The organism is Streptomyces sp. JK94, assembly GCF_053613315.1.
The window spans coordinates 169,119-223,036 of record NZ_JBSICH010000001.1; the positions used below are offsets into that span (position 1 = coordinate 169,119).

The window sequence follows — 53,918 nt, forward strand, 5'->3', positions numbered from 1 at the left end:
TGTCCGGGTCGGCCAGCAGTATCCGGTCGTCGCTGTCCGCGGCGATCTGCAGCAGCGGCGTCACCTCGCCGCCCCGCTCCAGGTCCAGTACGACCGCCTTGGTCCGCCCGCCGGTTTCCCGGTCCACGGCCAGTATCCGGCCCGTGCGGTCCAGCCAGGCCCCGCCCGAACAGCGGCCGGGAACCTCGGCGACCCGCTCGGGCCCGAAGGCGCCGCCCGCGACCTGCCACAGCACCGTCGAGCGCGGGCCGGCGGCGAGGGCGTAGGCCCGCTCGCCCCCCGGGGCCGGCGGCAGCAGCCGCAGGCCGGCGGCCTCCGCCGGGCACTCGACCGCGCCGAGCGGCAGCTCGCCCGTGCCGGGGCCGGCCGGGTACAGGAGGGAGAAGACGTGCCGGCCGGCCGCCACGCGGTGGACCAGGACCCGCCCGTCGCCCATCGGCTGCACCTCGGTGCCGGGCTCCTCCGGCTGGTCGCCGGGCAGCGGCACGGCGTACGGCTCGGGGCCGTCCAGGGTCCAGCGCTCCGGGTACCAGGAGTCCCCGCTCCGGGTCAGGCGCGCGGCGTAGGCGCCCTCCGCGGTGATGCTGCAGCCCGCCCGCGGCGGGCCCTCGCTCCCGGGTCCCGCCGAAGGTTCGATAGCACAGGCTGTCATCGTTCGGTCACCTCCGGCGACGAAGGTAGTTATCGCACGCACGGGCGGGGGGCGGCGGCGGTCCCCGTCACACATACGTGTGGCACAGGAACGATTCACCTGAGGGGCTGGCGGCTCGTGTGCTGTGCCGGACCGGGCCGGCCGCGGGGGCACGCTGCGGGTACAACGGCACAGAAGGGCCAGGTAGCCTTGCGTGCGTGCCCCGTCTGTCAGAAGTCATCGCCGCGCTGGAGAATCTGTGGCCCGCCGAGCGGGCCGAGTCCTGGGACGCGGTCGGCACCGTCGTGGGCGACCCCGCCCAGGAAGTCTCCCGGGTCCTGTTCGCCGTCGACCCGGTCCAGGAGATCGTCGACGAGGCGGTGAAGCTGGGCGCCGGCCTCCTCGTCACCCACCACCCGCTGTTCCTGCGGGGGACGACGACGGTCGCCGCCTCCACCTCCAAGGGCCGCGTGGTGCACACGCTCATCAAGAACGACGTCGCCCTGCACGTCGCCCACACCAACGCCGACACCGCCGACCCCGGCGTCTCCGACGCCCTGGCCGGCGCGCTCGGCCTCCGGGTCACCGGGCCCCTGGTCCCGGACCCCGCCGACCCCGAAGGCCGCCGGGGCCTCGGCAGGGTGTGCGAGTCGGAGCACCCGCTGACCGTCCGGGAACTCGCCGCCCGCGCCGCCGAGCGGCTGCCCGCCACCGCGCAGGGCATCCGCGTCGCCGGCGACCCGGAGGCCATCGTCCGCACGGTCGCCGTCAGCGGCGGTTCCGGCGACAGCCTCTTCGAGCACGTACGGGCGGCCGGCGTCGACGCGTTCCTCACCGCGGACCTGCGCCACCACCCCGTCTCGGAGGCCCGCGCCCACAGTCCCCTCGCGCTGCTCGACGCGGCGCACTGGGCCACCGAATGGCCCTGGTGCGAGCTGGCCGCAGCCCAGCTCGACGAGATCTCCGACCGGAACGGCTGGGACCTCAGGGTCCACGTCTCCAAGACGGTCACCGACCCCTGGACCGCCCACGCGGCGTCCACCCCGACCTCCGACGCAATGGGAGCCCCCAACTGAAAGCCGCGCCCGCCGACCAGATCCGACTGCTGGACGTCCAGGACCTCGACGTCCGACTCCAGCAGCTCGCGCACAAGCGCAGGTCCCTGCCCGAGCACGCCGAGATCGAGTCGCTGACCAAGGACCACGCCCAGCTGCGCGACCTCCTCGTGGCCGCGCAGACCGAGGAGAGCGACTGCGCCCGCGAGCAGACCAAGGCCGAGCAGGACGTGGACCAGGTGCGCCAGCGCGCCGTCCGCGACCAGCAGCGCCTCGACTCGGGCGCCGTCACCTCCCCGAAGGACCTGGAGAACCTCCAGCGCGAGATCACCTCCCTCGCCAAGCGGCAGGGCGACCTCGAGGACGTCGTTCTGGAGGTGATGGAGCGCCGCGAGTCCGCGCAGGAGCGGGTCGCCGAGCTGACCGAGCGGGTGGGCTCCGTGCAGGGGAAGATCGACGACGCCACGGCGCGCCGGGACGCGGCCGTCGGGGAACTGGACGCCGAGGCGGCCTCCGTGACCAAGGACCGCGAGGTCATCGCGGGCTCGGTCCCCGAGGACCTGCTGAAGCTCTACGACAAGCTGCGCGGGCAGCAGGGCGGCGTCGGTGCGGCCAAGCTGTACCAGCGCAGCTGCCAGGGCTGCCGCCAGGAGCTGGCGATCACCGAGCTGAGCGACATCCGCTCGGCGGCGCCCGACACGGTCGTACGCTGCGAGAACTGCCGCCGCATCCTGGTGCGCACGGCCGACTCCGGGCTGTAAGGGGCCGTTCCGGTGCGGGAGTTCGTCGTCGAGGCCGACGGCGGGTCACGGGGCAACCCGGGGCCCGCGGGCTACGGTGCCGTGGTGCTGGACGCGTCGTCGGGGGAGACCCTCGCCGAGGCCGCGGAGTACCTCGGTGTCGTCACGAACAACGTGGCCGAGTACCGGGGCCTGCTGGCCGGCCTGCGCGCGGCGAAGGAGCTGGACCCGGACGCGGCCGTCCACGTCCGGATGGACTCCAAGCTCGTCGTCGAGCAGATGTCGGGCCGCTGGAAGATCAAGCACCCCGACATGAAGCCGCTGGCCGCCGAGGCGGCACGCGTCTTCCCGCCGGGGCGGGTCACGTACGAGTGGATCCCCCGCGCGAGCAACCAGCACGCCGACCGCCTGGCCAACGAGGCGATGGACGCGGGGGCGCGGGGCGAGCGGTGGTCGCCGTCCACGTCGACGGCGGAGCTGGACACCCGCGCCGACCGGGCCGACCGGGCCGCGGCCGGGGAGGGCGCACCGGCCGCCGGTGCCGTCGCGTTCGGTGCGGGTGCGGGTGCGGGTGCGGGTGCGGGTGCGGGTGCGGGTGCGGGTGCGGGCAGCGGCGCCGGCGCCCGTTCCGGTGCCGTCGAGGGCGCGCCTTCCGGCTCCGGCTTCGGCTCCGGCTCCACGGCCGAACCCGCCGCCGAACCCGCCGCCGAGGTCATCGCCGGGCGCGTCGCGGGGGCCGCCGGGGCCGACGTACGGGCCGCGAAGGCCGTGGCCTCGCCCGGCTGGGGACCCCCCGACATGGGCGCCCCCGCCACCTTCGTCCTGCTCCGGCACGGGGAGACGCCGCTGACGCCGCAGAAGCGGTTCTCCGGAAGCGGCGGCAGCGACCCCTCCCTGTCGGCCGTCGGCCGGGAGCAGGCCGAGAAGGTCGCCGCGAGCCTCGCCCGGCGCGGCACGGTCCAGGCGATCGTCGCCTCGCCCCTGGCCCGCACCCGGGAGACCGCCGGCATCGTCGCCGCCCGCCTCGGTCTGGAGGTGACGGTCGAGGAGGGCCTGCGGGAGACCGACTTCGGCGCGTGGGAGGGGCTCACCTTCGGCGAGGTGAGGGAGCGGTACCCCGACGACCTGAACGCCTGGCTGTCCTCCCCCGACGCGGAACCGACCGGCGGCGGCGAGAGCTTCGCGGCGACCGGGGCCCGGGTCGCCGCCACTCGCGACAAGCTCGTCGCGGCGTACGCGGGCCGCACGGTGCTGCTGGTCTCCCACGTGACGCCGGTCAAGACGTTCGTACGGCTCGCCCTGGGCGCCCCGCCCGAGTCGCTGTTCCGCATGGAACTGTCGGCGGCATCCCTGTCGGCGGTGGCGTACTACGCGGACGGCGGCGCGAGCGTCCGCCTGTTCAACGACACGTCCCACCTGCGGTGAGCGCCGCCGCCTCACGGGCGAGCCGCTCCACCCGCCCCCAGTCGCGCCCGGCCACCGCATCCTTCGGCAGCATCCAACTGCCCCCGACACAGCCGACGTTGGGAAGCGCCAGGTACTCCGGCGCCGACCCCGGCCCGATACCGCCGGTCGGGCAGAAGCGGGCCTGCGGCAGCGGGGCGGAGAGCGCCTTGAGGTAGGCGGTGCCGCCCGCGGCCTCGGCCGGGAAGAACTTCATCTCCCGCACCCCGCGCTCCAGCAGCGCCACCACCTCCGACGTGGTCGACACCCCCGGCAGGAAGGGCACCCCGGACGCCCGCATCGCGTCCAGCAGCACGTCCGTCCACCCCGGGCTGACCAGGAACCGCGCCCCGGCCGCCACCACCTCACCGACCTGCTCCGGCGTGATGAGCGTGCCGGCCCCGACCACCGCACCCGGCACCTCACCGGCGATCGCGCGGATCGCGTCGACCGCGACCGGCGTCCGCAGCGTGACCTCGATCGCGGGCAGGCCGCCGGCGACGAGCGCACGGGCCAGCGGTACGGCGTGAGCGAGGTCGTCGACGACCACCACGGGGACGACGGGCGCGAGGTCCAGGACCGAGGCGGCGGGGGAGGGGGGCAGCGGTGAACTCATGCCCTCATCGTGCCGCCGCGGAGCATGCTGTGCAATGTGCGTTGCGTTCTGTGCAACGCAGCGTCCGGCCGGCTCAGTGGATCTCCGCCACCAGCACGTCCAGCGACCACGGCTTCCCCGCCTTCACGGGCGCCTGGGCCTCCACCTCGTACCCGAGGTCCCGCAGCGCCTGAACCAGCTCGGCGGGCTCCTCGGGCGCGCTCCCGGTCTCCAGCAGGCTCCGGACGATCCGCCCCTTGGTCGCCTTGTTGAAGTGGCTGACCACCTTCCGGGTCGGCGCGTGCAGCACCCGTACGGTCGCCGTCCGCCCGGCGACCTCGCCCTTCGGCTTCCACGCCGCCGCGTACGCCGACGAACGCAGGTCCAGCACCAGTCCGCCCCCGGCCGCCTCGGGCAGCACCTCGGCCATCGGCGCCCGCCAGTACGCGCCCAGCGCCCCGAGCGCGGGGAGCTTCACGCCCATCGAGCAACGGTAGGAAGGAATCCGGTCGGTCACCCGCACCGCGCCCCACAGCCCCGAGAACACCAGCAGCGACCGCGCGGCGCGCCGCTTGGCGGCCGTGTCCAGCGAGGCGAGGTCCAGGGCGTCGTACAGCACACCGGTGTAGATCTCCCCGGCCGGACGCGCACCGGCCGTGCGCAGCTCCGCGTTCTTGGCGACCTCGCCGCGCAGCCCCTCGCTCAGCCCGAGCACCTCGCGCGCCTTCTCCTCGTCACCGGCGCACAGCTCGACCAGCTCACCGAGGACGGTCTCCCGGGCGGGGGTCAGCCCCGGAAGGGACAGCGACTCCGGCTTCAGCGGGGCGCCCCGGCCGGACGCGGCCTTCCCCTCGGACGGCGGCAGCAGGACAAGCACACGTACTCCTTCACATCGAGCTCCAGGGCCCCCGGTCAGGGTACGGCGTACTCGCCCCGTGCCTGGTCGACGGCCCGTACGAGCGCCCCGGGGTCGTCGTCTACGCTCCCGCCGCCCTCGCGTCCCGCCCGGACGCCCTCCCTCCACGGAGGTGCTGGCCGCCCTCGGGGGCCTGGGCGTGATCTGCACGGCGGTCGCCTTCGTCGCCTTCCTCGAGCTGATCAAGGAGGCCGGCCCGACCCGGGCGACGGTCATCACGTACGTCAACCCGGCGGTCGCGGTCACCGCCGGCGCCCTTTTCCTGGACGAGCCCCTGACACCCGGCGTCATCGCCGCCTTCGCCCTGATCCTCACGGGCTCGGTCCTGGCGACGGCGGCCACGGGACCGGCGGCCACGTTGGCCACGGGACCAGCGACGACCGTGACACCGGCGGCGACCGTGACACCGGCGGCGACGGTGGGACCGGCGGAGACCACGGGGCCGGCGGCGACCGTGGGGCCGGGGCGCGGCGCACGCCCGGTACCATGGACGACACGGCAGACGAGCCGGGCGGGCGGCCGCGTGGAGTCCCTCACGGGACTTCCCGAGGAACGTCCGGGCTCCACAGGGCAGGGTGATGGCTAACGGCCACCCGGGGTGACCCGCGGGACAGTGCCACAGAAAGCAGACCGCCGGAGGCTTCGGCCCCCGGTAAGGGTGAAACGGTGGTGTAAGAGACCACCAGTGCCCAGGGCGACCTGGGCAGCTAGGTAAACCCCACCCGGAGCAAGGTCAAAAGGAGACACCCCGGTGTCTCTGCGCGGACGTTCGAGGGCTGCCCGCCCGAGTCCGCGGGTAGACCGCACGAGACCGGCGGCAACGCCGGTCCTAGATGGATGGCCGTCGCCGGCGGGCCCGCGAGGACCCACCGGAACAGAACCCGGCGTACAGCCCGACTCGTCTGCCGCTACCTGCGGCTTTGCCTCGGAAAGGGCCTCTGACCTGCGTCGGAGGCCCTTTCCGGTCTTTCAGGGGCTTGCCGCGTTAGGCCGCGAAAAGTCCCTCGGAAGTCCCTCGGACAGCGCTGAAAGTCCCTGAAAAGTCCCTGGGATGAAGAGACAGGGGGGATGGCCCGCGGGGAACTGCCACGCATCGCCGTTCGCAGCCGGGCGCGCATTCTCGTGCTGAGCCAACGGCGTGGCGGACCTCCGTCCGCGCCTCGGGAGGTGTATAGGAAGAGGCCAGTGCGGACGGCGCAGTCCGCAGGGTGAGGCCGAGGTGGTCGATGGCGGGCGGGGCGCATGAGGAGCTGGCGCAGTACGGCCAGCTTGGTGATCTGGGTCTTGAGTTGCTCCGACGTGTCGGTCGTCAGGTGGCAAGATCCCAGGGATTCCCACCGCCCGAAGGTCATGCTGCGTGGACGGACGAGGCCGTCGACGAGCTCCTGTTCGAGATGATCAGCAGGAAGGGCGAGAACTTCCTCCTGACCTGCTTTCTGAAGACGGTCGACGACGCTTCCCTGGAGAAGATGTTCTTCACGTCGATCAGGAATTTCCTGATCGACGAAGCCAAACGTACCGAGCGGGGGAAGCTGCGGCGGCGCTTCGCCGCGCGCCTTGGCGCGGACAGCCGGTTTCGCGCGGTGGCTGGTACTTCGCCCCGATGGGCCCTGGCCTCTCACCCACCCGGCGCCGTCTGGCAAGGCGATCTTGATGAACTGGTCAAAGCCGCCTGGGAAGTGCGTGGAGTATGGATCACTGCCTGGAACCACTCCGGGCCGACTCCCAGGGAAACCGTGCGCGCCCTGATGGCCGTACTCACCGGAGTGCTGGAGGCAGCAGGTGGAGCGGTCCGGGAGGAAGAACTGGCCAAGGTTCTTGAAGCCCGCTTCGAGCTGCTCGCTCCTGCCGAGTACACGACGCTGTACGCGGATGATGGCGCGCTCATCGACTCTGCCACCGATCAGGAACACGGGACCGTTCCCGTGGAGGCCGAGACCATAGCCGGGGAAATCTGGGCGGACATGTCCCCGCAGGAGCGGAAACTGCTGTCGTTCCTGGAGGACGATCCGGCGGAAGTCTCCGTCCTGCTTGGACTCGGGCGCCGACAGACGTCCGCGATCATGGATGCTCTGAGTGAGAAGCTCATGCTGGCTCTGACCGCTTCGGGTAGTGATCCCCGAGAGGTAGCCGCATCGTTGCTGCGCCGCAGCAGTGAACCCCCCTGACGTTCGGCGAGTGACGTCGTTTGTCCATAGTGGGAACAGACCGCCGAGAGGAATGGGGGCCGCCCGATGATCCAGGCATCGAGCAGCGCATATGAGCGGCTTCGCGCTGCAGCCGCCCAGCTGCATGTTCCCGATGCGGTCCGTACCGTGGCGGCGGCAGCGCCGGGTGATCCCCGACCGGGCCAGATCTGGCGCGCTGTGTGGGAAGGCGTTGTCGAGGTTGTGGCTATCGCGGCGGTCGATGACACCACGGTGCACGCCTTGCCCGTCTCCCTGGAGACGCGCTTCAACGACCCCGACACGGTGCTGCTGCCCGCCGAGGCTTCCACCTTGGAGCAGCCGATTGCCCTGTGGTGCGGTCTGGGCAGGCGTCTTCCGTGGTATGTCCTGGACCGGCAGGTCAGTGAGCTGTCCGTTCCCTTGGAAGCCGACGGCTCACCCGCCCCGGATGCCTCTGGGTACCGCTATGGCAGCCCCCTTCCCAGCCCCGCATCGCAGGCGGCCGAGTTCCGCTCCACCCTCGCCGACACCATGGACGTGCTGGCGACGGCGCGCTGGGCGCCTTCGGGCAGCGGCGGTCTGCCTGCCCTGCTGAAGCAGTGCGGCCTAGGCCCCACCGAACTGATCCATCGCTTGAGCATCAGGCCACCGCGCGCCCTCGCGCTGCTGCGCGCGCAGACACCTCTCACCCCGCCCGAAGCTCACCTCCTCGCACCGACCCTGGGCATGTCTGCGGACGCGATCCTGGCTGCCAATCCGCCGTTGCCCGACCGTTTGATACACGAGCTGAGTCGCCCCGCCCGCCGCCAACAGATCCGTCGGCTCGCCCACCTCACCGGAACCGCTGAACAGGAAGCCCGCCGACAGGCACTCTTTGCCACGCTCACACTGGCAGCGCGTCAGGAGCGCCCTGCGGAAGCGGACTGGCCTGCTCGGGTAGACCGCTATTTCCACGTGCACCTGGGCCCGGAGAGCGAGTGATGGACTACCTGCGCCGCGCCGCGGCCCGTACCCAGGCCAAGGCCATGCTCACCGTCCTGCAGCGCGACCACCCCGGCGCTGCCCAGCGGCTGGGCGACGGCGCCCTTGACGAGCTGCGGCAGTGGCCCGGCCTTCAGGTCAGGGACGTACCCGACGATCGCTCTGGCGGCGGCTGCAGTGTCTCCGGTGCCTATTTCGCCGGTACTCCCGCCGTCCTCGCCGTCGCCACCTCTGCCAGCCTGGCCCGCCGCGAGTTCACCGGTCTCCATGAGCTGGGCCACCACCTGCAGCAGACCGTGGTGGAGCTGATGGACGTCCTGCTTGCCGAGCCCGACGGTGGCGCCGCCCTGGAGGATGCTGCCTGCGATGCCTTCGCCGCCGACATCCTCCTGCCCGACACACTCACCGATCGCCATATCACTGCCGCCGGTCCCACGGCGGACGCCGCAGTCGCACTGTGGCGGGTGAGCAATGCCTCCCGTATGGCGGCGTGCGTGAAAGCCAGCGAACGCCTCCCAGCTCCCGGTCACATCCTGCTCCTCGATCGCGACGGCATCCTCGCCTTCGGTGCCTCCCACGGCCTGCCCCCACTGCGGCGCGGCAGCGACCAGAGCCAGGTCCCGGTCCTGCGCACGGCCCTGTCGGGCCAGGGACACGTCGAGGGACGTGGCCGGCTTGCCTACCGTGACGGCGCCGTCGCCGGTGAGGAGCTGTACTTGCAGACCGCGGCCATGGACGGCTACGTCCTCGCCGTCGCGGTCACCGACCTCGCGCCCTGGAGGACCTTCGCGCCCTCCGTTCGATACAACGGCCCCGAGGCCGCCAGCTATACCTGCGCACACTGCGGGGAGGACTTCACCTCCTTCGCCCGCGCCTGCGCCCGCTGCGAGTCTGCCCCGTGCCCCGACTGCGACCGCTGCGGCTGCGACCGCAAGGTGTTCGAGCGCCAGTGCACGGCCTGCTTCGTCGTCCATCCGGCGGCCATGTTCGACGGCGCCAGCAGCCGCTGCCGCGACTGCGACTGAACTCTTGTCACACCCGTCGCGCTACCGCCGAGTTACGTCGTCTGTCCCCAGTGAAGGCACCCACCCCGGGCGCCCCACCACGTACGGGACCCCGGAGCCGGCACCGGGCACCACGATCTACCCGGCCGGCAGAAACGAGCACGACAGCACGATGAACGACAGCACCAAGGGCGCCTTCGATGTCTTCGATGAGGAGCTCAACCTCGATGGCCGCGAGCGCAAAAGCGCCCAGAAGCGGCACAACGAGATCACCGAACACCTGGTGAACGCCGGCCTGGCCATCGCCACCTTCCTGCAGGGCAGCTTCGCCCGCAAGACGATGCTCAAGCCGCTCAAGGACGTCGACATGGTCATCCGGATGCACCCGCGCCTGGAGGAGACCCTGCGTCAGCCCGGCGGCCCCGCCCAGGCGATGAGCCTCATCCGCGGGGTCATCGCCGAGAAGTACCCCGACGCCCTCTTCGACGTGGATGACGCCCCTGCCCACGCCCTCCAGGTCACCTTCGCCGAGCTGGACTTCACCTTCGACCTGGTTCCCGCGCTCGACGTTGAAGACAGCGAGATCGTCTACATCGCTGACAGGGAGAACGACACCTGGGAGTGGTCCAACACCCGGACGCTCAACCGGATCATCAGCACCCGCAACCAGGCCACCGGCGGACGGTTCGTCCACCAGGTCCGCATGCTGAAGTCGTTCAAGAAGGGCAACCCCGTCCTCGACGACACCTGCGGGCTGCTGTGGGAGGCCTTCGCCTACGTGGCCGTCACCGGCCCGCTTGAGCACTCCCAGGCCCTCGCCACCACCCTGGCTCACGCCGCCCAGGCGGTCACCCACCCGGTGCTCGACCCAACCGGTGTTGACGACCTCACCGCCGAGTGGACGATCGACGAGCGTGATACGTACGCCACCACGCTGGCCGCCACCGCCCGACGGGCGGCCGAGGCGCGACGTCTGGAAGAGGACGGACAGCACGCTGCGGCCATCGAGATCTGGCACGCCTTGATCGGAGACCCGTTCCCACAGGCCAAGTCCCAGAACGCTACCGACGCGCTGCGCGCACTGGCTGCCGGCAGCATCACCTCCACCGGACGCGCCGTCGTCTCCCCGCGCGGGCAGCAGCCCGCGCGACCGGCCCGGTCATGGCGTACCCGCTGAAGGCGGTGCTCGCCGACCCAGGCGCAGCCGCCGACCACCTGCTCCACGCCGAGACCGTCTACGGCGTGGAGCAGGCGGCTGGCCGCGTCGGTCCGGGCGGAGCCGCGCTCCTCGAACTCACCTTGCGCCCGCTGCCCGCCCTGGAACGCGAGAACTACTCCACCGAACGTGTCCGCCTCGTCATCCGACCCGACTACACCGTGCACGCCTTCCCGCTCGACTCTGCCGACCGTGCCTTCAAGCATCGCAACCCGCCGCCGCTGAGGGACTTGTGCCTGCAGTACCCCAGCGATGACGCGGCCCTGCGCTGGATCCCCGAGGACGGCCTGGAAGCGCTGATCACTCTCGTTCACCGACATCTGCTTTACGAAGAGGCTTGGCGCCGCTCAGGCACCTGGCCGGCCGAAGACGCACCACATGGCCAACCCGCCCACGGCACCCACCCGCTGCGTACCGCCGAGACACAACAGGAGGCTCGCCGATGGGCCCGGCACCCTTCACCGCACCAGAAACGGCATCCACATCTGTGATCACGATCCTCGCGCTCGTCCTGGGCTCCTCCGTCGTCGCGGGAGCCCTCGGACACATCCTCACCGGCCTGCGCGCTGGAGCGACCGTCCGCCGAGACCGCTACGCCGCCGCGGTGAAGGTTCTGGTCGCACGTATCGAGTACCCCTACCGGATACGCCGCCGCACCAGCGACGATCCCGAGGTCCTGAGCACGCTCGCAATCACCGGACACGACCTCCAGGAGACCCTCGCAGAGAGCCGCGCCTGGATCGCGACGGAGAGCACGGTACTCAGTGAGGTATTCGACAACTGCCTCACCAACCTCGACGCTGCCTTCAAGCAGGCCTGTAGCGATGCCTGGAACGCCACACCTGTCACCGCCGCCGCCGAGATGAACCTGGGCGGCTTCGGGGTGGGGAACCAACAGCACATCGTCACCACGATGGAGCGCGCCCTTGGCTACCGCTTCGGGCTCCGACGCCTGATCCCTGCGTTCGTACTTCGGCGCCTTTTCAGGCGACTCCAGCTACTCCGGGCCTGATGCGCGATCCGGTTCCCTACGGCTCGCTGGTTTCGCACGAGGGCTGATGAAGGATGACTGGCTTGCGTTCCCGTACGCGATCGATCCCGACACATTGAACAACTGATCGTCCGAGCGGTCTGCTGGGCAACGAATCGCCAAGCCCTGCCGGTAACTACCTCCCGCCCGCCTTCATCGGACTAGTGGATAGGGTCGCGGTACCCGAGCTGGAGAGGTAGCCGCATGGACCCCGAGATCGTGATTGCGCAGACGACGAGTGACGACGAGGAGCAGGCGAAGACCCTCGCCAGAGGCGCTGTTGAGAGCAAACTGGCGGCGGGCGTCCACATCGATGCGCCCATCACCGCCTTCTACTGGTGGCAGGGGAAGGTCGAGGCGGCTCAGGAGTGGCGGATCTCCTATATGACGTCGTCGGATCGCCTCCCCGCGCTAGAGGCATGGCTGCATGAGAGGCACCCGTACGACGTCCCCCAGTGGGTCACGCTGCCTGTGACCGGAGGGTCGGAGGCGTACCTGTCCTGGGTCGTCGACGAGACGCGCCCGGGATAGAGGTCTCCACTACAGCGCCTTGCTCTCGCCGAGCCTGTGCGCTTCGACGCTTCACAGCGTCGCGAACGTCAGCAGGTGGCTGGCCAGGTCATGCTCAGTGTCGGGGAGCCCGGCAACGATGGCCTGAGCCCGCTGTCGGCCCATGGTGTTGGGCTTCGACTCCGCCGCTGCGGCGAACTGGTGCGCTACGTAGGCCCCGCGATCTACGTCGCCGCCGCGCAGAAGGGCGGACGCCAGGTCACCCAGGACGACCACGCCGGACTCGGGTAGTTCGCCGCCGAGGCGCTCGACTGCGGAGTCGGCCGTGGCCGTCAGCTCTTGACGCTTGAGTTCGCCGTAGACCGAGAGGGTCAAGGAGTCCATGCGGTACGGCGTCACGAAGCGGACCCACGCCTGCTCGCTCGTATGGTCGGCGAAGTCATAGGCGAACTTGGCCTGGTCGAGAGCACGAAGGGCGGCAGCGTCATCGCCTGACTGAGCGGCCTCCTCCGCGTACCGGCCCAGGGCCCACGCTGCGGCGGTTGCATTGCCACGTCCGCGTACATCTTGAGCTGCCTGCGAAAGCATCTCCAGCGCCTTCGCAGGGCTGGGGGCACCGTAGCTCGCGTAGCCCAGAGCGAGGGCGCGCAGCGGGGGGTGTCCAGCCTTCTTCGCGCACTCCGAGGTCACTCCGTAATAGGAAGTGGCCTTGTCGTGCTCGCCGAGGTCCCAGGCAACCCATCCGGCAAGAGCTGCGGTCTCTCCCGCGGCGATGGTCAGCGCTCGCTCGTGGGTTCCGGCGCGGGGAAGGGCTGCGGTGATCGCGTCCAAGTGTGCCTCGACCCGGGACTGCAGGCTGAGCGCGCTCTCGTTCAGCTCGTCCACGTGCAGCCGGGCCGCGTGATCAATAAGCACCCCCGCTGACTCAGGGTCGATCTTGGAACCCTTGCTGAGTGCATAGGCCAGTCGGCCCCACGGTTCGGCAGCCGCAGCCGCACCGATGACTGCGCCTCCCAGCAGCGTTCGGCGTTTCACGTCGTCCAGGTCCTCCGCCTCGGCCTTGTTCTTCTCTCGCCGCCTGGCGCGGGCGGCTCTCGCCTCGCGCAGCAGCGGCTCCAGCGGGACGCCACAGGCCAAAGCGATGTTCCCCAGGGTGTGGTCCGTCGGAACGTTCGCACCGTTCTCGTACCGGTTCACCTCCCGGCGGCTTACCGTTGCCCGGCCGGAGGCGGCGTTGATCGCACCGGCCTGCTCGTCCTGCGTCCGATTCGCGTTACGCCGCAGGTGACGGAGCAACTCGGCAAATGGATCCACCGCCATGAGTCTGACCCCTATCCGTGGGAGAAAGCCAATACTCCCCTCAACTCCCCCCTGGTTTTCCCCCTTGACAAAGATTTCCCCCTCCGGTTTCCCCTGTCCCGGATCGCGCAGTCACGGTGCGATGTGCTCATGACCACGCACCGGACAGCAACGCCGCCCCGACCTCGGGGCGACGACGGTGGCGCCCACGCCGTCGGCGCCTCGACCGCTCGGTGTCCGTTGGCCTCTCACGTCTTCGAGATGGCCATGGAGCCGGTAGATGTGCACGTCGCTCAAGCGCGACGAACGACGGCCACCGTGTTGAAGCACTGGTCGCTGCCGGAGACGCCGGCAGAGGACGCCCGGCTCGTCGTCTCGGAGTTGGTGTCCAACGCGATCATTCACGGTTCCGGGGACGTCCGACTGCGACTGCGACACGACGAGCACGAGCTTCGAATCCGAGTCACCGACGACAGCACGGCACCGGCGAGGCGGCGGCGTGCGAGTGCCGCCGGCCTCGGCGGTCGAGGGCTGCACCTCGTCGCCTGCTTGTCGCTTCGGTGGGGCGTCGCGGACGGCGGCCGGACGACGTACGCGGTCATCCCCACTCTCACGGAGGCACCCCCATGTCGCCGCACAACGCAGCCAAGCACGGAGCCGACGTGTTGAGCCTCGTCGCCTTTGATCGGGGGCGAGAGAAGCACACGGGCGGTGGGGCGCCGACCGCTGGCCGTGACTACCCGAGCTGGCCTCGCACCTCTGCCCAGGTGAAGCGCCGGTCCCGAGCTGGCCAACTCCGAGGCTTGCGCCAGCACTTCTACCGTAAGGCCGTCGGCGCGCAGGCCGATCAGCCGCTGCGCGTGCTGGCGTACAGCCTGGTACCGAGTCCGAGGGCCCGACCTGACGAGGACTGGGGGACGCTACAGGCTGAGGCCGACCAGCTCGGTTACGCGATCACCGCCCGGCTCCACGATGTGGCGGTCCCTGTGACCACGACGTACCTCCCGGCATCCAGTGCGAGCCAGGGCGTCTACACGCCGCCTTGGGATCGACCTGGTTGGCGGGAAGCCGAGCGACAGCTCCGAGAGGGCTTGGCCGACGGCGTGCTCGTCCTCGACCGGCACAACATCAGCTCCGATGACGGCGAGTACCACGCCGTGATCAAACACCTGGGCGAGCGCTGCCGGGCGTTTCTCCACCTCGTGATCTCCGAGGAGCCCGTCGCGCCGACTTGAAGGCGTCCGCTGCGCTGGATGGACAGGAAGGGCTGGGGCTGGCGGCAGATCAGCGCCCAGATCGCCCTGATCGTCACCGTGAGCGTCGTGCTCGTCTTCACCTCCAAATACACCTGACCGAGGGCAGACCATGACTTTCGAGGGACACATCGATCGTGCGCCGCGCCTCCTGCCGCACCGCGAGCAGGGCGAGGCGTTCCTCGCCATCCGGGAGGCCGCTCCGTCGGCACCCAGCGAAGAGGGCATCGACCTCTTCGCCGTGCCCGCCGGTGAGGTTCAGGGGCGTGGCTTCAACCTCTCGCGCCTGCCGGCCGCGCCGAACGGAGCTGTCTCGCCTTCGGCTGACGGTCCACCGGACGCGGCCTGACTGGCCCGGCCCAGTACCCCGAGTTGCAACTCGAACCGGCCTCGCCCCTCTGAGGCGCGACGGCCTCACTGACGAGAGGACGATCATGACCGTTCCCGCTTGCGGATCGCCACCCGCTCCGGCCGCGCCGAGCGACCACGGGTCGCGCGCTCTTCTACTCGACCTCGACGGGGTCCTCCTCGACACGCGTCCCGTGATGCGGAGGGCGTGGCAGAGGGTCCAGGAGGTCCATGGCGTCGCGCTCCCGTTCCGTGACTACGAGCGCCACCTGGGTCGCGAGTTCGGGGACATCATGGAGCGCCTGGGCGTGACCGATGCCGAGGCGGTCCATAGGACCTACGAGGCGGAGTCCGTGGCCACCGCGCACCTCGCGGAGGAGTTCGCCGGCATCGTCGAGACGCTCCACGCCTTCGTGGCCGCCGACTGGCGGCTGGGCGTCGTGACGTCCAAGCACGTCGACCGGGCGGCCCCGCTCCTCGCGCGCCTCGGGTGTCCCTTCGCGACCATCCGCACGCCCGCCGGCGCGGGCCGAACGAAGCCGGCCCCGGACCCGCTCCTCCTGGCACTGGTCGACCTGGGAGTCGACCCCGCTTCCGCCGTCTACGTGGGTGACATGGCGGTCGACCAGGAGTCGGCCGCACGCGCCGGCGTCCCTTATGTGCACGCTGGGTGGGGCTACGGGCAGCCGACGGCTCCCGCCCCGGAGACGGTCTCGTCCCCCAGGGAACTGCTGAGCCTCCTCCCCGCCAAGCAGCTCGTCGAGGGGAGCACGGTGTGAGCCCCCGCACCACTGGTGGCCTCGGCCTGGTCCGCTCCTCCAACGTCGGGAAGCCGACGTGGACTCTCGTCGGAACCGGCGCCCTGGCGCACGCGCGAACCGACCACATCCACACGACGGAGCTTGATGCGACGGCCGTCGACAAGCAGTTACTGCGCTCCGGCGTTGAAGACGTCATGGAGGCCGTCGACCGCTACAGCGCCAAGTGGGCCGCCACCCCGGGCGGAGCCGACTGGCTCCACGTTCAGCACGTCCCCGTGCGACGCTTCGTCGCCGAGATCGTGCGCAAGCTCCTGGCCCTGAACTCCTGGGCACCGTTCGCCTCCGCCCCAGGGCCCCTGACCCTGGCCCCCTACGAAGGTCTCGTGGGACTGCGTTCGAGCAGCTCGCGGGAGTACCTGGCCTACACCGTGACATGGTCCGGCATCGCGTACGCGCTCGGTGCTGCGGCACCGCACAACCCGACCCGCTCCGCCCAGCTCCGGAACCGCGCCCGGACGAGTACGGCGAACACGGAGCCGAGGCCGCTCCCCTCGGATCTCGGACGGCAGGACGTTCTGGCGCTGTCGTGGACCTCCCGCCATGCCGCCACGCTGACCCCCGTTCTCGCCGAGCTGGCGCGAGGCGGGCAGAGGAGCCTCCTGCTCGACCTCGCCACTGATGCCGCCGAGCGATGCAGCTCGGGACCGGCAATGGGTTTCGAGCTGCGAGCGGCTCCGAGCGACCTCTTCACCGTCTCCGGCACCGCCGAGGGCCTCCACCGCCCCGACGACGAGCACGTCGTCCAAGTGGAAGGCCACGGCATCCAACTTGCACGGCTCGTAAGGCTTTTGTCTGTTCTCTTGGAGACCAGCGGGGGCTGCACCCAACCGTCGTGGCGGACGGTGGTGCGGGCGGAGAGCTGGCTCGACGACATCCTGTCGACCACCCGGCCGCACACCGTCCTGCTGAGCAACGACACCAGCCCACTGGGCGTACTGGCCGCGCACGCCGCTGAGCGGCACGGAGCGAACTCGGTGCACGTCCAGCACGGGGCGTGGACGCCGGAATCGGTCGCCTGGCCGGCCCTGCACAGCCGCGACATCATCGTCATGGGCGAGCGGGACCTTGCCCTGGGCCGAGGGTGGGCGCGCCACCCCGAGGCCGAGGTGCACGTCCTCGGGCAGCCCCGCTTCGACGTCCTCACCAGCCTGAGCCGCCAGACACAACGGCGGTACCTGGAGAACCTGCTCGCTCCGGGGGGTCGGCGCGCGCCGACCCGGATCGCGGTGTGGGCCTGCCAGCCCTTCAACCCCGATCACCTCAAGTCCCACGCGGACCTCCTCCTGGACGGGCTCGCCGAGGCGGACGGCGACTGGGGGCTCGTCATCGCTCCACACCCGGCGCAGGGAGCCGACGCCTTCACCGCTCTGGTGAAGCGGGACGCCGGGCCGCCCATCGCGGTGGTCGATCCCCGAGTCGGAGCCCGAGGCTGCCTCGCCGGCGCGAACGTCCTGGCGAGCGCGTACTCGACGTGCGGGATCGAAGCCGCGCTGCTCGGCATTCCGGTCCTCGAAATCGGCCCGCCGGGCGAACGCACCCTGGGCCTGACCAGTCACGGACTGGCGACCCGGTGCGAGGCCGCCGGTGAAGTCGCCGAAGCACTCTCCGGCTTGCGCGCGGGCCCTGCGCCGATCCCGCGGGCGGCCTTGGACGCGGTCTGCCGGTGGCGCGGCGACAGCGCCACTCGGATCGCCCGGCTCATCACCGACCGTGCCACCTCCGGCCCGAGGGCCGACGACTCCACCCACCACCATCCGGGCGCCGCTGTGTCGCCCAAGGACGAAGGAGCATCCGTCCGATGACATCCCTCACGGCCGACAGCATCGCCGAGCTGTTCTCCGGCGCCGTCACGCTGGCCAAGTCCGGCGAGAAGATCAGCCCCCGGGGCATGGCCACCCACGAAGTCCGCGATGTGCACCTGCTGCTCACCCAGCCGCGTGCCCGCCTGCTCTACGCCCCGCCCGCCCGCATCGTGAATCCGGCGTTCGCCGTCGCCGAGACGGTCTGGCACCTGTCCGGCTCCGACGCCCCGTGGATCTTCGACTACAACAACCGGCTGCGCCAGTTCGCCGACGAAGGCGTCCTCCTGGGCGCGTATGGCCCCAGGATGCGGAACTGGGCAGGCAAGGTCGACCAGCTCGCCCGCGTCGTCGAGATCCTCCAGGCCGACCCCGACTCCCGGCGCGCCCTGATCCAGCTCTACGACCCGGCCCAGGACGCCGCAGGGCACAAGGACGTGCCGTGCACCCTTGGGTTCCGGTTCCACCTGCGCGCCGGCCGCCTGCACATGGCGACCATGATGCGCGGCCAGGACGTATGGATCGGCATGCCGTACGACGTGTTCTTCTACACCGTGCTGCACGAGCTGGTCGCCGGATGGCTCGACGCCGAACTCGGCGAGTTTCGGCTGCACATCGGCTCGCTGCACATCTACGACGAGCACATCGAGCAGGCCGACATGCTCACCTCGCTCCCGGCGAGCGAGATCATGCCCGACCTGCGAACACCCTGGAACGGCTTCGGCGGCCTACTCGACCAGGTCGAGGCCCGCGACGTGACCGGCCACCCCGGCTGGGACGCGATGGCCGAGACGCTGCGCAGCTACCGGCTGTGGAAGGACGGCAAGCGCGAGCAGGCGTGGCGGGCGGCCGACACGATCGACGGGCCCCTCGGCCAAGCCCTCACCGCCTGGTACGGAGAGCTGGAGCGGCGCTCGACGAATCGCGCCGCGACGGCAGGGGCAAGGTGACCGCCGCCATGAAGCGCACCCCCTCCGTCGTCCTCGGCCTGTGCTCGTACACCCACGACTCCTCGGCCGCCCTTCTCGTCGACGGTGAACTCGTCGGCTTCGTCGAGGAGGAACGCCTCTCCGAGCAGAAGCACACCAAGCTCTACCCGGCTCGCGCCGTGGGCTGGCTCCTCGACCAGGCCAAGCTGAGCGCCACCGACGTGGACGCCGTCGCTTACAACTTCCAGCCCGCCCGCTACCTCGCCGAGTCGCCCGTCGCCCTGCGCATGGCGCTCTCGTCGGCCACGCGCGACCGCAGCGTGGCTCGCGCCCACGGGTTCGCCAAGGTCGCCCTGCGCACCCGGCGGCGGCTGCGCGTCCTCGGCAGCCAGTTCCCCTCGGCCCGCGTCACATCGGTCCTGCACCACCGAGCCCACCAGCTCACGGCCTACGCCGCCTCCGGCTGGGACGAAGCGGCCGTACTCGTCGTCGACAGCCTCGGCGAGCGGCAGACCACCACGATCGCCCACGGCCACGGCGTTCAGCACCCCCGCGTCCACACCCTGGAAGCGATCAACGACCCGGCCTCCCTCGGCTACGTGTACGGCGCCGTCACCGAGCACCTGGGCTGGCGGCGGGGCGACGAGGAAGGCACCGTCATGGCGCTGGCCGCCCTCGGCGACCCAGCCCGCTTCCGGCACCTGTTCACCACGGCCGTCCGCACGACGGCCACAGGCTTTCGCATCCACCCCGGCTACTTCCCGACGCGCACCCTCACCTCGGGATACCCGAGAACTTCCCGGCGGTTCGTCGCCGAGACCTGCCCCGAGCGGCACCCGAGCGAGCCGCTCACCGACGTCCATCGAGACCTGGCGGCTGCCCTTCAGGAGCGGACCGAGCAGGTGATGGTTCACCTTGCCCGCCGCGCCCGTGTACTCACCGGCTCCCGGCGCCTGTGCGTGGGCGGCGGCGTCGCCACGAACTGCGTGAGCATCGGGAAGATCATCGAAGCCAGCATCTTCGACGAGGTGTTCGTCCCGCCGGCACCGGGCGACGCCGGAACCGCGATCGGGGCCGCGCTCGCCGTCCACGTCGACGCGCGCACGCCTCGCCCGGTCGCCGGCATCGCCCGCCACTGTTACCTGGGCCCCTCCTACGGGGACCAGCCCCTCGACCTGACCCCCTGGCCCGGCCTCCACCAGAAGACCCTCGGCATCGAGACCGCCGAGTTCCTCGCCGACCAGCTCGCCCACGGCGTGATCGCCGGACTCTTCCAGGGAGGGGTCGAAGCCGGGCCGCGTGCCCTGGGCAACCGATCGATCCTCGCCTCCCCGCTGGAGCCCGGAGTCGTCGAGCGGCTCAACGCCACCGTGAAGTTCCGCGAGCCGTTCCGGCCCTTCGCCCCCATGGTCCCCGCCGAGCGAGCCGCCGAGTTCTTCACCCTCGGCCAGTCGGCCCCATACATGTCCATGGCCTCCGGGGTGACAGACCTGACGCGCGAGCGGGTGCCAGCCATCGTGCACGCCAACGGCACCTCCCGCCTGCAGACCGTCACCCGGTCGCAGAACCCGTTCATGCACGCGGTGCTGACCGCCTTCGGCCGCCGAACCGGCATCCCCGTGCTGATCAACACCTCCCTCAACGTCAAGGGGAAACCGATCTGCGGGACGCCCGAGATGGCCCTGGACTGCCTGGCCAACTCCGGCCTCGACGCCCTGCTTCTCGAAGGGCGGTGGATCACCAAATGAAGATCGGGTACAGCTTCTGGGGCTTCCTCGGCAACGGCGTCACCGACACCCCTGACGGAGGCCGCAGCCACCGCCGCCCCTTCATCGACGCTCTCCTTGCCCGCGGTCACGAAATCGTCTTCCTCCAGCCCGACCGCGACCGCCTCGAAGCCGACGACGACCTCGGCGGTGCGTACACGTTCGACGACGGCCTGCCCAGCATCGACGTCCTGTTCCTCGAGTGGCGCTGGGCCATCCCCGGCCGCAACACCACCGTGTGTGGCAGTGAGGGGCACACCTGCGACCTACACCGGCAGGCCCAGCTCATCAACCACTACACGGCCCGGTCTCGGACGCCCACCATCATCTGGGATAAGGACCGCACCCTGCGCGCCGAGAGCGTGTGGCGCCGTACGGCCCACACCCGCGTCTGCGAGGCCGCGCTCGCGCCGACCCCCGGAGCGCACTCGCTGCTCTTCCCCGTCGCCGAGGACCTCCTCGCCCAGGCCGATCCCCTCACCCTGGCGGCGCGACCTCGGGATCTCGCGCTCGGCTACGTGGGCAACCAGTACGACCGCGACGAGTCCTTCGGCCGTTTCTTCGCCCCGGCTGCTGCCCGCGTTGAGCACCTGGTCGCCGGGAAGTGGACGAAGACCAGCCGCTGGTTGCACGTCCGATTCGCGGGCCGGATTCCGTTCGAGGACGCTGCCGGCGTCTACGGCCGGTCCCTGGCCACGGTGCTCATGCTGCCCGAGCGGTACGCCGCCGTCGGGCAGATGACCCAGCGCATCTTCGAGGCCGTGCTCGCCGGCTGCCTGCCGCTGGCCCCGGCGGACATCCGCTTCGCCGACCGGTTCGTCCCGAAGGAGCTGGTCGTGCGCTCCGGCAGCGACGTGCTCGAACGTCTCTCCTACCTGCGCGAGATCGCCGGCACCGAGCAGCACGCCGCCCTGATCGCCGCATGCGTGGACCGGCTGCGCCTGTTCGGCTTGTGCAAGCAGGTCAACACCCTGGAGTCCGTCCTGCACGGCCTCCTCCAGGCCACCGCGACCGAGCGGGGAGCTGCCTGATGCAGACCGCTCGATCGACCACGGCGCGCGGATCCTCCGGGTGCGTCCCGGAGGATGGGTCCGCCGGACACCCGAACCTCTCTACGCTGGAGCACCATGAAGAAGGTCGCCATCGTCGGCTGCGGAGGCAGCGGCAAATCCCACGTGGCCCGCGAACTGGGCAGGATCCTCGACGCCCCGGTGACGCACCTGGACGCCGCGTTCTACGACGACGAGTGGAACGCGTTGCCCATGGACAAGTTCACCGACGTCCAGCGCGAGCTGGTCGCGCAGCCGCGGTGGGTGATCGACGGCAACTACAACTCGACGCTGCAGGTACGGCTCGAAGCCTGCGACACCGTGGTCCTGATGGACGTGTCGACCGTGGCGGCGCTGTACGGGATCTTCTCCCGGCAGATCCGGCACGGGGCCGGACACAAGGGCAACGGGGTGCACAACCGCATCCACTGGGGCGTGATCAAGTACGTCGCCACGTACCGGCGCAAGATGCGGCCCCGCGTGATGGCGAAGATCGAGGAGTTCGGCTCCGGCACCGACGTGGTGCTGCTGGCCAACCGGCGTCAGACGCGCCGCTGGCTGCGGAAGGTCGCCGCCGAGCAGTCCTGACCGGTCCGCGCCCCCGGTCAGGGGGTGCGGCATGAGCGAGCCCAACCCGTTCCTGGACCCCGCCCGACAGTCAGAGCTGTACGGACACGCCTCTCGGCTGGCCGGGCGGACCAGCGCCCTGATGCGCGCCAAGACCGCTGGCCACCCGGTGCCCGAAACGATCGTCAGCCTGGTGCAGACCCATCACGCCCGGCCCGACCGGCTCGGCGTGGTGCTCGACATCGGCTGCGGTCGTGGCACGAGCAGCCGCGTCATCGCCGAGCAGCTCCGGCCCGAACGCCTCGTGGGTCTGGATGCCGCCCCCTCCCTGCTCGCCCAGGCCCGCGAGCGCACCAAGGACCTGCCCGACAGCACGGTGGACTTCGTCGAAGGCGACTTCCACGACCTCCCTCTGCCCGCCGGGTCGAGCGACATCGTCGTCGCGGCGTTCTGCCTCTATCACTCGCCGCGCCCCCAGGACGTCATCGGACAGATCGCCAGGGTCCTTGCCCTCGGTGGTGTGGCCGTTCTTGTCACCAAGGGCCTCGACAGCTACCGGGAAATAGATCAGATGGTCGCCGCCGCCGGCCTCGATCCGCGCGCCGCCCAGCACGAGAGCCTCTACACCGCAGCCCACAGCGGCAACCTCGCCGACGTGGCCGCCTCCTCGCTCGACGTGATCGCCGTCCTGGACGAGGAGCACGTCTTCACCTTCGACGGCCACGACCACACGGCGCAGTACCTGGCCACCAATCCCAAGTACGACCTGGCGCCCGGCCTGTACGGCAACCCCGGTGCCCTGGCGGCGACCCTGCACGAGTTCCTTCCTGACCAGCCGCTGACCACCCGGTCCCGGATCACATTCGTCGTCGCCCAGCCGAAGGAAGGAGGAGAGCTGGCATGAGCCACACCTCGTTCACCAAGCACTACGCGGAACCGGAGCGCGCGGCGGGGGCGGTGCGCCACTACCGGTGGCTCACCGCGCACGCCAAGCCGCTGCGGCAGCCGGCGCTCCACACTGCCGGACCGCGGTTCCTGATGTTCGAACGGATCGAGGGCCGCCCCGTACGTCCCGAGGACCTCCCGCGCGTGGCGGAACTGCTCGGCCACGCCCACGGTGCCGCCTGGGCCAGTGACCTGCACTCCGCGTCGCTGGGCACCCCGCACCACTTCGAGGACGGCACGCTGTTTGACGACTACCTCGGTCCCCGGAAGGTCGCTCTACGGCGACGCCACGAGCAGGGCTACCTGCCCAACAAGACGGCCCTGCACGCGATGCTCGGTCTGCTGCAGGCGACCGCCGAGGGCCCGTGCGTCTTCTACAAGGACAGCAACCCGCGGAACTTCATCATCACCGCGCAAGACATCGTCGCCGTCGACACCGACGACCTGTCCCTCGCCCCGCTGGGCTACGACCTCGCCAAGCTCGTCGCGACGCTCCACCTGACCTACGGGCCGCTCACGGACCAAGCCGTCACTACCGCCCTGCTCGCGTACAACGCGGCAGCCCGACGCTACGACGCCCGGCTGGGCACGACGGACCGGGGCCAGCTCGACAGCTTCCTGGGCCTGCACGCCGTACTCACCGCCCCGTACGTCGGCCGCAACGGCTACCACTACAGCCTGCCCCTCCGTTTCACGCACCGAGGAGCCTCATGATCACCACCGAACTCGTCTTCGTCCGGCACGGCCAGGCCCGGTGCAACGCCGACGGCCTGGTCGGGGGCCCGCGCACCTGCACCGGCCTGACCAACCTCGGGTACGCCCAAGTCGAACAGGCCGCACGCCGCCTGGCTAGCGAGCACCTGAAGAAGCCCTTCGACGTTATCTACACCGGCCCGCGGATCCGCCTCGTCCAGACTGGCGAGATCATCGCCCAGACGCTCCAGATCCCCGTGCACCACGACGAGCGACTCGACGGACCGGTTCACGGCGACGCCGACGGCCGGCCCTGGGACGCGGTGAAGACGGCCGCCGACGGCGGCCCGCACGCCCACCCCGACACGCCCTGGGCCAAGGGTTCCGACACCTGGAACGGGTTCCTGGAGCGCGCCAGCAGGAACCTGAGCCAGCTCATCAAGGAGAACCACGGCAAGCGCGTCGTCTTCGCCGCCCACGGGGAGACGGTGATCACCGCACACACCCTGCTGCTCGGCATCCCGATCGGCTCGCCCGCCGGATTCACCCACAACCACGCCTCCATTACCCGCTGGCAGCACCACCGCAACCGCCTGGGCCAGACCCGCTGGATGCTCGACCGGCACAACGACACCGAGCACCTCAGCCTCCTCACGCCGGAGCCGACCCCGTGATCGCCACCTCGCGCGACCCCCGGATACAACTGGCGCACCTCCTCCTCGGCACAGTCGATGTCGCAGCGGACCCCGCGCTCCCGCCCCGTGTCGTACGCCTGGTGGCCGGCGACGGGCGTCAGTTCATCGCGAAGCAGCACGCGGAGCGTGACCGGTACGCCGGAGAACTCCACGCCTACGGAGCGTGGGTCACCCATCTGACCGGCCATGCACCGGGGTTGGTCGGCCGGGATGATGCCACCCACACCCTGCTGCTCACCGCACTCGCAGGCGACCGCGCGGACACCTTCGCTCCGGGCTCGCCCGAGGAGGAGCTGGCCCACCACGAGGCCGGGCACGCGCTGGGCAAGCTGCACCGGGCCACGGCCATGCCCCAGGGCGGTGCCGTCGGCGCCTCACTCGCCGAGCGGTTCCAGGGGTGGATCGACCGGGCCGTCCGAGCCGACCTGCTCGACGCGGCCGAGGAGAACCTGCTGAAGCACCACGCGGTCATCCTGGGCACTAGCCACATGGACAGCGCGATCTGCCACCTCGACTACCAGCCGCGCAACTGGCTGCTCGGCGACACCTTCGGCATCTACGACTTCGAGCACATGCGACGCGACGCCAGGGTCCGCGACTTCGCCCGGCTCGAATTCCGACGCTGGCAGGCAGCCCCCCACCTCCGCACCGCCTTCTTCGACGGCTACGGACGCTCGCCCAACGACCTCGAACGACGCCTCCTGGAGTCCTTCGGCGCCATCGAGGCGGCCACAGCCCTGGTCAAGGGCCACCAGGAGGACGACGCCGCGCTCAGCGCGCACGGCAGAACCGTCCTGTCGCGGCTCACCTGACCAGCCCCTTAGACGACACCACTCTGGAGATCTCCGTGCCACAGCACGAGCAGCCCCCGACCAGCGCTTCGCCCCGACGGGCCGTGGTGACCGGCTCCGCCGGATTCATCGGCTCCCACCTCGCCCACGCCCTCGTCCAGGCCGGCACCACCGTGATTGGCGTGGACCGCCGAGACCCGTCTACCGACCCGACGGCCGCCGCCAACCTCGCCGCGCTGCGGGGTCGCCCGGGATACCACCACGTCACGGCCGACCTCCTCCACTGCGCGATCGACCCGCTCCTGATCGACGCCGACGCCGTCTTCCACCTCGCCGGCATCCCCGGCGTACGGCCCTCGTGGGGACCGCAGTTCGGCGACTACCTCGCGTCCAACGTGCTGGCCACCCACCGCGTCCTCGAAGCCTGCACCCGGATCGGCGTATCCCGACTCGTCGTAGCCTCCTCCTCCAGCGTCTACGGCCCGACCGACGGCGACGCGAGTCGCGAGACCGACCGCCCCAACCCCGCTTCCCCGTACGCCGTGACCAAGCTGGCCGAGGAGCAGCTCTGTCTTGCCTACGCCGAGCGCCCCGTCGGCCCCAGCGTGGTCGCCCTGCGGTACTTCACCGTCTACGGCCCCCGGCAGCGTGCAGACATGTTCACCCACCGCGCCCTGTACGCCGCCCTGACCGGACAACCCCTGCGCCTTTACGGAGACGGTCACCAGCGCCGCGACTTCACCTACATCGACGACGTGGTCGCAGCCACGATCGCCGCCGGCACCGTCCCGAACGCGCACGGCACCATCAACGTCGGCGGTGGCTCGAGCGCGTCCCTGCTGGACGTGATCAACATCGCCAACAGCCTCACCGGCCGCGAGATCCAGCTCCATCAGGACCACGTGCGCAACGGGGACGTCCTCCTCACGCGTGCCGACCCCGGCCGTGCGGGAGAGGTCCTCGGCTGGCAGCCGCGCGTCGACCTCCACAGCGGACTGCGCGCTCACATGCAGGCGCTGGCCTCCCCGGTGCCGGACTACAGCCGTGCCGCCTAGGCGCACCCGTCGGATCACGAGAGGAGTGCTCATGGAGACCCCCGAGCGAGCGCGGCTGGACGCCTTCTTCCGAAGGATCACCGCGCAGTTCCCCGCTGGCCAGGTGATCACGACGCTGGTCATCACGCACCTGCTCCAGGAACGACCTGCGTTCTTGCGCGCCATGACCGCGGTGTCCACTATCGGCGCCGTCCTCCCCAAGCCCCGGTCGATCCACCAGCCGACCCTCGACACCGTCCGCCGCACCCTGCCGGTCCACGACCTGACCCGGGAGCGGTTCACCGATGAGACCCAGGCCCTGCACTACCTGGAGGACACGGCCGGCGGCCAGGATGTCGTCTTGGTCGACATCGGCGGGTACTTCGCGCCCAGCCTCGACACCCTCGTGAGCAAGTTCTCCGGCCGTATCCTCGGCGTCGTCGAAGACACCGAGAACGGGCACCAGCGGTACGCGGCCCTCGGCTCGCTCCCGTGCCCGGTCGTTTCCGTGGCCCGCTCACCGCTCAAGGACTGCGAGGACCACCTCGTCGGCCGATCCATCGTGTTCTCTACCGACGCCCTCGTCCGCGCCCGCGGGGACATCCTCACGAGTCGCAGCGCCTGCGTCATCGGCTTCGGCAAGATCGGTCGCTCGATCGCCCAGACTCTGCGCGCCCAGGACCTGCGCGTCACCGTGTACGACAACGACGCGGTCAAGCGGGTACAGGCGCACGCCCTTGGTTTCCGCACCAGCGTGTCCACCACGGAGGCCGTCCGCGACGCGGAACTCGTCCTGTGCGCCACCGGCAATCTCGCCCTCCGGCATGAGGATTTCGCCGCCCTGCGCAACGGCGCGTACCTCGGATCGGTGACCTCCTCCGAGGACGAACTCGAACTCGGCAGCCTCGACGACCTCTACGAACGCCACCCGGTCGGACCCCAATTGACCCGCTACGAGGTCACCGGCCACTACTTCTACGTTCTCTCCGACGGCGGTGCCGTCAACTTCGTGCACGGCGCTGCCGTCGGCACCTACATCCACCTCGTCCAGGCCGAGATACTCGCCGCCACCGCCGCGCTCAGCCACGCGCGATTCGAACCCGGACTGCACGAGATGCCAGCGGCCGACCGCGACGCCATCGCCAAGACCTGGCTCCGCCACTTCGAAAGGTGACCTCGTTGCCCCCCTCCACCGAACACATCCGCGCCGTCACCGAGGCGTACCTCGCCCGCCACCCGGACGAGCGCGCCTCCCTGACGATGCTCTTCGACGTACTCGCGGGCACGGACGATCCCACCAGCCGCAAGACCTTCCCCGCACACGTGACCTGCAGCGCCATCGTCATCAACGGTGAACGGCACGTGCTCCACATCCTGCACAAGGCGTCCGGGAAGCTTCTGGCGCCCGGCGGGCACAACGAACCGTCCGACCAGCGCCTGCGCGACGCCGCCCTGCGCGAACTGCACGAGGAGGCCGGCATCCCGCCGAGCGCCGTGGTCCCCCTCGTCGGCCACGAGGACATCCCCCTCGACATCGACGTGCACGCGATCGACGCGAACCCGTCGAAGAACGAGCCGGCCCACCATCACGTGGACTTCCGCTGGGCCTTCCAACTCGTGACCGATCAGGCGGTGACGCTGCAGGAGGAGGAGGTCGACGGCTACCAGTGGCGGCCGTTCGCGACCACTTCCTCACCCACCGTCCGCGCCAAGCTCGCCCAGCTCACCTGAAGCCTGCCCGAACCCGACCACCAGGAGGACGCCGTGGCCGCCACCACAGCCCGCCAGACCGCCGCCCAACGGCGCCGGCACATCGCCGTCATACCGTGCCGCTGGGGTGCCTCCCGCTTCCCCGGCAAACCACTGGCCCTCCTCGGCGACAAGCCGCTGCTCTGGCACGTCCACCAGCGCTGCCTGGAAGCCAAACGCCTTGACGGGGCCATCGTCGCCACGGACGACGAGCGCATCGAAGCGGCGTGCCGCGAACTCGCCATCGACTGCATCCGCACCGGGGAGCACCTCACCGGCACCGACCGCGTCGCAGAGGTCGCCGAACGCCTCCCGGCCGACGGATACATCAACGTCCAGGGCGACGAGCCGTTCATCTCGCCGACCGCCATCAACGACGTCTCCGAGGCCCTGGAATTCACTCCGCCCGGCACCTTCGCCGTGAACGCCTACACCGAGCTGGTCGACGTCGGCGCCGTCCTGGACCACAACGTCGTCAAGGTCGTCGTCACGGCCCGCAGCGAGGCCCTCATGTTCTCGCGCCAGCCCATCCCGTACCCCAGGGGCGACCGGCCGAAGTACCTGCGCCAACTGGGCCTCTACGGCTTCACCGGCCAGGCTCTCCAGCACTTCCGGCGGCTCCAGCAGGGGCCCCTGGAGCGTGCCGAGGGAGTGGAGATGCTGCGCTTCGTCGAACACGGCCACGCCGTGCGGATGGTGCCCGTCCTGGACGACGGAGTGGCAGTAGACACCCCCGAGGATCTAGCGCGAGCCGAACGCCTCCTCCACCAGCACCACTGAGACATCCGAGCGAACGCAACCCTTCCTATTGGACGACTCGTTGCATTTATCGGCCGTCAACTAGGTTATTTAGGCGACGGGTTAGCGAAGGCCCTCGGGCTTTCTGGGCAACGGTGCTTGGCGAGAAACAGAGTGCCTCTGCCGCTTTTGATCTTGCCTTGCCCTAGTGATCCGTCACACCCGGGTGACCTTTGCAACACGTTCTTCTCTCATGATCACTTAATCCCCCTTGTACGCTTAGGCGCGGACAGTGCGTGCCGGTCCAGCACCGTGCGCATCGAAGACGGCTCCAGCCTGCCAGCGCCTCGCGTACGCGCGTTGAGGTATGGGGTCTGCAGTGAGAATGGAGCGACTATGCGTTGGCGTAGGGATCCTTCACGTCGCGCCCTTGTGAGGGAATGCGAGAGGAAGCTCGCTGATCTCCCTATACCAACCCCCTTCAGTGTCGAGACGCTGGTGAGCAATATGGAAAGCGCGCTGAGGCGTCAGATCCAGTTGGTCCCACTGGACGACCCCGACGGGGGCCTAGGGACTGCGTGCGGCCTTCGGGTGAAAACTCCCGATGCAACCATCATTCTCTATCGTCGCCGCTCAAGCAGAAATCAAACAGAACACATAATCCTCCATGAGATCGCGCATGAGTGGATGGATCACGGCACGACTCTGACGGCCGTTAAAATCGAGCGCTACGTCCCTGAGCGCATCCGGCAAGAAGTGCTTCGGCGCTACCCATCAGCCCTCATCCAAGCGCGCGTAGATTTCGACAGCCACGAGGAGAAGCAGGCCGAGCTTTCAGCGTCATTGATCAAGCGCCTGGCACGTCGCCAGTCTGCTACCGGAGACGATGTGATCAGCCTGTTGGAGTATTCGTTGGCGCATCCGGTTGCCCCGCCGCGGCGTCGGCGGTAGCTCCACACGATCCGCAATCTCGCACTGACCAAGTCTGCACTCTGCAGGGCCCGTGAGCGGCGACAGGTGTGGCACCTATAGATCGACTGATTCCGTGTTCGACTCCTTCAAATACTTCACTGCTGCAGTCATGACGCTGATCTCCATCTGGCGTTTCCCGGCTGTCAGGTATGGCGATGCGCATCGTAGGGCGCTCTGGGGCGGATACGCCGGATTTGCAGTGGCCCTGTGTCTGTACACCCCAGCAGCAATGGACGCGGTCGATCGCATTCCGGTGGTCGATCTCAGCGCCCTGCTCCGGCACTTTGCCAGCACGGCGGCGATCATGGCGGCCCTGACCTATGTCGCCACCAGCTACGGCAAGACCGCTGAGGCGGTCGTGCCCAGGCACGTGGAGTTCTCACGGTGGATCGCCCGAGCGTCGTACAAGGCCGGAGCCGTCGGCGTGGTGCTGCTCGCGATCCTCTTCTTTACCGTTGTCCAACGAGATCGGCCGAGCGAGGACTTCCTCGTTGACCATGCGGGAGAATGGGGCGTCGCGGTCTACATGGCCGTGTTCTATTTCTTTCCGCTAGTCACCACCGCCGTATGCGGCTATCAGTGGACGAGGGCGGCACGCCGAGCTGAGAGCACGAGCATGCGCATCGGGCTCGGTTTGATGGGTTTCGCGATGTGGATGGGGCTCGTTCACACGATAGTCAGAATTGCCATCTTGTGGAGTGCCGTAGTATTCCCGCTCAGTCAATCGACGGTGCGATTCCTGGTCGATGCCACTGCGATCTGGATGAATCTCCTTTTCGTTATCGTCGCAGTAGGGGCAAGCATTCCGACGACCCGCGCGGCTGCTGCGCGATGGAAGACGTTCCGAACCCTGAACTTGATCTACCCGCTCTGGTTCGATCTAGTCGAGGCTTTTCCCGGAACAAGCCTGTACCCGCCCAGCCGGCGGATCACGGAACTCTTGCAGTTCCGCGTCCCCATTGATGTTCGCTTGGACCGATGGACGCAGGATATCTCCGACGCCTGCGAGAAACTGCGCTACTACGTGCCATGCGACTTGATGTTTGCTGCGGAGGACAAGGTGTCGCCACACTCCGATCCTGAGCCTGCTGCGGAGGCATACTGGATAAAGGCTGGCCTTCTTGCCGCTAACGCGGAATCCGTCAGGCCGTCTTCGGCCACCCTGATGAGAGACAAGCCGTTCGTGGACACCGAAAGTGAAGCTGCGTGGTACGTGCGAGTCAGCACGGTCTACACGCAGATCACCGGTGACCAAGCGCGAGAAGTTCTTCTTGACTCCGAGAAGGTGGAATCGGAATCTCGGCGGTAGTTCTGGAGCACGCGGTGCGTCGGGTTGCCGTATCCGTGTTTTCGGCGTGTGCGCCCTGTCACTCGGAGATGCGATCTTGCAAGGCTTGCGTGAGATTCGGCACCACCGGGTGTGCGGTCGCGACTGGTACCGTGGGCAAGGCGGAAAAAGAGGTTCTGCTCCGCCCTGTAAGTGCACTTCCTGGCCTGCGATTCGCAGCTTCTGCGACCGCCATGTACGCCGGGTCCGCGACGCTGTCCGGTCTGGATAGGCGTCCGAAATCTCAGCAATGGAGTTCCCCGCATGTCCAACCGCCGTACCGGCCTCATTCTTGATTTCGGAGGCGTTCTCACCACCCCCCTGCTGCCCGCTGTGTTGGCGTTCGAGCAGCGTGAAGGGCTTCCCCAGGGGGCCTGCCTCACCGCCCTGTACAAGGACCCGGAGGGCGTCCGGATCACCAGCGATCTGGAGCGCGGAGTGGTGTCCCAGCGCGAGTGGAACGAGTTCGCCGGCAGGATGCTGAATGTACCGGCGGACGGGCTGATGGGGAGGATCTTCGGCGACCTCCGTCCTGAGCCGCTGCTGATCGACGCTGCCGCCGCAGTCCGCCGGGCCGGGATCAAGGTCGGCATCCTGTCGAATTCCGTGGGCCTGGAGCCGTGGGACCTGTATGCCGGATACGAGCTGGAGAAGCTGTACGACGTCGTCGTCATCAGCGAGCACCACATGATGCGCAAGCCCGACGCCCAGCTCTTCGAGACCACGCTGAAGCTGATGGGCCTGCCTGCCGAAGAGTGCGTCTTCGTCGATGACACTGAGGCGTACGTCCAGGCAGCGGAGCAGCTCGGCCTCGCGGGAGTGCACAACCAGGACCCGAAGCAGACGGTCGCAGCCCTGTCCGAGCTGTTCGACGTCGACCTGACCGCTTCATAGATCGGCGTCGATTCTGTCCGTACGAAGGGACTACGGCTCGGCCTCCCTGGAGGCCGAGCCGTAGTCCCTTCGTGCATCCGGTCCGAGAAGTGGGCTGGCCCGGTCAGAGCCGAGGGGCGATAGGCGGTCAGGGGTCCTCGGTCGCGCCCGCAAGGCGGCGGTACCGTAACTGATCTCCACCCGCCCGCTACTAGCGGGGCTGCTCCTTGTCCTGAACCTCGGACAGAGCATGCCGCAGCTCTCCTACGAGCCTGTTGATGTCGGCCATCGATCTCCGGGAGAGGATCTCGCTGCCGCGTGCGGCCAGGCCGAGGATGTGTCCCTGGTGAATCGAGTCGATGAAGCGAACAGCCTCCAGGAACTCCTGGACCATGGGGCTTAGTTCGGCGTCGTCGCCGAACAGCCAGGCGGGGACCTGGAAGGCGTGCGCCAGGCCGGCGCGCACTTCATCCGATGCCGCGGTCTCGGTTCCGTCGCGCAGCTCGCCGATGCCCTCGGCGGTGACGGCTGCGGTCGACGCACGCTCGTTGACGAGTCGCGCGATCTCCGCGTCGGAGAGCGCCTCCTCGCCGGTGGAACCGTACTGCAGGAGAAAGTTGATCTTTTCTCCGACCGTGCGAGGCGCGGCCTCCCGATCGCCATGTGGGGCGGTGGTGCGAATGCCGAACGAGCGATCCTGCGCCGCGAGCAGCTCCTCCTCGGTCACCCCGTACGCCGCCGCCAGCGGCTTCACATAGCTGGCGTTGAGCCTGCGCCGCCCGGACTCGGCATTGCCCACCGGCCCCCGGCTTGCGCCGATGATTTCGGTGGCCTCCGCCACGCTGAGACCGGCGTCGCAGCGTAGGAGCTGTAGGTCCGGCGGCCCGTCGTGGGGGAACAGTTCGTCGAGTGGTTCGTTGAGCGCCCTGGCGATCGCCGGCAGCTTCTCGCCCTTGGGGAAATCCTTCCCGGATTCCCATCGTGCGACGGTGGCACCGCTGACGCCCACCAGTTCGCCCAGCTGCCTCTGGTGCATGTCCCTGCGTCGGCGGACAGCACGCACGCGGCTGCCGTCGAACTGACGAGGGGGCACTGGGACTCCTGGTGCGAGGTGGCGATGGGCTCGGTGTCGGGGTCAACTGTAAGCCAGGGTTGATGCATTTTCGAAACTGACGTACGTTTCCGTATCGCACCTGTTGATCAGGCCCGATTCTACGGTGCCGAGCCCTGGGGGACCTCTGTGCATATTCGTATGCCATAACCGCTGACGCGACAAGCGCTTGCAGCGCTTGTCGGGCGTCACGGATCCACGTCGGCATCACCCTCCTGAGAGCGGCCGACACGGAGTAAGACGACCGCAAACGATCTTCCGGACAACGGGATGGACTTGCCCGCGGGGTCTACGTATGTTCGTCGTCCCACGCCGGGCAGAGCCCCGGAAAGGGGTCGATGACCAGCGAAAAGGAGGCGGGACGGATGCCGGCAAACGACCCGTGATCTGACCCCGAAACTGAAACCGGCGCCGAGGAGCTACCAACTCCCAAGCGCCGGGCTGGCACCCCGAGGGCGCCAATTACACATCACGCGGGCGGCAGGGCTTCTTGCACGAGACCGCCGCACCGCGCTCCTTCGAACAACGGAGTATCGCATGCTCGCCACGCCGAGCGGAAGCCCGGCCTGCGCGGACGACGGCCGTCCGCGCCGCCTCGCCGCGCAGTTCGCCGACATGATCCCGGGGGCGGCCACGATCCGGGTCAGCCTCACAGACCCGACACAGACGTGGCCTCATCTGCACGCCGTCGTCAAGGACGAGGCCGGAAGGACCCTGGAGCTGGGCCGCCCGACCGCCAGGGTCGCAGCACGCTGGATCCTGCGGGTCTGGCCGGAGGTGGACTGGATGCGCCCGCACACCTTCTGCCTCGCCGACGCCACCCTGACCCGCAGCGACCTGGTCGCCGCTGAGCGGGGCCGCTGAGATGGCCCGGATCCGAACCGTCAAGCCGGAGGCGTTCACGTCCGAGTCGCTCGCCGAAGTGACCGTGGCGGCCGAGCGGACCTTCTTCGGCCTGCTCACCCAGGCCGACGACCATGGCCGCCACCGGGACAACGCCGCGATCATCGCGGGGCTTCTCTGGCCCCTGCGCGCCGAGCACACCTCGGTCCACGTTGAAGACGACCTCCACCAGCTCGCGAACGCCGGACTGATCTGCCGATACACCGGATGCGACGGCCGCCTCTACCTCCACATCGTGACCTGGTCCGAGCACCAGAAGATCGACAAGCCGAGCCAGTCGCGCCTGCCCTCGTGCCCGCAGCACCAGGCTGCCGACCGGTGCGCACCGTGCAAGGGCACCTGCACCCGGCGGACCGAGGGGTCGTCTATGGCTCCCCGAGGGCTCGCCGAGACCTCCGGGAGGGCTCCCCGAGCCCTCGATCTGCCTGCCGTACCCGCCTCGACGACGCCGGACCACGCAGACGAGTCCGTCGCCGACCGGCAGGAGGCTGCCGACGGCGCGATCGGCACAGCGGAGCGAGCTGGTGCTAAGAGTGCAGTTCAGACCGCATTCTCCGAGGACTCCCCGAACCTTCCCCGAAGCCTCCCCGAAGGCTCGGCGCCTGGATCTAGGATCTTGGATCCTGGATCTCTTGTCCCTACGGGGCGCACAGCGCCCGCAGCCGGCATCTCCGCCAAGGACCTCGTCGGGGAGTACGTCGCCGGGTGCGACCAGCGCCCCCCGAGCGACGTGCTCGGGCACCTCGGCCGGATCATCAAGAAGCTCCTGGACGAGGGCATCGCACCGGCGCACATCCGAGCCGGGCTGGCGAACTTCACGGCCAACCCCAAGCACCCGAGCGTGCTGACCAGCATGGTCAACGAGGCGATGAACGGTCGCCCCGGCGGTTTGGCGCGGCCGGGAATCCGGCCTAACGTGCCCGCCCACCAGGCGTGGACCAACCCGGCCAACGCTTCCGCCGCCTACGCCGAGGAGCTGTGATGCACACCCATCACCGCGAACCCCAGCTCCTCGGCAACGAAGCCACGCTGGAGCGCATGGCCCGGATCCTGGCCGCCCGCAACATCGACCCGGCGGACGCCGCGCTGCCGGACGACGCCGAGCCCTTCTCACCGCTGGACGCTCTGCTCGCCGGGATGCCCCCGCGCTATCAAGCGGCTGTCGCCGACCACCCCACGGTCCTGGAGTGGGTCCGGAAGGTCACCGACGCGGCGGTCGCCCCCAGCCGAGGAGCCCGACGACAGGTCACCACCGGCCCTAGCTTGCTGATGGCCGGCGTCGTCGGCGCGGGCAAGACGCACCAGGCGTACGGCGCGGTCCGAGCGCTGGTGCAGAGCGGGGTCGGCGCGCGCTGGCGGGCGACCACCGCCGCCGACCTCTACGCCGATCTCCGCCCCCGGCCCGGGGTGGACAGTGAGCGGGAGCTGGCGGCCGTCAGCCGGTGCCCGCTGCTGATCATCGACGACCTCGGCGCGGCCAAGGCGAGCGAGTGGGTCGAGGAGATCACGTACCGACTGATCAACCGGCGGTACAACTACGAACTCCCCACGCTGATCACGACCAACCTGGCGATCAAGGACCTGCGTTCCTACCTCGGGGACCGAGTCGCCAGCAGGCTCGCGCAGATGACCACCCGAGTCGAGTTCGAGGCCGTCGACCGCAGACGCCACAGCGCCGCCGCCTGACCCTCCACAGGCCACCCCGCCGGACCGCGCCCTCGCACCGCCGTCCCCCCGGGCACCTACCGCCAGCGCACCTCTCCGCCGACGCCCCTGCGCGCGGAGAGCGATCGGAGCACCCCGCATGACCAGCACGATGAACGGTCCCGCCCAGCACCGTCAGCTCGGCGACCAGACCTGGCAGGCCGACGCCGTCTGCCAGAGCACCGAGTACAACCCGGTGGACCCCGAAGTCTTCTTCCCCGAACCCGACGAGACCGCCAAGATCGCCACGGCCAAGGCCCTGTGCGGCCAGTGCCCGGTCCGGCGCACCTGCCTGGACGCCGCTCTCGAAGGGGGTGACACCGACGGGATCCGTGGCGGCCTGACGGAGGAGGAGCGCGGGCCGCTGCACGACAAGCTCGCCAGCCGCCTCGACTACAGCCGCGTCAATGCCACCATCGCCGGACGCGACGTGCACCTCACCCATACGGAGCGCCGCGCGGTCGAGTACGCGGCCTACCGCCACGGGGTGAGCGAGCAGCGCCTGGCCTGGCTTCTGAAGGTCACCGAGGAGCACGCCAAGAAGCGGTACCGCGAGATCCGCCGGGCCGAGCGCAACCGAACCCTGAACCAGCCCACCACGAACACCACACCCCCCGAGACCAGCGGCGAGCGCCTGATCCGCGACGACTTCGGGACGGCGGCATGAACATCGCAAGCGCGTCGAGGACGGCGCACATATCGGGGTGGGACCGCGCGGCTGTCGTGGCGCTCGGGGGCGCGGGGTGCGCGCTGTCGTACGACGCCCTGCAGCAGATGGCCGTGGCCATCCACATCCGAGGCTTCCTCACCTACCTGTTCCCCCTGGTGATCGACGGGTTCATCGCCTACGGCATCCGAGCCCTCCTGGTCCTGCGCAACGCACCACTGCGCGCCCGGCTCTACGTCTGGACGCTCTTCGGCACGGCCACCGCCGCCAGCATCTGGGCCAACGCGCTCCACGCGGTGCGGACCAACCAGGACGCGGTCGCCGGCACCGGTCTCCGGCTCGGGGACGCGGTGGTCGCGGTGCTCTCCACCATCGCCCCGCTCGCACTGGCCGGAGCGGTCCACCTCTACATCCTCATTGCCCGGGGCCCGGTCGAGGACTCCGGCCAGCAGAACCTCGGTCAGCCCGGTCACCTCGGTGAGACCGACCGCAGCGACGCCATCGAGGTCACCCGGACCGACCGAGCCGGTCAGCAGCGGTCAGCGGTCGGTCAGGTCAAGTCCGGTCAGTCGGTCACCGCTCTGACCGACCGGCTGCCGCTGTCCCCGACCGACGAGGACACCGCCGCCCGGTCAGTGACCGGAGACTCGACCCCGGCGACCAGCGGCCAGTCGGTCACCGACCACCACAACCGCAGCCACGGTGCCCCTGACCTGCCGGGACAGGCGGACAAGGGCCGGACGGTCACTGACCGCCCCAGCACTGCGGCCCCGGTCGGTGATGACCAGGACAGCCCGGCGGCGGTCAGTGCCCCGCCGGTCACCTCATCGCCGGTCACTGACCGGGCCGCTCGGTCGACTGGTGACCGGCGTCCTGACCCGGACACCGAGGAGCTGCTGGCGATCGCCCGGTCGGCGGTCAGGGCCGAGGACAAACTGACCCGCAAGGTGGTCGCCCAGGCGATCCGAGGTCAGCAGATCCCGCTGTCCAGCGACACCCTGACCGCGCTGATGGCTCAGCTGCGCGAGCAGCACCGCCAGCCGGTCACTTCCTCCCGGCCCTGACCGAACCTCCAGGGAGTGGGTGACCGAACCGGTCACCCCGGCCGGTCACCCACTCCGCATGTCACCGACACACCCCGCCACAGCAGAAGCGGAGAGCACCCGATGCGCACTCACCCGGCCACGCCCGCCGAAGTCGACTCCTGGCTGACCGTCCTGCACGAGCACGGACACCTCCACCGCGCCCAGTCCGGCCCCGACACCACCTGGATCGTGCAACGCGAGCAGCATGACCGGCCCTGGACCCTCCACCACCCCGTCCTGGCCATGGACTGGATCGAGGAACTCGTCCGCGAAATCCAGCAGCAGGACCCGGAGACGAGCCGGTGAACACCAACGACCCGGTGGCCACCCCCGCTGGACAGCAGCGTGACCCCACCACGGCTCCTGGCGGAGCAAGCTATCGCGTACGACGGTCCTACGGCCCGACGTACGCACTTGCCCCCGCCCAGGAGGGCGGGGGAAGCCCGGCTGGTCCCCGAGCGAGGGCGCACGGGGACCAGCCGGGCAACCGGCACCAGGGGGCGCCGGTCACCGGGGGAGAAGCCGACCGCGACGACCACCGCGAGCAGCCGCGCCCGAGCACGCCCGCCTACCCCGACCGCAAACCGCGCCGCCGCACCCGCAACCCCAGCGAGCGCACCCGCAAGACGACCACCCGCCTCTCCGACACCGAGAAGACCGAGATCGCCGAGGCCGCCACCAAGCGCGGCGTCACCGTCGCCCGCTTCCTCGCCGTCTCCGGCCTGAGCGCCGCCCGCGGATGCGCCGCCGTGCACAGCAACGACCAGCTCGACACCGCCATCGACGAACTCGCCGCTCTGCGCACCGCGCTGGCCCGCATCGGCAACAACGTCAACCAGATCGCCTTCGTCCTCAACAGCGGTGGCCAGCCGCGCGCCGGTGAACTCGAACACGCGCTGGGCGCACTGACCGGACTTCTCGCCCGCGTCGATGACGCGGCGAACGACCTGGTGACCCGGCGGCTGTGATGGTTCCCGACATCGGACGCGGCTCCCGCACCCACGGCCTCCTCGTCTACCTGTACGGCCCCGGACGGCGCGAGGAGCACACCGACGCACACCTCGTCGGCTCCTGGGACGGCTTCGCCCCCGACCCCGGACGCGACACCGGCCTCGACCCCGACCCGAAGGTCACCCTCGCCCGGCTCACCGCCGCCCTGGATTTGCGGGTCAAGCAGGCCGGCGACCGCGCACCCGCCAAGCACGTCTGGCACTGCTCGGTCCGCACCGCCCCCGGGGACCGGCGGCTGGACGACGAGGAGTGGAACGCTGTCGCCCAGCGCATCGTCCACGCCACCGGCATCGCCCCGGCTGGAGACTCCGACGGCTGCCGGTGGATCGCCGTCCGCCACGCGGAAGACCACATCCACATCGTCGCCACCCTCGTACGCGGCGACCTGCGCAACCCGCGTCTGAACTACGACTTCAACAAGGCCCAGGCTGAATGCCGCCGCATCGAGAAGGAGATGGGCCTGCGGCGCCTGAACGCGGGCGACGGAACCGCAGCGAAGAACCCCAGCAGCGCCGAGAAGTTCAAGGCCGAGCGCACCGGCCGCCCGGAGACCTCGCGCGAGACGCTCCGCGAGGCCGTTCGTCGAGCCGTGGCGGGAGCGGATTCGGAAGAGGAGTTCTTCACGCGGCTCCGAGAAGCGGGGGTACGGGTGAAGCTGCGGCACGCACCGTCCGGTGACGCGCTCGGCTACAACGTGGCCCTGCCCGGCGACCGCAACCGCGACGGAGACCCGGTCTGGTACCCCGGCTCCAAACTGGCCCCCGACCTCTCCCTTCCGAAGATCCGCCTACGCCTCGCTGACGGGGCCGCCGAGCCGAGCGCGCCCGCGGTCGGCGCTGCCCGGACGAACTGGTCACCGCCCGCCCGTCAACGACGGAACGCAGTCGTCATCGCCGAGCGCTCGGTCACGCTCCTGGAACGCGACGAGGACGGCGAGGCCGCTCCCCAGCTCGTCGGCGTCGGAGAACTCCTCGACGCAGTGGCCCAGACCTCACCGGCCACCACCCGCACCGAGCTGGCCGCCGCAGCTCGCGCCTTTGAGCGGGCGACCCGCAGTCATGTCCGCGCCGAACGCGCCGACACCCGGGCCCTCCGCTCGGCCGCCCGAGGCATTGTCCAGGCCGGCGGGGCGCTCGGCCGAGGCGAGGACGGCGGCACCACCGCCATGCTCGTCTCCACCCTCGTCCTCGTCACCCTCGCCGCCGCCCGCTGGCACTCCGCCCGCGGACACGCCCAGCAGGCCCACGCCTCCCGACAAGCCGCCGCGCACCTACGCACCGCCTACCGCCAGGCCGCCGCCACCCCGATGCGCATGCTGCACGACCAAGGCCGCGCCCTTCCTGACGCCCAGCGCCTCATGCACGAGGCCACCCTTCGCGCCGTCCTGCCCGAGAAGCTCGTACGGGCAGGAGGCACGGAAGCGAGGACCGACGCCTTGGTCGCCACCCTCGCCCAGGCCGAGCGGGCAGGCCATGACTCCGAAGCCCTCCTGCGCCAGGCCATCGACATGCGCGAACTCGACAGCGCCGACGACGTGAACGACGTCCTGGTCTGGCGTCTGCGGCGCATCGCCCAGCTCCCGGCACACCCGGGTGACAGTGCCCGTCGTCCGCAGGCCGCCACCCGCCAGGCCACTACGCCGAGCAGCCGCACCAGTGAACGAAACGCGACGGCAGCCGTACCGCTCGGAACTGCTCAAGACCCCAACCGCCGCTCGCCACGTCGCTGACCACGTCGAACCGGACGGAGACCACCGGCCGAGCGGACGCCGCGAAATGTGTGGACAGCCGGTTCCACCGGCTGTTACGGATGAAGACAGGACCGACAACCGGGAGATGACGCTCGTGCTCAGAACCACCACCCGCACCACGGAGCCGGCACCCGTCCTGCCCGTCCTGCCCACTGGTACCGACCCCCTGCTGCAGCTCCAGGCCGAGACGCGGTCGGCCGACGGCCCCGGGGCAATTCGCTGCGTCGGCCACTCACGCGAACTCGCTCTCGGCGGCATGCCCGTGATGTGCTCCGCCTGCCGTGCCCGACGCGACTGGCTGCTCATCAACCACGGGCGCAACGTCTGGGTCCGCTGCCGGTGCGGCAACCAGTGGCTCGAGCCCGAGATCAGTCGCGCCGACTTCGATACCCTGGTCGGCGGCCCGCACGGGACGACTTACCCGAGTGTCGAGGCGGGCTTGGTCGCGCTCGGGTTCGACGGCTTCTTCGCTGGTATGTACATGGTGTAGGCGAGCACCGGGACGAGTACGCGGGGTCCCGGGCACCAGCCTCCGGGTTCGCCGCTTTCTGATTCTCAGCTGCTGGCGTGCGTCGGGTCGGCAGCCTGAGCCTCTGCGAAGGTGCCGTAGTCGGTCGATCGGTCGAGCAGGCTGAAGTCCATGTCACCGGCGGTGAACCGGCTGGTGTAGTAGTGCCCGGTCGCAGTCTTTGGCTGGAGACCGGTGACCGCTATTCGACAGGCACCTTCGTGCCGCGGGCTTCGATGCTGGTGCTCCACACGGGGCGTGTTGTCATACAGGAATCCGATCTCGGCAGTGCCCGAGTTTTCTGGGGCGCCAATTGTGGCGTTGCTCGACCGCGAGGTGCTTTCCTTCGTGCGGAGCGTGGCGTGCAGGCTCCAGTAGGTCTGCTCGAGCGTCATGTACGTAGTGATCGGACCACGGTTCCCTCCCTCCGGGATGTGGCTCTCCGAGCTCGGGACAAGTACTACCCGCCAAGTGCCCGTGACCCAGGCACGTCCGGTGAAGCGGTGGATGACGGGCCAGCGCCAAGCCCACTTGTCGAACACGACGGTGCCGTAGCCCACGAGGGCCGGAATGTACGCGAAGAGGTACCGGAACTCGGACGGGTACAGGCCCAGGACGACCAAGACGACCGTGTAGAGGGTGGAGGCGATGGTGGCGCCGGCGCGGATGGTGGTCGCGGTGTTCATCGTCAGCCCTCGTAGTTGAGGTAGTGCCACGCGCGCTCGATCAGCTCGCGAGCGTCCTTCTCCGTCCACTTCTGGCCATCGCCGAACACCTTCTTGATCCCGTTCGGCTCCACCATGCGCAGATAGCTGAACCAGGCTCCCGTGAGTTGCTGATAGACCTCCCGTAGGCTCTCGCGGACCACAGTGTCCAGGCTGCCGTCGAGGAGCAAGACGTCGTCCGGGACGTTGTAGATCAGGCACTCGGAGAAGTAGGACGGAAGGGCCTTGATCACGCCCTCGGAGGCGAGGTCGTTCTCGACGTTCTTCAGCACCCGCACCACGAACTTGTACCGGTACTTGGTGTTGGTGTTCTTCGTGCGCCCGTTGACCAGCTGGAGCTCGGGCCAGTTGATGACACGCTTGCCGTTGCGTCCGTAGACGACGCTGCCCACGCACTCGCCGTCGGGAGCCGTGGTGTCGTAGGCCACCCACTTGAAGCACGGAACCACGTCGATGCTGGGACGGCTTCCCACAACCTCCGGAACGTACACGGCAAGGTTGTGGTCCGTGTCCACCCAACCGAAGTGGTTGGTGAGCGCGTCCTCGACCTCCTGGCGGAGCTTCTGCCGGGTCCATGTCCCCGAGTATCTGGCGGGCTGCCCAAACCACCAAGCCGCCAGTCCCTCCGTATGGATGGGGTCGTTGAGCTTCACCATGATGTCGACGTCGCTGTCACCGCGAACGTTGGTGTTGTTGGGGTACGAGCCCTTCGACGCCACCGTGATGTCGAGCCCCTGGAACGGTTCATGACGGAGTACTGCCTGTTTCACCATGCGCTCGGCGCGCTCCAGCCGGAGCTGTTCGGAAGCACCCGGAGGGTTCTTCCACTTGTTGATCAAAGCGATCCGCTGTTCATACGTCAGCTGTCGTACCACGAACGCCTCCAGGCTCCGGCGCGCCTGCGCCGTCCATAGCGTACGAGCGGGCACTGACAGCGACGCCGTCACCAGCGTCAGAGATGGTTCACCGACCCAATCTCCGCAGTACAGGAGACCGTGGTCGGGGGGAACGCGGTCGGAGAACTGCGGTAAATCTAAGGCATGAACCTCAACGATCTCAGCTCGCTGATGGAGCGTCGTCAGGACGGTGGCCTCAACTTCGAACGCTTTCGATCCGATCCGGCCTTGACCGCACTGCGGTGGCCGGACGACGTGCTGCGGGACTTCCTGTTCGACCATGGCGACAAGGGTCCCTTCGTGGACGACTACGGAGCCCTTGACTTGAGCGCGATCACCTGGACGCTGGAGACGATTCCGTCCGCGGACTTCCACAAAATGCCGACTGGTGAGAGCGAAGTGGGACTGATTGAACACTTCGCCAAAGACCCGCTGCACTGGGTCGCAGTGCGAGCCCCGGAAGTCGGCAGGCACTGGGAAGATCACGGGACGTGGTTGCGCCCGCCGCTCCTCATTGACCGGGGTCTCTTGGACCCAGGGGGCAACGGGCTGCAGGTTCTGGAGGGCCGAACTCGTGTCGGCGTGCTGTGCGGCCGCATCCGCGAGCAACTGCACGTCGCCCCCGAACACCAGGCGTGGGTGGGGCGGCCGTGAGGACGTACCGCGTCTGGCCGCGTGCGCTGGGAATACCGAGAGCTCTTTGCAGAATGGGGATGAATGAGGGCGCGCCTGTACCCGGCCCGCGCCGGGGCCTGGCGATGCATAAGGACCGGTGTCCCTCGGGCTGGGAGCATGTCCTGACCTGCCAGGCTTCCCGCTGACATGCTGATCAGGGCCATGAGCCAGCAGGTCTACACCGGTTCCCTGGATGACCTGGCGCACGAGACCTCGGCGGGCAGGAGCACGAGAACTGGGACATGCTCGGTGGCGGCTTCGACGGCTAAGCAAAGCCGCCCCTCGCCCGAACGGCGTGTGGTGGCCTGCGGCTCTCGATCAGATTTCGGCGAGCCGGTTGGAGAGGTCGAGGGCGTCGGTCGCGAAAGAGAGGGCGGCGCACAGGCCGGTCACCTCGTACAGGGTCGGACGGACCAGGCGCGGCCAGTCGTCCGGGGAGGCGGGCCAGGAACCGAGGAGCACCTCGGCAGTGGTCAGCCCCAGGTACGTCGTGACGTCCCAGCCGCTGCGCGATGCGGGCTCCCAGCGCAGTCGAATGCGCCCGAGGGGGAGTTTGGAAGTCTCGGCGAGCCAGGTGATGTCGAGGGGACCGTCGGGGCGGGTGGAGATGCGCTGGAGAAGCGCGCTGTGCACGCCGGTCGGCATGGGGAGCGCCGCGACAGTGTGCAGTGCGAGGCGGGGTGCGGGGTGCGAGAGTGACGAGATGGAAGCCTCCGTGGTGGTAGGTAAGCGATCAGGCCCAGGTGAGGGCGTCGCGCGCTCCCACCGGGAGGTAGTTCTCCTGGCCGTCGTCGGCGATGTACGCCGTGCCGTCGCGGACGACGACCTCGGCCCCCACGAAGTGAGCGAAGGGGAAGTCGGGGTTGACGGCGAGACGGACCGGCAGGTTGGGGTCGAGTTCCTGGAACTGGCGGAGCAGGTGGCCGACGGTCAGGTACTGGGGCAAGGGATTCTCCGTGAACGGCGGACGTTGAGGGGCTGGTCGACCCGACGGGGAGTCGTCGAGCCGTCGGTGGATGTATGAGCGGAGCCTGATCAGCAGTCAGCACGAGGAGAGGGTGACGAGGGCGGCGAGGAATCCGGCGACGGCCTCGGAGGGGGTGTGGATGCCGAACTCCTGGACCCACACCTCGCCGTCGGCGGGCAGCACCTGGACGCGCCAGACGATCTCGCGCGCCCAGGCGGAGGGGTCTTCGGGGAGCCAGCCGACGTAGACGCCGCCGTCCGGGCTGGTCGCGTGGACGTTGGCCTCCGGGGTCTCGGCGATCGTCCAGCCGAGAGCGTCCAGGAGGTCGAGCACCGGAGCGGCGCAGTGGTCGGAGGAGAGCCATTGGCGGTCTTCCACGGCGGGGCGGACGACGGCGGGCAGGAGGGTGGCAGAGGCGTTCACGGTTGGACGATCCTTTCGCTGACCTGCGGTTTTCCCGACACCCGTACGTTGGCATGCAGCATGCCGAAGTGCGTAGTCGTTTCTCGGGGATGCCGTCTGCCGTGGGCGAACTGGAGACCACCAGCGAGCGGTCGGCGGGACGGGAATGGATCGGCGACCGCGGTTGTCGTACCTGGGTTGCGATGAGGGACCGCACGTCGGTGAAGGGGAGCAGGGGATGGCCGAGGCGAGCAGACACTGGGACGGCGCTGGACTGGAACGCAAGATCCGCGCCGCCGGACGGCCCTGGACCGTGGGCGACATCGCGATGGTCGCCGACGGCCAGTGGGGAGTCGGCGCACAGCCCGACCGGTGGCTGGAGGAGGAGACGGTGGAGCGCCGGGTCGCCGAAGGCCGGCGCGTGGAGCTGACGGTGGAGGAGCTGGCCAGCGCGGTGGGCCCCCGGGCCGAAGAGGGCCCCCGCGACGAGAATCGGAGCTAAGCGTTCAACGTCGGGGCGCCGTTGTGGGCGTTGACGGCCCTACGACCGCCGCCGGAGAGGGCGGTTCGGGCGCGGCCCCCGGGGCGTGTTGCGTCTGCCCGGAGCGGGCGACAGCGGCCTGAGCCAGCCGAACCGCCGGTGCCGCAACCTCGGGTGCGGCGGCCTCCCGGGCCTCCACCACGCGCCGGATCGCCTGGAGGTACGCACGGCTCTCCGCGTGGGCGACGCGGAGCTTGACCGCCGTTTCGGTGATCCGGTCGAGTTCGTAGAAGTCAGGCACGTACCCACGCAGGGACAGGGAGTGAAGACGGTCCTGGTGAACGGTTACCGCGCTGTCCGTGATGGCCAGGGCCGCGCGGGTGTGCATGGCGCAGCGCAGGAGCGGGTCCTCGCTGGGGCGGCGGACCCCTAGGACCTCAAGAGCTTCGATGGGTTGGCCCCAGGCGTTCTCGATCATGGCCGTGGCCTGGTCGAGCATGGTTGTGGGCATGGTGGAACTCCTGTTGGGCGGGGACGGTCGCGAGTGGAGTGCGGCGGCCTGGGGTGGGAGTCAGCGTCCGCGCCGGGGCGTCGGCGAGCTGGCCGGCAGCCGGGCAGAGGTCGCGGGCGCGGGGTGTCCCGTCCGTTTCTGAGCCGCCCCCGTGGAGCGGCTCTGCGCGGCCATCACCCGGAGGTCAGCTGCTGTGCGTGGTGCCCGCGCGGCACGGTGGACGGCCTGGGTGACCGCGGTGCGGCGTACGTCCAGCGGAGTCGGAGCGCGCCGGACCTGAGCCTCGACGATCGGCGTGGCCGAAGCGACAGGGGTCATGGTGACCAAGTGCTGCATCCGCCGGTCGACTTGGTGGCGCTCGCGGACCACCGGGGTCGACTTCGCCATCACAGCGGCGGTTGCGGCGATCAAGTGGGACGGGGTGCGGGCCGTGAACGTCGCTTCGGCACGAGTGCCCCAGCCCGGCGGGCCAGCCCACAGCTCAACGGTCGTGCGGTCGGAGCCGTAGCCGCGCCGATCGATCAGGATGCCCGCTTGGTCGTCAGGAGCGATGATCTCGACGGTGCCGAGTTCAGCAGCTTCGTCAAGGTTCCACCCGGCATCGGTCAACGGCCGGACAGTGTCCCTCCAGGGGACGGTTGGCCCTGTCAAGAAGCGGCCGGGAGTGTCGGAGGCGAGGGCTTCGTCGTAGTCCTGGACCAGTGCGGCGGTGAGACCGGCGACCATCTCGGCCGGGGTGACGTGGTTGAACGTCGCCGTCCAGCGAGGCGCCGAGAAGGCGTCCTCGGCTGCGCTGATCTTCCACAGTTCGAAGTCGTCGCCGAACCAGCCGATCCGAATCCGTTGGTCGGGAGAGGTCACGAGGAGCTGGCAGGGGCCCTCATCGAGGTAATGATGGGGCCAGTGGGCGACGGGCGCGAGGCCAGCCTCGCCGGTCCCGTTGGAACCAGCCAGATACATGGGGCTGATCAGTACCTCTTGGTACCGGGTCGGGTCATCAGGGGCGTACATGGTCGAGTCTCCGGAAGCGAAGGAGGAGAACGGATCCGCGTATGCAGCGGCGGGAGCCGCCGGAGCGCACGCGGATGCCGTAGTGGCGGCGAGTGGCCTCTCGTTCTCACCCCCGTCACCGGCCCCGGCCCGGTGCCGACTGAGCGGTCACGGCCGCCGGCATCCGCGGTTCCGGCTGAGGCGCGTGGCTGAACATGACGTTCGACGCGGCGGCGCTCCGTCGTAGGGCCGCCGCGGTCCGGGCGCTGTCGGCTCCCGCTCCCAGCGGAATGCTGGCGTGGGTGCGCGTGGCTGCCGCTGCCGGAAGCGGTGCCGCTGTTCCACCTCGCAGCGAGAAGGGCTGGCTCCAGTGCTCGACACTCGCGTAGACGGCCCCCAACGCCTGGCCGGCATCGGTGAGCACGTACGGGTCTCCGTGCCGGGAGCCCGTCCGCGTGACCAGGCCATCGGCCTGAAGCCGGACAAGTCGCTGCCGTGCGAGGCCGTAGTCCAGACCGGCCGCCTCGGCGATGTGGACGAACCGCATCTGGCCGTCAGCCGAGTCGAGGGCCTGAATCACGGCAGTTGAGTGCCGAAGATGCAGGCGGCGCAGCGCGTCTTCGACACGCTCGGCTTCGGCCATCGGTTCCTGTGTCAGGTGGGTGCGGGACCAGTCCGACACCGTGCGGAGGACGGGGGCCAGAGACGTGCCGAGCGCGCTGAGTTGGTACGGCGCGCCCCGCCGGTCGTAGCCGCGGACCACCAGTCCGTCAGCGTGCATCGTGGCCAGCCGTTTGCCGACGAACTGCTCACTGACGAAGGGGAGCTGCGCAGCAACGTCGCGGACGCGCACGGGGCCCCTCACCTGGGCCAGGGTCATCGCGGTCCAGGTGGTCCACTTGGGCCCGATCCGGGCGAGAGCCTCCTCGACGCGCTGGGCGTCGATGGAAGCGATGGAGAAGGTGGGAGGCAGGCCGGGGGTAGCCATGGTGGGGTCCTTATCGGGATGAGGTCAGCGTGAGCGGGGGGTCGCGAGGGAGGCCCTGGCGACGGGCACGGCGGCCGAGTCGGAGCGCGCGCCTGGCGTGGTCCGCGTGGTGGTGCGGCCGAGGGCGGCGGACACCCGGGAGGTCGTCGCTCGACCATCACGCAGGGCGGCTTCCCCTTGCGCAGTGAGCGAGAGGAGCTGGCCGGGCCGGTACACGTTCTCGGTGATGTCCTGATGCAGTAGCCCGTCGGCGACCAGCCGCTGCACGGTCTGCGGGAAGACCGCCGGGTCCTGCCACTGGGCCTTCTCCCGCGAGATGTACGGGTCCTCGCCGATCGCGTTGCGGCGAAAGCGAACACCTCCGGCCGCAACCGCTTCGAGGGCTACCAGCCCGCGCTCCCCGGCGACGGCCCAGTCGTCGTCCCGGTGGGGCCTCGTCTTCTGGCCCTGCCCGTGGCTCTTGTTGCTCGCGTGTTGAGCAGGGGGCGAGGAAAGAAGCCGGCGGTAGGCGGACAGGGCCTCGACGAGCTGGCTGTATGCCCGGTCCTGCTGGGCCAGGCCGTCTCCGAGGTCCGGGAGAGCTGTGCGCAGCAGCGCGTACGAGACCTGGGCTCGGCCGACTTCACCCCGACCAGTGCCTTCGAGTAGCCGCTGAGCGCGCTGGACCGCGTCGAGCACGCTCTCGTGTCGCTCGTCCAGCGCCGCTGCGGCTTCGATGACGCGTGTAGCGGCCTGGTGCAGCGGCTCCTCCGGACCATGTGCGAGGGCGTGCACGCTGACATCCCCGACACCGAGCACTTCGACGACGAGATACGGCCCAGGGTGTGTGTCCGCGTCGTACGGGTTCACTCCGTCGTCTCCATCCGGGCGAGCAGAGAGCGGACCAGAGCGGGCAGGCTCCCGGGATCGTTGTCGAGCCGAGGGCGGTCGCTCACTTCGCTGAGGAGATCGGCGTCATCGAGCAGGCCGCTGGAGATCTCCATGCAGGCGTCGGTGATCCGGGCGGCGGCGAGCAGCGACTGGGAGAGAACCTCGACGTAGTCGTCCGGCGCGAGGCCGGCGGCCTCGGCTGCGTTGCGGACCGCCTCCAACTCAAGTGCGTTGAAGGCGAAGCCGAACTCGTCGTCCCGCTCCGCACCACCGGGCGCGGCGACGATCGGGGCGCATGGCTCCGTCGGTATGCCCACGCGGGTACAGATTTCATCGACCGAGGAGGTCAGCTCGGCGAACGACTCGGTGAGCCACCCCAGCGCGGAGGCGTAGGAGGCCAGAGCGAACAGGCCCGCCGAACCAGCAGGGCGGGGCTCGGTGGCCACGAAGCCCTCGAACCGGTCGTTCAGCTCGGTGATCACGCGGGGCCCAGCGGCCAGCGGACCCAAGACGGGATGCAGGTAGGAGCGGGCGGCGGCCGTCGGGTACTCGGCGGCAGGGATGCCGCCGACGTTCTGAGCGGCCTCGGTGAGGAGATTTGTCAGCTCTGAACTTGTGAGCGGAGTACGGTCGTTGGTCATCGCTGGGCAACCTTTCGAGAAGTAGTGGCCGAGGGCGGCGCTGGTGACGGGGCAGCCGTGCGGCCCGTTGTCGGCCGTTCGGTGGTGAGCGTCGAGCGAGACCGGGCGGCCTGCACGCGGGCCTCCGTGGCGGAGTCCGGGCCGACCCCTTGCTGGGGCTCGGTCCGTAGGTGGGCCGCGCGGTAGACCGCGTAGTCCTTCCGGCTGCCAGCCGCCACGAGGTAGATCTCGCGCTTGTGGGTCGAGGTCGGTGGCGCTTGGCGGAACTGGATGACCAGCCGGTAAGAGACCTCCGGGTCGACGTACACCTTGTGGAAGCCGGCGAGGCGGCCCTTCAACGGCAAGCAGTCGTCGCTTCCGTGGACCAGGTTCTGCAGCTCCAGCAAGGCCAAATCGCGCATCTCAGACGGGAGTTCCCGCAGGTCGGCAATGGCGTCAGGGTGCGCGGCGAAGGCGAAGCGGGCGCGGCTCACAGCAGCCTCCCCTGGACCGCACGCTGGACCGGTACCGCCGCCGACGCGCGGGGCGCGTCGAGCCCGGTCTGCGGTGTCGGAGAGGTTCCGGCGGACCGGGAAAGGGCGATGCGGGCGATGCGAGCCCGGACGACAGCACCGTTGTGGTCGCTGTACTCCGGAGGCTCGGGCAGCGGTTCACTGCGCTCGTCCAGCCAGGTCTGGGCGCCGCCGACGTCGGGGAAGGCGCCTTCGCGCATCGTGTAGGTGCCAGCGCCGTGGTTCCACTCCTCGTAGAAGAGGCGAACCGGTGCCTGGGTGGCCTGGGAGTCGTTGACGAGTGTCCACGCCTCGCTGGGGTTGTCGTCAGAGGTGTAGGTGCCGAGGACCTCGTAGCGGGTGCCCGACTTCTGGATCTGCTGTTCCACCTGGAGGGTGAGGTCGTCGGCGGGCTCGATGTAGTCGCCACCGTGCAGCGCGATCCGTTCGAGCGGGCAGCCGCGTTCTGCCAGCCAGTTCTGTGCGAAGGACGCCGTGGCGTGGTGACTCGTCTCGAACGTGAACGTGGACTGCCGCAGATCCCGAGCGACCGCGATCGCAATGAGCTGTGGCTCGCCGGGTATCCCCCAGGTGACCGATCGGTCGTGGGCGAGGACGAAGCTGTGCGAACCGTTGGGTGTGGTGTGGTGCTGGGACAGCACCGTCAGGTCGCCAGCCCAGAGAGCCTCCATCGCCTCCTCGGAGTCGTCGTCGACCGGCGAGAGATCGTCGAGGCCGAAGTCGAGAACGTCGTTCACGCCGCCACCCCCGCCTGCTCGGGCGCCGGGGTGGCCAGCACCCGGTGATTGGGGCGAGTTGCGCTGGTCGTGCAGGCCGCGAACGGTCCGTCGGGCGCACGCAGGTGCGCCAGGGTCTGGTCCAGGTGGTCGCGGTGCCAGGTCGAGGGGCCGGACAGGCCGGCCTCCGTGTCGGTGAACTGCTGCCAGGCGAGCCAGAGTGCGTGGAGCCGGGCGACGGCCTCGGGGTGTTCGTGCCAGTGCGCGCACCAGGGACGGCTCGTGCTGATCTCCCGGCCGTACACCGGCAGGAAGAGGTAGTTCACCCAGTCGCTGAGGGCAGCGAGTTCGACGGCGTACTCCTTGCCGCCCAGGGCGAGGATGAACACCGAGGCGGGGCCGTCGGGCTTCTTCCCGTCAGCCGCCTCGGCTTCCGGAGCGCCGTCCGGCGGCTGGATGGCGCCGGGGTCGGGCTCGGAGCCGAGGCGGTCGAGGATGACGCCGTGCTGCCTGACCTCGGCCATGGTCTTGGCGAGGGTGCTGGCGAGGTCGTCGAGGTCTGCGTCGGGGACGCGGTACGGCTCGGGGCCGGGGGAGGTCGGGCTGGTGTCGGCCATGGGGGTGTGCTCCATCTGTGAGACGGCGACATGCCCGAGAGGATCCGGAGAATCAGCGGTTTGGTCCGGCCGGAAAATCGCGGTAGTGGAGCGCTATCGGTCGGCGCAGCGGGGACAGCGGGGGAAGGGTGGTGCCAGCAACTGCAAGGCGTGCAAAGCCTGTTGTGGGACGACGCCGTTGCCGAGCGCGGTGAGCTGCGCTGGACGGCCGAGCCCCGGAGTCGCGGTGACCCAGCCGGCGTCGAGGCCCTGCATCCACTCCACGAAGTCCGCGCGGAGCCGACCGGCCGCGTCTGTGGGGGCCGGGGCCGGGCGGGTGAGGCTCTCCCATCGGGTGATGGCGGATCCGTACGCTCCCCATCGCCGGTCCGCGCCCCCGCCTCCGGCGTCTCCTCCGCCCAGAGGGGCAGGACCACCGCCGACAAGGGAGGTCGCCATCCCTTCCCGGGGCGGCGGCCCGGGGTGCCCGTGTCGCTGGCCCTCGGCGTCGGCAACAGAGACGCAGTCGCGCTGGGCAGGGTCATGTCGCCATTGCCGTGCCGCTGGTTCGGCGAGCCCTTGATTCCGTCCGACGCCTTCGGGGTCGGCAGCAGCAGCCACTCGACCTCGTCGGCCAGGTTCGGACCGTGCCCCCCGCTCTTCCGCTTCGATGGATGCTGGCTGCCGCCGTTCTTCCCGATGTTGCTGGTCGGCGTCTTCAGCAGGGTGCCCGGCGGGCCAGGCGGCGAGGAAGGTCCGCTCGCGGCGGTGCGGGGCCCCGACGTCGGAGGCGCGAAGCACGAGCCACTTCGCGTCGTACCCGAGGTCGGCCAGGGATCCGAGTACGGCACCGAGTGCCCGCAGAGCAGGCTGACCTGCGGTGTCTCCCAGACACCACGGGCAGGGTTCCACGTCGCCAGGGGAACCGGCGGGGGAGGTGAGGAGGCCGCGCACATTCTCGATCACAACCAGGCAGGGTCGGAGGGCTGCGACCGCACGGGCGACGTGCAGCCAGAGCCCGGAGCGGGTCTGGGCGTTGAGTCCGGCCCGGCGGCCGGCGACCGAGACGTCTTTGACAGGGGAAGCCGGCCGTCAGGACACACACCCGGGGGACGGTGGACCAGTCGACGGCGGTGATATCGCCCAGGTTCGGGACGCCGGGCCAGTGGCGGGCCAGGATGCGTGAGGCGTTCGGGTCGACCTCGGCGTGCCAGGCGAGCGTGCCACCGAGCGCGGACTGCACGCCCAGGTCGAGGCCGCCGTACCCCGAGCAGAGAGACCCGATCAACGGGGCGGCGAGGCTCGGGGCCGTGGGACGTAGGTCCAGCGCGGGCGCGGAGATGGGATAGATCAAGACGAGTTCCAGGGGGCAGAGGAGGCTGGTGGGGAGGGGGGCTCAAGGGTGGCCGCGCGAGGGTGGTCGGGCCGTCGACAGCGTGGGGAGATGGCTGGCCGGGGCTGAAGGTGCAGCGCCTGGGCGGGGCGTGCTGCGGGCGCGGGCGGCCTTCACTCGGTCGGGCGGCGGCTCGGCCGCCGACGGAGCGGATGCCGTGGTCTTCGGAGCCGGACTGCTGTTCGCGGTGGCCCAGCGGGCACGTACCTCGTCGAGCGGACCGAGTTCGTGCAGAGCGTGGTTGATCAGCCGGCCGGGCCCCAGAACCTCGTCCTGGGCCAGGGTCCGGATGGCTCGCGCGGAGGCGGCGGCGGTGCGCGTGACGGAGGAGCGCATCACCCGCTGTCCGAACCAGTCAGCGCTTCCGGGGACCATGCCTTCGCAGACGGCGGTCAGCTGCTCGCTCGACACAGTGCCGTCGGCCAGCAGACCGCGTCGCTGGGCCTCCCAGAGCAGGGTGATCCGGTCGATGGGTTCGCCCCGGTGGTGCAGCGCGCCCAGGCACCGGTAGAGCTGCCTGTGGGTCGGGTCGGCGAAGTCTCCCGGCCGCAGCCAGGCCACCACCTCGCCCATGGCCCCCGGCTGTTCGGCGAGGACGGCCAGGAGGAACCGCTCGTCCTCGGCGACCTGGCCGCTCTGCGCCGGAGGCGGGATGTGCGTGGCGGCAGAGGGCCCGGCGGTGGGTGGGACCGGTCGAGGGTCGGTTCCCCAGCGTCGCGCAAGGTCGGTGAGTACGCCGGTCAGGTCGTCCGCCGTGCGCAACGCTCCCTCGACCTCGCCCTGGACGGCGTCGGCCCGAGCCGCCTGGTGGAGACGGATCGCGTGCTGGGCGACGGTGCGGTGAATCGCCCCCTCCAGCACCATGCGGCCGTACACCGGGGCGTGCTCGGTTCGGGGACACGCCTGGATCAGGGTGTGGGCGTACGCCGCGGTCAGCCCGCGCACGTGCTGTCCGGCCTCCTCGACCGCGTCGGTCACCCACGACAACGGCAACGGACCATCGGCCGAGAGCGCGGGATGCCCGTCGTTGCGCAGCTTGCGGAGCGCGGCGAACAGCGCCTGGTGGACGGGCCGATAGAAGTGGTCCGCAGCGAGCCACTCCAGGTGCGTGAGCTGCTCGGGGTCGAGGAGTGCGGCACCGAGGACCGCCTGCTCGGCACTCATCAGCGGGTTCACCGCCGGCCTCCGAGATCAGCGCAGGACACCTCGTCCTGCCGGACGAGGAGGTTGGCGACTGCCTGGTCGGCAGCGGCCATCGACAGCGCGAAGTCGTCCAGGACGGCAGTGAAGGCGGGATCGGAGGCGGGAACCGAGCCTGCCTCGCCGTCAAGCCACCACCGGCCACCGCGCAGGACGACCGGAGCGTGGGCCAACCGCCCCTGCTGTGGTGTGGGCGCGCTCATGCCGACAGTCCAAGATCGTCCTGGCCGATGCTCTTCGCGAGGGCACGCTCGGTGATGGCCTTCGTGGCGCGAGCGGAAGCCGGGCCGACCACCTTGGCGGAGGGCTCCTTGTACCAGGGCTTGAGGTTGAGCATGGCGACCCGGATGCCGGTGGCCAGCAGCAGAACCTTGCCCTTGGGCAGGGCGCGGATGGCGTCCGGCGGAAGGATCCGCTCCGTGCGCATGCTCACCGAGGTGGACTTGCCGCCCTCGCTGGTCGATACCGAGGTGGTCTGGACGTCATGGTCGCCGACCTGACGGCTGAGCCGGTCGGCGAAGTCGGCGTCGTCGATGCCAGATCCGATGATCTTGATGGTGGCGGCCGAGTACAGGGCGTCCATACCGGCCTCGCCCCAGCACCGCTGGCCCTGACGGTAGGACTGCAGGATCGTCATCGGGATGACGCCTCGGCTGCCCAGGTGGCTGTAGAGATCAGG

At 69.8% G+C, this 53,918-nt stretch carries 63 protein-coding genes, 1 other RNA gene and 2 pseudogenes (2 of these 66 cut by a window edge); 43 read left to right on the plus strand and 23 right to left on the minus strand.

Going from position 1 to position 53,918, the window contains the following annotated elements:
* Positions 1 to 652 carry the 5' portion of a hypothetical protein gene (locus tag ACVV2G_RS00805; RefSeq protein WP_453840580.1) on the minus strand. 551 nt of this gene lie to the left of the window's left edge, so 652 of the gene's 1,203 nt are visible here — the first part of the coding sequence; its start codon is at positions 650 to 652; its stop codon lies off the left edge, out of view.
* Positions 653 to 849: 197 nt separating this feature from the next.
* Here ACVV2G_RS00805 and ACVV2G_RS00810 point away from each other — a divergent pair, with 197 nt between their 5' ends.
* From ACVV2G_RS00810 to ACVV2G_RS00820, 3 genes are read left to right on the plus strand one after another with little or no spacing between them, the layout of a single operon-like run.
* Positions 850 to 1,707 carry a Nif3-like dinuclear metal center hexameric protein gene (locus ACVV2G_RS00810; RefSeq protein WP_453840581.1) on the plus strand — a complete coding sequence of 286 codons (858 nt, stop codon included), beginning with the start codon at positions 850 to 852 and terminating at the stop codon, positions 1,705 to 1,707.
* Complete coding sequence (locus ACVV2G_RS00815; protein ID WP_453840973.1) at positions 1,704 to 2,447, plus strand: zinc ribbon domain-containing protein; 744 nt, start codon at positions 1,704 to 1,706, stop codon at positions 2,445 to 2,447. Before ACVV2G_RS00810 ends, ACVV2G_RS00815 begins: the two co-directional genes overlap by 4 nt.
* Positions 2,448 to 2,459: 12 nt before the next feature.
* Positions 2,460 to 3,851 (plus strand): bifunctional RNase H/acid phosphatase, encoded by a 1,392-nt coding sequence (locus ACVV2G_RS00820; RefSeq protein WP_453840582.1) that lies wholly within the window; start codon positions 2,460 to 2,462, stop codon positions 3,849 to 3,851.
* On the opposite strand, the gene eda is transcribed toward ACVV2G_RS00820, so the two are convergent.
* Both eda and yaaA read right to left on the minus strand, forming a co-directional pair.
* The gene (eda, locus tag ACVV2G_RS00825; RefSeq protein ID WP_453840583.1) at positions 3,826 to 4,485 is read right to left on the minus strand and encodes a bifunctional 4-hydroxy-2-oxoglutarate aldolase/2-dehydro-3-deoxy-phosphogluconate aldolase; all 660 of its coding nucleotides are present in this window, start codon (positions 4,483 to 4,485) and stop codon (positions 3,826 to 3,828) included. The genes ACVV2G_RS00820 and eda overlap by 26 nt on opposite strands.
* Positions 4,486 to 4,558: 73 nt before the next feature.
* Positions 4,559 to 5,341 carry a peroxide stress protein YaaA gene (yaaA, locus tag ACVV2G_RS00830; protein WP_453840584.1) on the minus strand — a complete coding sequence of 261 codons (783 nt, stop codon included), beginning with the start codon at positions 5,339 to 5,341 and terminating at the stop codon, positions 4,559 to 4,561.
* A gap of 53 nt (positions 5,342 to 5,394) precedes the next feature.
* Between yaaA and ACVV2G_RS00835 the strand changes: the two are divergent.
* The 9 genes and pseudogenes from ACVV2G_RS00835 to cutA all read left to right on the plus strand — a co-directional run.
* Positions 5,395 to 5,720, plus strand: a pseudogene (locus ACVV2G_RS00835) (EamA family transporter); the annotation flags it as partial.
* Between the two features lie 163 nt (positions 5,721 to 5,883).
* An RNA gene (gene rnpB / locus ACVV2G_RS00840) (RNase P RNA component class A) lies at positions 5,884 to 6,285 on the plus strand.
* A gap of 321 nt (positions 6,286 to 6,606) precedes the next feature.
* Positions 6,607 to 7,548, plus strand: a complete 942-nt coding sequence (locus ACVV2G_RS00845) for a hypothetical protein (RefSeq protein ID WP_453840585.1) — start codon at positions 6,607 to 6,609, stop codon at positions 7,546 to 7,548.
* Positions 7,549 to 7,614: 66 nt separating this feature from the next.
* Positions 7,615 to 8,529: a hypothetical protein gene (locus ACVV2G_RS00850; protein WP_453840586.1), complete on the plus strand. Its 915-nt coding sequence runs from the start codon at positions 7,615 to 7,617 to the stop codon at positions 8,527 to 8,529.
* Complete coding sequence (locus ACVV2G_RS00855; RefSeq protein WP_311309690.1) at positions 8,529 to 9,554, plus strand: ImmA/IrrE family metallo-endopeptidase; 1,026 nt, start codon at positions 8,529 to 8,531, stop codon at positions 9,552 to 9,554. The genes ACVV2G_RS00850 and ACVV2G_RS00855 overlap by 1 nt, the downstream gene beginning before the upstream one ends.
* Before the next feature lie 151 nt (positions 9,555 to 9,705).
* Positions 9,706 to 10,710: an SMODS domain-containing nucleotidyltransferase gene (locus ACVV2G_RS00860; protein WP_453840587.1), complete on the plus strand. Its 1,005-nt coding sequence runs from the start codon at positions 9,706 to 9,708 to the stop codon at positions 10,708 to 10,710.
* Positions 10,695 to 11,240 (plus strand): hypothetical protein, encoded by a 546-nt coding sequence (locus tag ACVV2G_RS00865; RefSeq protein ID WP_453840588.1) that lies wholly within the window; start codon positions 10,695 to 10,697, stop codon positions 11,238 to 11,240. The genes ACVV2G_RS00860 and ACVV2G_RS00865 overlap by 16 nt, the downstream gene beginning before the upstream one ends.
* Positions 11,237 to 11,761, plus strand: a complete 525-nt coding sequence (locus ACVV2G_RS00870; protein ID WP_164253248.1) for a hypothetical protein — start codon at positions 11,237 to 11,239, stop codon at positions 11,759 to 11,761. The genes ACVV2G_RS00865 and ACVV2G_RS00870 overlap by 4 nt, the downstream gene beginning before the upstream one ends.
* A gap of 222 nt (positions 11,762 to 11,983) precedes the next feature.
* Positions 11,984 to 12,310: a divalent-cation tolerance protein CutA gene (gene cutA / locus ACVV2G_RS00875; RefSeq protein ID WP_004921029.1), complete on the plus strand. Its 327-nt coding sequence runs from the start codon at positions 11,984 to 11,986 to the stop codon at positions 12,308 to 12,310.
* Between the two features lie 51 nt (positions 12,311 to 12,361).
* Here cutA and ACVV2G_RS00880 read toward each other — a convergent pair whose 3' ends face one another.
* The gene (locus ACVV2G_RS00880) at positions 12,362 to 13,609 is read right to left on the minus strand and encodes a helix-turn-helix domain-containing protein (RefSeq protein WP_453840589.1); all 1,248 of its coding nucleotides are present in this window, start codon (positions 13,607 to 13,609) and stop codon (positions 12,362 to 12,364) included.
* Between the two features lie 246 nt (positions 13,610 to 13,855).
* Between ACVV2G_RS00880 and ACVV2G_RS00885 the strand changes: the two genes are divergently transcribed.
* The 20 genes from ACVV2G_RS00885 (at position 13,856) to ACVV2G_RS00980 (ending at position 31,958) form a co-directional block, all read left to right on the plus strand.
* Positions 13,856 to 14,257 (plus strand): ATP-binding protein, encoded by a 402-nt coding sequence (locus tag ACVV2G_RS00885; RefSeq protein WP_453840974.1) that lies wholly within the window; start codon positions 13,856 to 13,858, stop codon positions 14,255 to 14,257.
* Positions 14,258 to 14,391: 134 nt separating this feature from the next.
* Complete coding sequence (locus ACVV2G_RS00890) at positions 14,392 to 14,823, plus strand: hypothetical protein (protein ID WP_453840590.1); 432 nt, start codon at positions 14,392 to 14,394, stop codon at positions 14,821 to 14,823.
* Between the two features lie 130 nt (positions 14,824 to 14,953).
* Complete coding sequence (locus ACVV2G_RS00895; RefSeq protein ID WP_453840591.1) at positions 14,954 to 15,190, plus strand: hypothetical protein; 237 nt, start codon at positions 14,954 to 14,956, stop codon at positions 15,188 to 15,190.
* An 85-nt stretch (positions 15,191 to 15,275) separates the two neighbouring features.
* Positions 15,276 to 15,968 carry an HAD family hydrolase gene (locus ACVV2G_RS00900; protein ID WP_453840592.1) on the plus strand — a complete coding sequence of 231 codons (693 nt, stop codon included), beginning with the start codon at positions 15,276 to 15,278 and terminating at the stop codon, positions 15,966 to 15,968.
* On the plus strand, positions 15,965 to 17,812 hold the full coding sequence (locus ACVV2G_RS00905; protein ID WP_453840593.1) for a hypothetical protein: 1,848 nt from the start codon (positions 15,965 to 15,967) through the stop codon (positions 17,810 to 17,812). Before ACVV2G_RS00900 ends, ACVV2G_RS00905 begins: the two co-directional genes overlap by 4 nt.
* Entirely contained in the window at positions 17,809 to 18,759 is a 951-nt protein-coding gene (locus ACVV2G_RS00910; RefSeq protein WP_422811958.1) for a thymidylate synthase, read from the plus strand. The genes ACVV2G_RS00905 and ACVV2G_RS00910 overlap by 4 nt, the downstream gene beginning before the upstream one ends.
* Positions 18,760 to 18,767: 8 nt before the next feature.
* Positions 18,768 to 20,486, plus strand: coding sequence for a carbamoyltransferase family protein (locus tag ACVV2G_RS00915; RefSeq protein WP_453840594.1), 1,719 nt, complete (start codon positions 18,768 to 18,770; stop codon positions 20,484 to 20,486).
* Entirely contained in the window at positions 20,483 to 21,535 is a 1,053-nt protein-coding gene (locus tag ACVV2G_RS00920; protein WP_453840595.1) for a glycosyltransferase family protein, read from the plus strand. Before ACVV2G_RS00915 ends, ACVV2G_RS00920 begins: the two co-directional genes overlap by 4 nt.
* A gap of 96 nt (positions 21,536 to 21,631) precedes the next feature.
* Positions 21,632 to 22,141 carry a P-loop NTPase family protein gene (locus ACVV2G_RS00925; RefSeq protein WP_156207602.1) on the plus strand — a complete coding sequence of 170 codons (510 nt, stop codon included), beginning with the start codon at positions 21,632 to 21,634 and terminating at the stop codon, positions 22,139 to 22,141.
* Between the two features lie 31 nt (positions 22,142 to 22,172).
* A complete protein-coding gene (locus ACVV2G_RS00930; RefSeq protein ID WP_453840596.1) occupies positions 22,173 to 23,024 on the plus strand; it encodes a class I SAM-dependent methyltransferase in 852 nt (283 codons plus the stop codon).
* Positions 23,021 to 23,779 carry a phosphotransferase gene (locus ACVV2G_RS00935; RefSeq protein WP_224317156.1) on the plus strand — a complete coding sequence of 253 codons (759 nt, stop codon included), beginning with the start codon at positions 23,021 to 23,023 and terminating at the stop codon, positions 23,777 to 23,779. Before ACVV2G_RS00930 ends, ACVV2G_RS00935 begins: the two co-directional genes overlap by 4 nt.
* Complete coding sequence (locus ACVV2G_RS00940) at positions 23,776 to 24,432, plus strand: histidine phosphatase family protein (protein ID WP_453840597.1); 657 nt, start codon at positions 23,776 to 23,778, stop codon at positions 24,430 to 24,432. The genes ACVV2G_RS00935 and ACVV2G_RS00940 overlap by 4 nt, the downstream gene beginning before the upstream one ends.
* Positions 24,429 to 25,265, plus strand: coding sequence for an aminoglycoside phosphotransferase/kinase family protein (locus ACVV2G_RS00945; protein ID WP_453840598.1), 837 nt, complete (start codon positions 24,429 to 24,431; stop codon positions 25,263 to 25,265). The genes ACVV2G_RS00940 and ACVV2G_RS00945 overlap by 4 nt, the downstream gene beginning before the upstream one ends.
* A gap of 35 nt (positions 25,266 to 25,300) precedes the next feature.
* Entirely contained in the window at positions 25,301 to 26,299 is a 999-nt protein-coding gene (locus tag ACVV2G_RS00950) for an NAD-dependent epimerase/dehydratase family protein (protein ID WP_453840599.1), read from the plus strand.
* A gap of 31 nt (positions 26,300 to 26,330) precedes the next feature.
* Positions 26,331 to 27,452 (plus strand): adenosylhomocysteinase, encoded by a 1,122-nt coding sequence (locus ACVV2G_RS00955; protein ID WP_453840600.1) that lies wholly within the window; start codon positions 26,331 to 26,333, stop codon positions 27,450 to 27,452.
* The gene (locus ACVV2G_RS00960) at positions 27,449 to 28,009 is read left to right on the plus strand and encodes an NUDIX hydrolase (protein WP_453840601.1); all 561 of its coding nucleotides are present in this window, start codon (positions 27,449 to 27,451) and stop codon (positions 28,007 to 28,009) included. Before ACVV2G_RS00955 ends, ACVV2G_RS00960 begins: the two co-directional genes overlap by 4 nt.
* Before the next feature lie 33 nt (positions 28,010 to 28,042).
* Positions 28,043 to 28,807: a 3-deoxy-manno-octulosonate cytidylyltransferase gene (locus ACVV2G_RS00965; protein WP_453840602.1), complete on the plus strand. Its 765-nt coding sequence runs from the start codon at positions 28,043 to 28,045 to the stop codon at positions 28,805 to 28,807.
* A gap of 465 nt (positions 28,808 to 29,272) precedes the next feature.
* Positions 29,273 to 29,716 (plus strand): hypothetical protein, encoded by a 444-nt coding sequence (locus ACVV2G_RS00970; protein WP_453840975.1) that lies wholly within the window; start codon positions 29,273 to 29,275, stop codon positions 29,714 to 29,716.
* Positions 29,717 to 29,810: 94 nt separating this feature from the next.
* Positions 29,811 to 31,046 carry an MAB_1171c family putative transporter gene (locus tag ACVV2G_RS00975; protein WP_453840603.1) on the plus strand — a complete coding sequence of 412 codons (1,236 nt, stop codon included), beginning with the start codon at positions 29,811 to 29,813 and terminating at the stop codon, positions 31,044 to 31,046.
* A gap of 282 nt (positions 31,047 to 31,328) precedes the next feature.
* Complete coding sequence (locus ACVV2G_RS00980; protein ID WP_384946727.1) at positions 31,329 to 31,958, plus strand: HAD-IA family hydrolase; 630 nt, start codon at positions 31,329 to 31,331, stop codon at positions 31,956 to 31,958.
* A 190-nt stretch (positions 31,959 to 32,148) separates the two neighbouring features.
* On the opposite strand, the gene ACVV2G_RS00985 is transcribed toward ACVV2G_RS00980, so the two are convergent.
* On the minus strand, positions 32,149 to 33,030 hold the full coding sequence (locus ACVV2G_RS00985; RefSeq protein ID WP_453840604.1) for a helix-turn-helix domain-containing protein: 882 nt from the start codon (positions 33,028 to 33,030) through the stop codon (positions 32,149 to 32,151).
* Positions 33,031 to 33,585: 555 nt separating this feature from the next.
* Here ACVV2G_RS00985 and ACVV2G_RS00990 point away from each other — a divergent pair.
* The 9 genes from ACVV2G_RS00990 to ACVV2G_RS01030 all read left to right on the plus strand — a co-directional run bounded on the left by ACVV2G_RS00990 (position 33,586) and on the right by ACVV2G_RS01030 (position 40,658).
* Complete coding sequence (locus ACVV2G_RS00990) at positions 33,586 to 33,912, plus strand: transcriptional regulator (RefSeq protein WP_453840605.1); 327 nt, start codon at positions 33,586 to 33,588, stop codon at positions 33,910 to 33,912.
* Between the two features lies 1 nt (position 33,913).
* Positions 33,914 to 34,933 carry a hypothetical protein gene (locus tag ACVV2G_RS00995; RefSeq protein ID WP_453840606.1) on the plus strand — a complete coding sequence of 340 codons (1,020 nt, stop codon included), beginning with the start codon at positions 33,914 to 33,916 and terminating at the stop codon, positions 34,931 to 34,933.
* Positions 34,933 to 35,637: an ATP-binding protein gene (locus tag ACVV2G_RS01000; protein ID WP_359710799.1), complete on the plus strand. Its 705-nt coding sequence runs from the start codon at positions 34,933 to 34,935 to the stop codon at positions 35,635 to 35,637. Before ACVV2G_RS00995 ends, ACVV2G_RS01000 begins: the two co-directional genes overlap by 1 nt.
* A gap of 118 nt (positions 35,638 to 35,755) precedes the next feature.
* The gene (locus ACVV2G_RS01005; RefSeq protein WP_109180474.1) at positions 35,756 to 36,322 is read left to right on the plus strand and encodes a WhiB family transcriptional regulator; all 567 of its coding nucleotides are present in this window, start codon (positions 35,756 to 35,758) and stop codon (positions 36,320 to 36,322) included.
* The gene (locus ACVV2G_RS01010; protein ID WP_453840607.1) at positions 36,319 to 37,386 is read left to right on the plus strand and encodes a DUF2637 domain-containing protein; all 1,068 of its coding nucleotides are present in this window, start codon (positions 36,319 to 36,321) and stop codon (positions 37,384 to 37,386) included. Before ACVV2G_RS01005 ends, ACVV2G_RS01010 begins: the two co-directional genes overlap by 4 nt.
* A 102-nt stretch (positions 37,387 to 37,488) precedes the next feature.
* Positions 37,489 to 37,713 (plus strand): hypothetical protein, encoded by a 225-nt coding sequence (locus ACVV2G_RS01015; RefSeq protein ID WP_453840608.1) that lies wholly within the window; start codon positions 37,489 to 37,491, stop codon positions 37,711 to 37,713.
* Complete coding sequence (locus ACVV2G_RS01020) at positions 37,710 to 38,375, plus strand: MobC family plasmid mobilization relaxosome protein (protein ID WP_453840609.1); 666 nt, start codon at positions 37,710 to 37,712, stop codon at positions 38,373 to 38,375. The genes ACVV2G_RS01015 and ACVV2G_RS01020 overlap by 4 nt, the downstream gene beginning before the upstream one ends.
* Positions 38,375 to 40,147, plus strand: coding sequence for a relaxase/mobilization nuclease domain-containing protein (locus ACVV2G_RS01025; protein ID WP_453840610.1), 1,773 nt, complete (start codon positions 38,375 to 38,377; stop codon positions 40,145 to 40,147). The genes ACVV2G_RS01020 and ACVV2G_RS01025 overlap by 1 nt, the downstream gene beginning before the upstream one ends.
* Positions 40,148 to 40,253: 106 nt before the next feature.
* Positions 40,254 to 40,658 carry a hypothetical protein gene (locus ACVV2G_RS01030; protein WP_453840611.1) on the plus strand — a complete coding sequence of 135 codons (405 nt, stop codon included), beginning with the start codon at positions 40,254 to 40,256 and terminating at the stop codon, positions 40,656 to 40,658.
* Positions 40,659 to 40,723: 65 nt separating this feature from the next.
* Here the strand turns inward: ACVV2G_RS01030 and ACVV2G_RS01035 are convergent, their stop codons facing one another.
* Together ACVV2G_RS01035 and ACVV2G_RS01040 are read right to left on the minus strand one after the other, a co-directional pair.
* On the minus strand, positions 40,724 to 41,362 hold the full coding sequence (locus tag ACVV2G_RS01035) for a Cap15 family cyclic dinucleotide receptor domain-containing protein (protein WP_401104368.1): 639 nt from the start codon (positions 41,360 to 41,362) through the stop codon (positions 40,724 to 40,726).
* Positions 41,363 to 41,364: 2 nt separating this feature from the next.
* On the minus strand, positions 41,365 to 42,174 hold the full coding sequence (locus ACVV2G_RS01040; protein ID WP_453840612.1) for a nucleotidyltransferase domain-containing protein: 810 nt from the start codon (positions 42,172 to 42,174) through the stop codon (positions 41,365 to 41,367).
* Positions 42,175 to 42,441: 267 nt separating this feature from the next.
* Between ACVV2G_RS01040 and ACVV2G_RS01045 the strand changes: the two genes are divergently transcribed.
* On the plus strand, positions 42,442 to 42,951 hold the full coding sequence (locus ACVV2G_RS01045; protein ID WP_401104363.1) for a hypothetical protein: 510 nt from the start codon (positions 42,442 to 42,444) through the stop codon (positions 42,949 to 42,951).
* Between the two features lie 339 nt (positions 42,952 to 43,290).
* Here ACVV2G_RS01045 and ACVV2G_RS01050 read toward each other — a convergent pair whose 3' ends face one another.
* The 3 genes from ACVV2G_RS01050 to ACVV2G_RS01060 form a co-directional block, all read right to left on the minus strand.
* Positions 43,291 to 43,605: an esterase gene (locus tag ACVV2G_RS01050; RefSeq protein ID WP_401104360.1), complete on the minus strand. Its 315-nt coding sequence runs from the start codon at positions 43,603 to 43,605 to the stop codon at positions 43,291 to 43,293.
* Positions 43,606 to 43,705: 100 nt separating this feature from the next.
* Entirely contained in the window at positions 43,706 to 43,918 is a 213-nt protein-coding gene (locus tag ACVV2G_RS01055; RefSeq protein WP_129856971.1) for a hypothetical protein, read from the minus strand.
* 96 nt (positions 43,919 to 44,014) lie between these two features.
* Positions 44,015 to 44,362 (minus strand): SPDY domain-containing protein, encoded by a 348-nt coding sequence (locus ACVV2G_RS01060; protein ID WP_453840613.1) that lies wholly within the window; start codon positions 44,360 to 44,362, stop codon positions 44,015 to 44,017.
* Positions 44,363 to 44,579: 217 nt separating this feature from the next.
* Between ACVV2G_RS01060 and ACVV2G_RS01065 the strand changes: the two genes are divergently transcribed.
* Positions 44,580 to 44,843, plus strand: a complete 264-nt coding sequence (locus ACVV2G_RS01065) for a hypothetical protein (protein WP_453840614.1) — start codon at positions 44,580 to 44,582, stop codon at positions 44,841 to 44,843.
* A 4-nt stretch (positions 44,844 to 44,847) separates the two neighbouring features.
* On the opposite strand, the gene ACVV2G_RS01070 is transcribed toward ACVV2G_RS01065, so the two are convergent.
* The 13 genes and pseudogenes from ACVV2G_RS01070 to ACVV2G_RS01130 form a co-directional block, all read right to left on the minus strand.
* A complete protein-coding gene (locus ACVV2G_RS01070) occupies positions 44,848 to 45,333 on the minus strand; it encodes a hypothetical protein (RefSeq protein WP_453840615.1) in 486 nt (161 codons plus the stop codon).
* Positions 45,334 to 45,393: 60 nt separating this feature from the next.
* Positions 45,394 to 46,344: an SPDY domain-containing protein gene (locus ACVV2G_RS01075; protein WP_453840616.1), complete on the minus strand. Its 951-nt coding sequence runs from the start codon at positions 46,342 to 46,344 to the stop codon at positions 45,394 to 45,396.
* Positions 46,345 to 46,459: 115 nt separating this feature from the next.
* Positions 46,460 to 47,311 carry a winged helix-turn-helix transcriptional regulator gene (locus ACVV2G_RS01080; RefSeq protein ID WP_453840617.1) on the minus strand — a complete coding sequence of 284 codons (852 nt, stop codon included), beginning with the start codon at positions 47,309 to 47,311 and terminating at the stop codon, positions 46,460 to 46,462.
* Between the two features lie 24 nt (positions 47,312 to 47,335).
* A complete protein-coding gene (locus tag ACVV2G_RS01085; RefSeq protein ID WP_453840618.1) occupies positions 47,336 to 48,160 on the minus strand; it encodes a large ATP-binding protein in 825 nt (274 codons plus the stop codon).
* Complete coding sequence (locus tag ACVV2G_RS01090; protein ID WP_453840619.1) at positions 48,157 to 48,822, minus strand: hypothetical protein; 666 nt, start codon at positions 48,820 to 48,822, stop codon at positions 48,157 to 48,159. Before ACVV2G_RS01090 ends, ACVV2G_RS01085 begins: the two co-directional genes overlap by 4 nt.
* Entirely contained in the window at positions 48,819 to 49,295 is a 477-nt protein-coding gene (locus ACVV2G_RS01095) for a hypothetical protein (protein ID WP_453840620.1), read from the minus strand. The genes ACVV2G_RS01090 and ACVV2G_RS01095 overlap by 4 nt, the downstream gene beginning before the upstream one ends.
* Positions 49,292 to 50,071 (minus strand): glycosyl hydrolase, encoded by a 780-nt coding sequence (locus tag ACVV2G_RS01100; RefSeq protein WP_453840621.1) that lies wholly within the window; start codon positions 50,069 to 50,071, stop codon positions 49,292 to 49,294. Before ACVV2G_RS01100 ends, ACVV2G_RS01095 begins: the two co-directional genes overlap by 4 nt.
* Positions 50,068 to 50,667 carry a DUF4913 domain-containing protein gene (locus ACVV2G_RS01105; RefSeq protein WP_037882112.1) on the minus strand — a complete coding sequence of 200 codons (600 nt, stop codon included), beginning with the start codon at positions 50,665 to 50,667 and terminating at the stop codon, positions 50,068 to 50,070. The genes ACVV2G_RS01100 and ACVV2G_RS01105 overlap by 4 nt, the downstream gene beginning before the upstream one ends.
* A 93-nt stretch (positions 50,668 to 50,760) precedes the next feature.
* Positions 50,761 to 51,657 carry a DNA cytosine methyltransferase gene (locus ACVV2G_RS01110; protein WP_453840976.1) on the minus strand — a complete coding sequence of 299 codons (897 nt, stop codon included), beginning with the start codon at positions 51,655 to 51,657 and terminating at the stop codon, positions 50,761 to 50,763.
* A gap of 121 nt (positions 51,658 to 51,778) precedes the next feature.
* A pseudogene (locus tag ACVV2G_RS01115) lies at positions 51,779 to 51,889 on the minus strand (DNA cytosine methyltransferase); the annotation flags it as partial.
* Positions 51,890 to 52,042: 153 nt separating this feature from the next.
* Positions 52,043 to 53,215, minus strand: a complete 1,173-nt coding sequence (locus tag ACVV2G_RS01120) for a DnaB-like helicase N-terminal domain-containing protein (RefSeq protein WP_453840622.1) — start codon at positions 53,213 to 53,215, stop codon at positions 52,043 to 52,045.
* Positions 53,212 to 53,442 (minus strand): hypothetical protein, encoded by a 231-nt coding sequence (locus ACVV2G_RS01125; RefSeq protein ID WP_194546418.1) that lies wholly within the window; start codon positions 53,440 to 53,442, stop codon positions 53,212 to 53,214. Before ACVV2G_RS01125 ends, ACVV2G_RS01120 begins: the two co-directional genes overlap by 4 nt.
* Positions 53,439 to 53,918, minus strand: partial view of a type IV secretory system conjugative DNA transfer family protein gene (locus tag ACVV2G_RS01130; RefSeq protein WP_453840623.1) — the final stretch only. The gene runs 789 nt beyond the window's last position; the window shows 480 of its 1,269 coding nt (coding positions 790-1,269); its start codon lies off the right edge, out of view — the gene reads right to left on this strand; its stop codon occupies positions 53,439 to 53,441. The genes ACVV2G_RS01125 and ACVV2G_RS01130 overlap by 4 nt, the downstream gene beginning before the upstream one ends.

What these genes read in the sequence shown, in the direction of transcription:
- ACVV2G_RS01010 (WP_453840607.1), top strand. Translation starts at nt 36,319, where the DNA reads ATGAACATCGCAAGCGCGTCGAGGACGGCGCACATATCGGGGTGGGAC.
- ACVV2G_RS00845 (WP_453840585.1), top strand. Translation starts at nt 6,607, where the DNA reads ATGGCGGGCGGGGCGCATGAGGAGCTGGCGCAGTACGGCCAGCTTGGT.
- ACVV2G_RS00990 (WP_453840605.1), top strand. Translation starts at nt 33,586, where the DNA reads ATGCTCGCCACGCCGAGCGGAAGCCCGGCCTGCGCGGACGACGGCCGT.
- ACVV2G_RS00885 (WP_453840974.1), top strand. Translation starts at nt 13,856, where the DNA reads ATGGAGCCGGTAGATGTGCACGTCGCTCAAGCGCGACGAACGACGGCC.
- cutA (WP_004921029.1), top strand. Translation starts at nt 11,984, where the DNA reads ATGGACCCCGAGATCGTGATTGCGCAGACGACGAGTGACGACGAGGAG.
- ACVV2G_RS01075 (WP_453840616.1), bottom strand. Translation starts at nt 46,344, where the DNA reads ATGTACGCCCCTGATGACCCGACCCGGTACCAAGAGGTACTGATCAGC.
- ACVV2G_RS00970 (WP_453840975.1), top strand. Translation starts at nt 29,273, where the DNA reads ATGGAAAGCGCGCTGAGGCGTCAGATCCAGTTGGTCCCACTGGACGAC.
- ACVV2G_RS00910 (WP_422811958.1), top strand. Translation starts at nt 17,809, where the DNA reads ATGACATCCCTCACGGCCGACAGCATCGCCGAGCTGTTCTCCGGCGCC.
- ACVV2G_RS00925 (WP_156207602.1), top strand. Translation starts at nt 21,632, where the DNA reads ATGAAGAAGGTCGCCATCGTCGGCTGCGGAGGCAGCGGCAAATCCCAC.
- ACVV2G_RS01125 (WP_194546418.1), bottom strand. Translation starts at nt 53,442, where the DNA reads ATGAGCGCGCCCACACCACAGCAGGGGCGGTTGGCCCACGCTCCGGTC.
- ACVV2G_RS00900 (WP_453840592.1), top strand. Translation starts at nt 15,276, where the DNA reads ATGACCGTTCCCGCTTGCGGATCGCCACCCGCTCCGGCCGCGCCGAGC.
- ACVV2G_RS00955 (WP_453840600.1), top strand. Translation starts at nt 26,331, where the DNA reads ATGGAGACCCCCGAGCGAGCGCGGCTGGACGCCTTCTTCCGAAGGATC.
- ACVV2G_RS01000 (WP_359710799.1), top strand. Translation starts at nt 34,933, where the DNA reads ATGCACACCCATCACCGCGAACCCCAGCTCCTCGGCAACGAAGCCACG.
- ACVV2G_RS01105 (WP_037882112.1), bottom strand. Translation starts at nt 50,667, where the DNA reads ATGGCCGACACCAGCCCGACCTCCCCCGGCCCCGAGCCGTACCGCGTC.
- ACVV2G_RS01005 (WP_109180474.1), top strand. Translation starts at nt 35,756, where the DNA reads ATGACCAGCACGATGAACGGTCCCGCCCAGCACCGTCAGCTCGGCGAC.
- ACVV2G_RS00880 (WP_453840589.1), bottom strand. Translation starts at nt 13,609, where the DNA reads ATGGCGGTGGATCCATTTGCCGAGTTGCTCCGTCACCTGCGGCGTAAC.
- ACVV2G_RS01035 (WP_401104368.1), bottom strand. Translation starts at nt 41,362, where the DNA reads ATGAACACCGCGACCACCATCCGCGCCGGCGCCACCATCGCCTCCACC.
- ACVV2G_RS00895 (WP_453840591.1), top strand. Translation starts at nt 14,954, where the DNA reads ATGACTTTCGAGGGACACATCGATCGTGCGCCGCGCCTCCTGCCGCAC.
- ACVV2G_RS01015 (WP_453840608.1), top strand. Translation starts at nt 37,489, where the DNA reads ATGCGCACTCACCCGGCCACGCCCGCCGAAGTCGACTCCTGGCTGACC.
- ACVV2G_RS01045 (WP_401104363.1), top strand. Translation starts at nt 42,442, where the DNA reads ATGAACCTCAACGATCTCAGCTCGCTGATGGAGCGTCGTCAGGACGGT.
- ACVV2G_RS00920 (WP_453840595.1), top strand. Translation starts at nt 20,483, where the DNA reads ATGAAGATCGGGTACAGCTTCTGGGGCTTCCTCGGCAACGGCGTCACC.
- ACVV2G_RS00850 (WP_453840586.1), top strand. Translation starts at nt 7,615, where the DNA reads ATGATCCAGGCATCGAGCAGCGCATATGAGCGGCTTCGCGCTGCAGCC.
- ACVV2G_RS01025 (WP_453840610.1), top strand. Translation starts at nt 38,375, where the DNA reads ATGGTTCCCGACATCGGACGCGGCTCCCGCACCCACGGCCTCCTCGTC.
- ACVV2G_RS01070 (WP_453840615.1), bottom strand. Translation starts at nt 45,333, where the DNA reads ATGCCCACAACCATGCTCGACCAGGCCACGGCCATGATCGAGAACGCC.
- ACVV2G_RS00865 (WP_453840588.1), top strand. Translation starts at nt 10,695, where the DNA reads ATGGCGTACCCGCTGAAGGCGGTGCTCGCCGACCCAGGCGCAGCCGCC.
- ACVV2G_RS01040 (WP_453840612.1), bottom strand. Translation starts at nt 42,174, where the DNA reads ATGGTGAAACAGGCAGTACTCCGTCATGAACCGTTCCAGGGGCTCGAC.
- eda (WP_453840583.1), bottom strand. Translation starts at nt 4,485, where the DNA reads ATGAGTTCACCGCTGCCCCCCTCCCCCGCCGCCTCGGTCCTGGACCTC.
- ACVV2G_RS01065 (WP_453840614.1), top strand. Translation starts at nt 44,580, where the DNA reads ATGGCCGAGGCGAGCAGACACTGGGACGGCGCTGGACTGGAACGCAAG.
- ACVV2G_RS01090 (WP_453840619.1), bottom strand. Translation starts at nt 48,822, where the DNA reads ATGACCAACGACCGTACTCCGCTCACAAGTTCAGAGCTGACAAATCTC.
- ACVV2G_RS01030 (WP_453840611.1), top strand. Translation starts at nt 40,254, where the DNA reads ATGACGCTCGTGCTCAGAACCACCACCCGCACCACGGAGCCGGCACCC.
- ACVV2G_RS00995 (WP_453840606.1), top strand. Translation starts at nt 33,914, where the DNA reads ATGGCCCGGATCCGAACCGTCAAGCCGGAGGCGTTCACGTCCGAGTCG.
- ACVV2G_RS01080 (WP_453840617.1), bottom strand. Translation starts at nt 47,311, where the DNA reads ATGGCTACCCCCGGCCTGCCTCCCACCTTCTCCATCGCTTCCATCGAC.
- ACVV2G_RS00860 (WP_453840587.1), top strand. Translation starts at nt 9,706, where the DNA reads ATGAACGACAGCACCAAGGGCGCCTTCGATGTCTTCGATGAGGAGCTC.
- ACVV2G_RS00855 (WP_311309690.1), top strand. Translation starts at nt 8,529, where the DNA reads ATGGACTACCTGCGCCGCGCCGCGGCCCGTACCCAGGCCAAGGCCATG.
- ACVV2G_RS00935 (WP_224317156.1), top strand. Translation starts at nt 23,021, where the DNA reads ATGAGCCACACCTCGTTCACCAAGCACTACGCGGAACCGGAGCGCGCG.
- ACVV2G_RS00930 (WP_453840596.1), top strand. Translation starts at nt 22,173, where the DNA reads ATGAGCGAGCCCAACCCGTTCCTGGACCCCGCCCGACAGTCAGAGCTG.
- ACVV2G_RS00940 (WP_453840597.1), top strand. Translation starts at nt 23,776, where the DNA reads ATGATCACCACCGAACTCGTCTTCGTCCGGCACGGCCAGGCCCGGTGC.
- ACVV2G_RS00980 (WP_384946727.1), top strand. Translation starts at nt 31,329, where the DNA reads ATGTCCAACCGCCGTACCGGCCTCATTCTTGATTTCGGAGGCGTTCTC.
- ACVV2G_RS00915 (WP_453840594.1), top strand. Translation starts at nt 18,768, where the DNA reads ATGAAGCGCACCCCCTCCGTCGTCCTCGGCCTGTGCTCGTACACCCAC.